Here is a 57,671-nt window from a genome sequence, read left to right on the forward strand (position 1 = left end):
TCCTGATTTGCGTAATTAATCAAATTATAAAATGTACTTTTTATGGGGGAGGTTTTATTGACTACTTGCAGCTAAAAATGGCCTCATTAAATCCTCCATTTGAATGTTATTTCAAAAGGACCCTAAACGGATATTAATCACAAATTCTCCTACCCTGCTTCAGACCAAAACTTAGTATTTGAGTTTTAGTGAATCGCATGAAGCTATTTTATGCCACATGTCTATAACAGTTCCAGCAAAAGAATTATCCTCATATTCAATTACTGTTTTTCTTTTAAGCATTGCTTTCATAGGAATATCACTTAAAGGGAGTTTACCTATCACTTCAACTCCTTTGTTTCTGCAATATTCTTCTATAAGTGCTGTCTTTTGTTCATTGATATCATATTTGTTGATACAAACAATGGTTTTGATCTCAAAGTGCGTGGTAACCTCAAGCACTCTCTCCAAGTCATGCATTCCTGATATACTTGGTTCTGTGACTATGAATACAAGGTCCACGCCAGATATAGAAGCTATTACAGAACATCCGATTCCGGGAGGTCCATCTATTATAATGAGGTCAATATCATGCATTGAAGTCATTTCGATGGCATTTTTCCTTACCATGGAGACAAGTTTTCCACCGGTTTCTTCTCCTATTCCTAATCTCGCATGGGCTAAAGGACCAACTCGTGTTATGGATCTGTATATTTCTCCAGCTTTATGCTCTTTCATTATTATGGCATCTTCTGGACAGATGAGTGTGCACACCCCACATCCTTCGCAGGTATGTTCATCAATGATCAGTTCTTTCGAGATGGCATTAAACCTGCATCTCTCTCTGCATATGCCGCAAGCAGAACATTTCTCCTTATTAATGGAAGCAACTTCCATTCCATTAAAATCCAGTTTGCTGGTTGATTCTGGCTTTAGTATTAGATGAAGATCTGCAGCATCGACATCACAATCTGCCATTAGGGCATTAGTAGCAAGGGAAGCAAAAGCTGCTGTAAGAGTTGTTTTACCCGTGCCACCTTTGCCGCTGATTACGGTCATCTGTTTTACCATCTCAACACCTGCCTGCCAGTACTTGTATTTGTCTGAACATTTCAATGAATTTTTCTTTCCACTGTGGCATTTGCAGCACAAAAGGGATACCTTCCGAGTACAGTTCAGCTATTTCTATCTCATAGGGTATTTTCATAAGCATGGGAATGTTTTTTTCTGAACAGTATCTTTCTACGCTATCATCACCAATGTTATATCTGTTGATGACTACCCCATGGGGAATTTCCATATCTTTCACAAGTTCGACTGCAAGTGATAGGTCATTCAGTCCAAAAGGTGTAGGTTCAGTAACAAGCACACAATAATCTGCTCCTGCTATAGCAGAAATGACAGGGCATGCAGTACCCGGTGGAGAATCTATGATCACTGTCTTTGTATCATCAATATGGTCTTTAAGTGCACGTATTATAGGAGATGCCATTGGCTCGCCAATATTCAATAATCCCTGGTATAATTCCGTGTCCCAGTTCTGAGAAGAAGACCTTTCAATGACACCAATTGTTCGGCTTTCTTCGGATATAGCATCCTGTGGGCATACTAAGGAACATGCTCCACAACCATGGCATAGCTTGGGAAAAAGCATGATGCTTTTAGGTAATTTCACAAATGAATTGAAACGGCATATGTCTACGCATTTCTTACATAGATCACATTTTTCATTTGAAATGACAGGGACTTGTATCCCCACATCCCTTACTTTTTCAAGCTCGTGGTTCAGGAACAGATTGCAGTTTGGTTCTTCTACATCACAGTCGAGGAGCTGAGCATCCCCTATGGATAATGCAAGGTTAAGAGACACTGTAGTCTTACCAGTACCTCCTTTTCCACTTGCTATCGCTATTCTCATGAAGCCTCGGGCACTTATTTATATTCTTTGCATCACAAGAGGGTGTCAACTTCAATGATGGTGGTGACTGTGGTGGTCGTCGTGCTCATGAGAAGTACATGCATTGTTCATATTTGCCTTTTGCAGTTTTCCATCTTTCCATGCATCCAGAGCATTTTGGATTGTACCTTGAGCTCCCACAAATACTTCTATCCCATACTGCTCAAACATTGCAACAGCTTTCGTGCCGAGTCCCCCGCACAACATTATGTCTACACCGTTCTTGGACATAAGTTCAGGAGGCAGGCCTACACCGCCATTATGCTCACTGGTGTTGGGTAGTATTGAAACCTCGCTGGTCTCTGTATCGTACATAATATAGTTCAAAACCTTTCCAAAATGCTGTCCTACCTGGTCTTCTAGGCCAGTTTTACCCATAGATGGTACACATATCTTCATATTTTCACCTTTTACAAGATTATTTATTCCAAGGAATTTTTGTACAGCTTCCATAGCTTTCATTTCAGGATATTTCACTATCCTTATGCCTGCGGTTTCCATTACTGATACGGCATTTGGTCCAGGATTCCCACTAATCAGCACGTCTGCTCCGTGGTCTGTAATATATTGTGCAGCCCGCACACCAGCACCCTGGGATTCAGCAGCAAAGGGGTTTTTTATAAATTCTTTCTGCATGGTTTCTGTATCCACAAACATAAAATACATGCATCTTCCAAAATGTGGATCAGTCTCCACTTCAGGACTATTGTCCTTCGTAGTAACGCATATCTTCATTTTTCCAGCCTGCTAATCTGTATATCTTCTTTTTTGTTTTTTCTGATTTATTTCTCTAATATGAGACAAAATATAAATAGTTATCTCGATACCTTTATATATTTAATCCCAAATCCATTTATATCGTATAACTAAAAATTTCAGTTAAAAAGTAATATTGCATTCAATAGCATTTTTTATGTTCATCTTTTTGTAAAATTAGCAACAGCAATTATTCTTATGTAGGTTGACCTTAGAACGTCCATGCCTCTAAAAAAACAGTTCTCTCTCCTGTATTATATGGATTGAGTCTAAACTGCTTATATAAATTAACCACGGCAGCATTGTTATTATGTATGAAGCTATTTCCCTGCAAAAAGCTTTACTTTGTTTTCGTTTATTCCTTTATGATCATCATGGGGTCGCCCACGCCCACAACAGTGATCCTGGTTTCCAGCGGAGGATGAGGCCAGTTTTCAGGAGCAATATTCTTTACTGAGATATTTACCTGTGTTTCTTCTTTGCTAACTCCACAGCGATTTTCATATTCAAGTACCATGCCTAATCCAATCTGCTTTGCTCTCTCCAAGGCTTCTCTATAATCAACAACAGGTTCTCTTCCTCCCGGATAGAAAATTATGAAATCCTCTGTAGGTTTTTCTATGGATGCAGGCACAATTATAACTTCCACTCTTTTTACACCTTTTCCGGCAAGAGCCCCTACAGCATTTCCTACTTCTGCATGATCAGGTACGATGATCTCGGCATCTAATAGCTCAGTCATTTCTTCTAGATATGCTTTTACGGGCCCTCCTAACAGTACAATAGGCAATTTCAGGCTGAATTTTGCAGGAGAAAAACCACTAAGCATCTCATCTACTAGGGGCTTGGACTTTTCAGACAAAAGAAAAGCCATCTGACTATAGGCCATATTCTTTGCAACATGTTCTTTCACATGAGTGCAGAATTCATATTTTTTTCTGCCGTTGTAACGGGATAAAAGCTCAGCACCTGCATGAGAAGCATCTGCATTCCAAACAGTATATTCGCCTCTTACATGCAAGGCATCCGTGGGTGTGAAACCGATAGCCTGTACCAGCCTTTTCTTTATAAGGGAATCCATTACCTTGCCAGAAGGCATGGTACGCATCGATGTATAAAGTTCATGTATGCTGATCGGATCGCTTCCAATATATTTCAGCATCTCAGTTTCTTCTTTATTCAGGTCATTGATCGCGTATTTTGTCCTTATTAAGAACTTAGTGGGCTGATAGTTCTCATCCAGTGATTTGCGGGGAAGCAACTTCATTTGATTGAGCTTCTGCAACAGGGCCGGGTGTTCTGCAGCTGCAACACATAAGGGAATTACACGTCTTGGACCAATTTTTATTTCTCTGTCTGTAATCCATACATGGCTGTCTCCACCTGTGGCCGAAGTTTCCATCTTCATAGCCTTAACTCTGGTTTTCCATCCACCCACTACAGAGCCTGAAGCACTGATCTCAGGTACGCCTTGGTATATGGCAGACACATCAGTACTAGTGCCTCCTACATCAATAGCTGCACATGTGTCAAGCTTTGCAAGATACGATGCTCCAAGAAGACTCGCCGCAGGTCCGGAGAATATAGTCTCAATAGGTTTTTCCAGAGCATCCTCCAGATTATATACAGATCCATCACATTTGAGCATCAGCATCCTGGCATGGATTCCTCTTCTTTTAATATCTGCCATCACAGCGCTGACAAAGTGATATGTAATTGGTATGAGTTGAGCATTAAGAACTGCAGTCACCGCTCTTTCATAGGCACCCAGCTCTTGAGAAAGCTCATGGCCACATACTACCGGTTTACCTGTGCTCTCTTGGATAACAGATTTAGCCAATAGTTCATGTTCTGGATTTCTTGTACTGAAAAAGCCAGATATAGCGTATGCTGATACTTTATCTTTTGTCTTATTGGCAAAATTTCGTATTGCTTCGATATCCAAGGGCACCTCTTCCTCCCCACTTGGACCATGCCCACCGGGAACAACTATGAAATCCGGAGTGGGAAACTCCCGTTCTACAGGATGCTGGCCAATAAGCAGAAGTCCTACCGGAGTTCCGGTACCTTCAAGCAATGAATTAGTGGAAAGGGTGGTAGAGACAGAGACAAGATTTACTTGCTTCAGTAGTTCTTGGTCAAGGGAATCCAGTACCTTACTTATACCTATCTGCAGATCGGGATATGTCGTAAAGGCTTTTTTTGAATCTATCACAATGCCATCAGATCCTCTTAATAAGACAGCATCTGTATACGTTCCACCTGTATCAATACCAAGACCATAGTGCACTTTTTTACTCCTTCTTTTTTCTTTATTTCTATATAGAGAGTTTATATTTAATCCTTTTCAAATATGTTTATATATTTGCTCTCTCATGTGTTTAATACAGAAATAATGTTTCCGGATACGTCACTATTTTCTGGAAATATTCAATATGAACAGATGACTACAGCATTGAGGTATCTATATGAAACTTACAGTTATTTATGATAATGAGGCAAAACCAGGTTTAAAGAGTGGATGGGGTTTTTCTTGCTTAATTGAAACTGTAGACCACTGTATTCTTTTTGACACTGGCTGGGATGGTCATGTTCTTCTGTCGAATATGGAAAAACTTGGCTTTTCTCCAGAAAATATCGACATTCTTGTGTTATCTCATCAGCACTGGGACCACGTAGGAGGTGTGCCTACTTTTCTTAATATGAAGCCAAATGTTGATGTCTATATGCCCTCCAGTTTTTCACCTAATCTGAAAAAAGAAATTTCAACGAGGGGAAAACATTCGACTCCTATTACTTCTCATTCACAGAATGAAATTCCTATGAACCCAAGATTGTTTGAGATAAAATCTCCTCAGGAAATTTGTAAGGGTGTTTATACGACAGGAGAACTTGGAAAAGAGATAAAAGAACAATCTTTGATAGTGGAATCGGATAAAGGTCTGTACGTTATCACTGGTTGTGCACACCCTGGCCTTTCTGCAATATTAAGTGCTGCTTCCTCATTTGGTAATGTAATTGGTATTGTTGGTGGTCTGCACGATAGCCAGGAATATGATCTATTTAATGGAATGCAGTTGATAGGTGCCGGTCATTGTACTGCCCATAAAGATGAGGTAAAGACGAAATATCCAAACGCTTTTGTTGATACTTTTGCAGGGTATTCTGTAGATATTTAGCTACTACACTTACATTTCGTCTCATGACATGTTCAGAGAAATCTATTTATAATTAATAGCCTTTGTGAAAAAATGCTATGAAAGAGCGAGGACGTCCCAAGTGTCCACGACGTGTGGAGCATACTCCGGAAGTGGTCTATTTTAAACCCAGAGGTGTGCCTCTGCAGGAACTAGAGGTAGTTTCCATTGCAATGGAAGAACTTGAGGCACTACGCCTTGTGGACCTTGAAGGTCTTACACAGGAAGAAGCATCTCTTAATATGGGAATCTCAAGAAGGGCTTTTTGGGAAGATCTGCAAAGTGCAAGACGAAAAGTCACTTTTGCTCTGACTACCGGCAAAGCTATAGAGATCTCTGGTGGAGACTATGTCACTATCGGAACAGGAAATAAAGGTTGCAGAAGATCAACTTAGGCCAGAGTCAAAGGCCATCCTTTCAAAATTTGAATTATTTTTCAGGTGAATCAATATGGACAAGAAAGTTCAGAAAACTCAGGATCTGCTTCAGAAGCCACAGGAATCAAAGCTCGTTGCTAATATGAGAGCCATTAAGAACAAGATAATGGTGATGAGTGGAAAAGGAGGCGTAGGGAAAAGCACCGTTGCAGCTAATCTTGCTGCACAGCTTGCTCTTAAGGGCTTTAAAGTAGGTCTCTTGGACAGTGATATTCACGGCCCAAGTATCCCTAAGATGTTTGGTATAGAAGATACCAGACCTGAAGTGGATGAGAAAGGCATAGTGCCTGTACCTGTGACAGAGAACCTTAAAGTGATGTCAATTGCCCTGCTGCTGGAAGATAAGGATTCTCCGGTAATATGGAGAGGCCCAGCCAAGATGGCAGCTATCAAACAGTTTTTGGAAGATGTTTCATGGGGAAAACTTGACTACCTTATCGTTGATCTGCCTCCGGGAACAGGGGATGAGCCCCTTAGCATTGCTCAGCTTATTGAAAAGATAGACGGAGCTGTAGTTGTCACCACACCTCAGGATATGGCGCTGGTAAGTGTGCGCAAGTCCATTACTTTCGCTCACATGCTGAAAGTGCCTGTTATAGGCATAGTGGAAAACATGAGTGGTATCATTTGTCCTCACTGTGACGAGAAGATCGATATCTTTGGTAAAGGTGGAGTTGAAAAGGCAGCTAAAGACTTTGATGTCCCAATTCTCGCAGCTCTGCCCATTGATCCCAAGATTGCAGAGATAGAGGATAGCGGCCAGGTACATAATCTGAAAGCCGATGAACTGGAGTGGTCCAGGGAATTTACCAAGATCGTGGATTCGGTTGTCGGTTTTAAAAAACAGGTTTAAGTTCCATACGTTTTTGTGCGGGGAAAAGTCACTGATCCCTTCACAATACATTTTTTGTATCATTATGCCCACTTTCAAGCCTCTTTTTAGTTTACACATCCTTAACGAACTAAAATGGCTCTGTAGAAATCCTCTCTTTTCGAGGAACTAATCAAATTGACATTTTTACGAAAAGATGTCTATATATCGCTCCAGAATTGGTTTTTCAGGCAATGATATTGATTTTAATGGTTTTCGACAGAGGCGAAAAAATGAATAAGTTATGGCATTGAATAGCCAAAATCTATACTACCTGGATAGATATCTATTTCTAAAGTTTTTTCTTCATTAAAATTGATGTTTGCATTTTTAGTGATATTTCCATCTACAGTTACTTTCACTGAATAATTCCCTTTTTCAGTTAGTATAACAGGAGAAAGGGCAAAATCCCCAGATTCTATGGAATATGAAGATATGTATAGAGTACTGTTATTTGCATCTAAAACCTCAACAGTTATTTCATGGCTTTTAACATCCTCATTCAAAACAGCAATTCTAAATGGAGGATTATCTAAACGATTTTGTTGTTCTTTCACTTCAACATACTGCTGTGAAAAACCATAAATTGTAATAATTAACAATAATACAACTATAACGCCTACAATTGTGTCTATTTTCTTTCCCATATTTCTTCCTTACCCTGTATTCTTGCTATCTCTTCTTGTTTTTGCATTGGATTACAGAGATTTAAAATAAGAAAGAGCTGAAACCAGCTCTTCTATTCTCAATTAAACATACCTAAGTTCATTGAAATTAAACAAACGTTGAATACTCATTCCAATGGCCTATTACAGGAGTAACACCACTCCACCCAAGATCTATAAATACTGGATTCAAAGGAGAAGGACCTACCCGCAACAGGAACCTGTTGTTGGCCGCTTCAAAGATACCAACTCCAGTTTTACCATCAACACCAGTCTAATGACCTACAACAGGAGTTGTTCCAGACCATCCAAATCCAACGGTATATGCAGAATTTGTATTACGATCCCAAAGTGCCCAAGTACCAGCATTATTGTATACACCCGGTTCATCTGTTCCATCTCCATTCCAGTCACCAATAACCGGAGTAACGCCAGCCCACCCAAGGCCTATTGTTTGATAACTAGATCCGGTCTTAAGCAAGAAATTGTTTCCAGCAGTGTTGTATATACCAACTTCAGTTGCATCATCGTTGTCCCAATCACCCACAACCGGTTTTGTACCTGACCATCCGAATCCTACAATATCTGCAGAATTGGTATTACGGTTCCAGAGAGCCCAGGTACCAGCATTATCATATACACCTGGTTCATCGTTTCCATTTCCATCCCAATCGCCTATAACCGGGGTAACACCAGCCCATCCGAGAGGAATTGTTTGGTAACTGCCTGAATCTAACCGTAACAGGAACCTGTAATTTACCGGGTCATAGATACCAACTTCTATTTCATCGTCACCGTCCCAATCTCCTACAACCGGCTTTGTACCCGACCATCCGAATCCAACAATATCCAGATAACCGGAAGATAGGTTCCATAAGGCCCAAGTACCAGCATTGTCGTAAACTCCAACGGTGTCGACATCAGAATTTAATTCCTTAAAGTCTGCTATAGTATCTTTATTAGATGCCACATGCAATATGTTGTTGTGTGAAGCATCTCCACGGCGGTTTAAATCTGAGTATTCAACTTCCATATAGTCATCTAAGAATGAAGTGCCTGTGAATGGAGACCACATAGAGGTATAATGCCAACTCAGACCAAGAGGCCATCTATAAGCTTCTTCATGAGTTGCACCGAAATTGTGTCCGAGTTCATGAGTTATAAGGACACATCTGCCATTGTAAGTGGCTTGATAACTGCTAAATAGACCTGCAGATACCATTTGAATCACAGAATAAGATCTATTCGAACTGCCGTTAAAAGTGGAGCCTGTCCCGATTGTGTCATCTGTGAAATCATTTCCATAAAGCAACATAGCCAAATCAGTACCTGTCATATTTCTATATGGTTTTATATCATCCATAAAATAATAATACATAGTATATGAATTACCATTCCCAACATTTAGGTCCCCGTATCTTTTAAAGAAATGGATATTCAATTCTGCATTTGCATGTGCTAATTCGCCATTTACTTCGTTGACCATCGCTACAATCTCACCTATTGGATTTGTATATTCATCCTCAAAACCTTGGTCGTAGCATGGCAGGATGTCTATCTGAGTGTAAGTTAATATGGAAGATGTAATCGCTCCTTCAGAAGACAAACTCTCTGCGAATAGCTCATTGCTCAAAGCCTCTTCCTTTTCGTCAACACCACAAGTATTGTATTCTTTAATCTCTCGTTCTTTAAAATCATCCAGATCATAAACTACATGAATGACCTTTCCAGCCTGTTTTTGATTTGTTTGGTCAATGATATATGTTTTATTCTCGACCCTGATACTTCCAATAAGAACATCATCTGCTACAGTCAATGATACTCTGCTATCATCCTTACCAGTTACATATCCCCTATATGTATCTACATGTGGAGCATTTACAAAATAGATGCCTGTTTTATTCTCTTTGATTATTTTCGCACTTTCACTGATTACATTTGTTTCTTTTAGTTCAAGCTCAAACTCCTTTCCCAATAGAGTTAATCTGACCTTGCCATTTTCTGCAGCTTTCATAAAAGCTTCAGTGTTGGGTGTCACCACATCAAAATTTTTAAAATTATCAGCTATCCCAAGCGACTTGTTGTCAAAATTTACTTTCTTGAGATAGTCGTCGTCACTTGTATCTGCAAAAGCTGTTCCTGTAAGTAATATTAAAATTAGCAATACAATAGATAGATAGATAATGTCTTCAGTTTATCACCTCTGTTGCTTTCTCCATATTATTTTAGATATGAAGTAGAAATTTGATTTATTTTCATAGTATATAATACTTTTACTTATGAATTTTTATGGATACCTCCCTACTCATACTTGACAGTAGGATTAACTTTTTCAGTCTCTTCTTTACTGTAAAATAGCATATCAAAAAATTGGTTACTGTATAACACGGATGTTTAGTATTTTATCTGGCTGGTTGTTAAAGATTCTAAAAATCTGTTCTCTACAAAGCCAAAATGAATTAACTATATATTCTCCCATAACAGATTTTTATTCATGACAAAAATGTCAGGTGGGGGTATTGTGGACAGGCTTGACTTTAAGGAGCCTGTGGAACTCATAGATGATGTGCTCTTGAAACAGAGCTGGTTACTTACGGAAAACTCCAATACCAGAGCAAGTCCTTCGGTTATAGACCTGCATATTGCATCCCAGATAAAGAAACAATACGCTCTGGAAAAACTTTACTCAAGGGATGTGGCAGCAGCGCATATGGACGGCTTGATCCATATTCACGACCTGCACAGCCCTTTCATGCCTTATTGCAACGGTATCGACGGGCGTATCATTTTTATGGACGGCCTGAAATTTTCTGACACCCGCAGCCTGCCTGCTAAAAGACTGGACTCAGCCCTCTTTCATGTAATGTCGTTCATGATGCATTCCCAGCAATTTTTTGCAGGTGCCCAGGCTGTAGATATGCTTAACTGGCTGCTTGCTCCCCATCTGTATTTTGAGAGAATGGATGAATCCATGTTATACCAGGCAGTTCAGAGTTTTATGTTCCAGATGAACCAGTCTAACAGGATAGGAGCCCAGAGTGCTTTTACCAACATAGGCCTGAGATTGAAATGCCCTTCCGCATTGAAGGATGAACCAGTGGTCTACGGAGGAAAAACTCTCGATTCAACATATACCGAATTCGAGGATGAGGCCAAACAGATATACAGTGCTTTTATGCGAGTATCAGCAGATGGGGATTCTACAGGTGCTCCGTTTACGTTTCCTCTCATCACTACAGCCATTACCAGAGATCATGATTTTAATGATCCTCTCTGGCTCGAAACCATGCAGGCTGCTTCATCTACAGGCGCACCTTATTTCCTGAATCTTGCAGCACCTTATATGGAAGAAGATACGGTGCATGCCATGTGTTGCAGATTGCTGAGCCATCATGCAGGTGGCATCTGGACTGCTGGCGGCATGGGTACGGGTTCCAATAAGGTTGTGACCATTAATCTGCCTGGCGTGGCTCTCAGGTCAAATGATGAAGATAATTTCATTGTACAGCTGAACAATGCACTCGACATAGCTCGGCAGGCATTGCTGGAAGGGCAGGAGATTATCCGGAGATCTCTTTATGAGTGGAACCTTTTGCCCTGGTTGCTCAACAAGACAACTGACGGAGTGCCGTATTTTGATCTTGGGAAGCGTCATCTTACATTTGGTTTAGTGGGTATGAACGAATGTCTGCTGAACCTGACAGGAGAAGGTATTGATAAAAAGAATTCGACAGGTATCAAAATAATTGCTCATATTCTTAAGAGGATAGAGGAGTTCTTCCGTGAGGACGGCATAGAATACACTCTAGAGCAGACACCTGCGGAAAGTACTGCACACAGGCTTGCCATGATCGACAGAAATAACTTCGGGGAAAAAGCTAAAGTGCAGGGTATTGAAGGAGCCTACTACTATACCAATTCTACTCATATGCCATATCATGCAAATATATCTCTCATTGACAGGATCAATATTGAGTCAGAATTTCATCCTTACTTTACAGGAGGTACTATCTGCCATATATGGATGGGCGAAAGTTATCCCGATCCTGCCGGCCTGAATGAATTTATCCGGAAACTTGCAGGAACAAAACTCGCTTATTTCTGCTTCTCTCCTGATTTTTCTGTATGTTCTGCAGGTCACACTTCCAGGGGCGTAAGTGAACTCTGTCCTATGTGTGCAAGCCCTGTTATCGATCATATGTCCAGGGTAACTGGCTATTATGGCCATGTGAACCAGTGGAATCCCGGAAAAAAAGCGGAATATGCTCAGAGGCACAGATATAGGATGCACTGCTAGAAAAACGCTAAATACAGACCTGTATATTATATTGCATGGACCCTAGGATAGTGGACCCCAATATAGCAAAGTCACTAGATTGGATCGAAATGCAAAAGCCGGATTCCATCAAGGAAATAGCTCGTGTTGTTTGGGCCCGTGGGGTATGGAGTCTTCCCAGCTGCCATACTGCTCTTCTTATAAGGCTTAAAGGCAATCCTCCATGGGGTGGGGATGTAAGGGAAAGTGCCAGGGTTGTTTCTTCTCTTTCTCAAATGGGTCTGATCTTCCCGGATATGGAACAATGGATTCTTTCACAGAAAAAAGGTGGTTCCTGGGATGGTAATGTGTACGATACCACATATTCCCTAATAGCTCTGGCAGATATGGATGTCCATGATCCTGAAGGATATGGATGGTTATTTGATAACTACGGGCCACAGTGGGAGCACGTAGGGACCACAGCCCTGATCATTAATGCTTTGGTAAAACAGGGTGCTATACAGAGAGAGTATCACGACTTTATCGATAAGAAGGCACACTGGTTGCTTGAAAAACGTGAACTGGATGGTGGATGGAAGAACATAGCAACTAGTAATATAGTCATGCAATCTCTTTTGATGGCGGGTTTCAGAGAAGAACTTAATGTTTCTATAGACTGGCTCATGAAAAAACAGAACTCAGAAGGGTTTTGGGGTAAAAGTGAGGACAAAGTTGTTGCTACGTCCCTATCACTGATAACTCTTGCATTGTGGCAGTCATAAGCTTTTCCAATAGATCATGTGAAACTAATATATATGAGAGGCCAGCCTATACCTACACGTTTTTAATTACATTGCCTTGTGTCAGTGATATAATGAATACAGAATTTATCAAGTACCATCCTGGTTCCGATACTTACGTCATTCAGAGAAAAGCATACTTTGAGGATAGCGTTCTCATTAAAGGTAATCTGATAGTTGGCGCAGGATGCAATTTTTGGCAGGAATTGAGAGTTGAGGGAAATCTTGAACTTGGAAAGAAATCCCTGGTCAAAGGTCATGTGCAGGCACACAATGCCATCATTGGTCCGCACTGTGAGATAAAGGGTGATGTGCAGGTTGATAAGGACCTTACGCTAATGGATGATGTGAAAATCGAAGGTTCTGCCACATGTGGTGGACAGATGTTAGTGCGTCCGGGCTGCTCCATAGGTTTTGTAAAAGCTGAAAAACTGCTGGAACTTGTAGGGAAGGCCAGCATAAAAGATGTAGAAGCCGGAACGAAAGTGATCGTACGTTCCGAATGAGTTTGCATTTCCTAATTTTCTCTTTTTTTTGTATGTTTTGAATATTAATCAATTCTCTCTTTTCTTTCTTCGGAGAGCAACTTCAATACAGATGTCCTCAATTTATTAGCCTCAGGCCCTGTTCTTATTCTGGGTCGGGGAAGATCTACATCTATGATCTCTTTTATTTTCCCGGGACGTGCAGTCATAACTACTATCCTGTCAGCCAGGAATACGGCTTCATCCACGCTGTGAGTAACGAACAGGATGGTTATGTGTTTCTTATTCCATATATCCAGAAGTTGGTGCTGTAAAGAATTCCTGGTCTGAGCATCCAGTGCTCCAAAGGGTTCATCCATGAGCAATACTTCCGGTTCATTTGCGAGTGCGCGGGCAATAGCAACCCTTTGTCTCATGCCTCCAGATAGCTCATAAGGAAAGCTGTCTTTAAATTGCGTGAGGCCTACCAGTTCAAGATATTTCTCAGTTTCTTTTATTGCCTGTTTTCTTGAAACACCTTTCATCTCCGGGCCGAAGGTAATATTCTCAGTTACAGTTCTCCAGGGGAAAAGTGAATACTCCTGAAACACCATACCTCTTTTTGAATCAGGTATCGATACTTTTATTCCATCCAGTAATATTTCTCCTGAATCGGGATTATCAAGACCCGCAATAATACGCAACAGAGTCGTCTTGCCGCATCCAGAAGGGCCTACAAAACATACGAACTCCTTGTCATTTATGCCAAGGCTCACATTATCTAATGCAAGGGTTTCAGATACACCTTCTTTTCTGAAAGCACGGGTAATATTCTTTATTTCTACTTTTCCCATTATCTGACAACTCCTGCCTGCCATTTCAGCAGACGTTCATCTATAATGTACCTAAGTACCTTGTCAATGAACAGTCCCAGAAAACCCAGAACCATCATGTATACGAGCACCATATCCATCTGGTGAAGATAATAATGATGCCATATCTTGAAACCTAGCCCGTATTTGCTTACTCCAAACATCTCTGCAGCTACCAGGCACATCCAACCCACGCCAATAGCTATTCTTATGCCCGCAGCTATGGAAGGAAGAGCAGAAGGCAGTGCAATATATCTTATAAGGTCACTGTCTTTCTTGCATCCTAGTACCCTGGCTGCTTCTACATAGACCTTTGGTACGTTCTTAAGACCTGTAAAAGTGTTAATAATAATTGGAAACACAGCTCCTATAAAGATTAAAAAGCCTGCTGATGCTGGCGTGAGACCCAGCCAAATGATGGCAAATGGTATCCAGGCGAGCGGAGGAATAGGTCTTAATATCTCTATAATTGGATCAAGTATCCTGTTAAATGCTGTGAACCAGCCCATTATCATGCCAATGGGAATTCCAACTATTAGGGCAGCTACCATTCCAATAGAAAAATGTAACAAGCTGTGTAGGAGGTCAACGAATACCAGTGGCGTTTCTAGGGCAAGTGATCCAATCTCTAATACAGCGGGGCGCTGAAAAATAACTAATGCAGCAGAAATTACATCAAGAACGCTTGGCAGGAATAACTTGTTACGAACTATGAATTCCGCTACTATTTGCCACAGCAGAAGGGCAGAGATAATGGATATTATCTCCACTCCTCTACCCTTTAGCATGTGTATTATTTTTTTAATCATTTCCGCTTACAGAACTCCTTGCTTATTCATGAAAGTTGCTGTTAATGCACTCACTTTTGCAAGGAATCATAAAAAGACATATCAAATATATCTTTTTCCGTAAGTGGCTTCTTTATGTATCCCAGTTCATACTGGATATTTGCATAGTCTACAGTTGAGTTCACTATCAGATGTGGATTTGCCACCCATGTGCCATCCCATTCTTTAATAGAGTTCTGAACAATGCTTATATTCATTTCCTGATCAGCTGCATAGATTTGAGCCGCTTCATCAGGATGCTCATTGTTGTACTCCGTAGCGTCTATATGTGTCTTTACTATCTGCTCCACTACTTCAGGGTGGTTCTTGATGAGGTCTCCACTTACTACAACCACACAGCATGCATGGTTTGGCATAATTTCACCGGATTGGACAACAGTTCTGCCATAGCCTCCCATCTCTATTTGAGTTGGAGATGGATGTGGCAGGAACACTGCGTCAACCTGGCTGGCTGAGATAGCTGTCACAGCATCTGCAGGTGTCATGGGCAAGATAGTTACGTCTTTATCCGGATCAATGTTATTTGTTTTCAGCCAGTTCCTCAAGAGCGTGTCTTGGATAGTTCCTGGTGGGAATGTAGCTATCTTCAGTCCTTTTAGATCTTCTGGCTTTTCATAAGGTATGCCAGTGCGCACTACAAGGTCAGAGCCCTGCACCTGAACAGCAGCTACGATCTTGGCATCAAGACCTTCGCTTAGAGCGGATATGAATGGTGCAGCCCCTACATATGCCACATCAAGGTCTCCTGCGAGCATAGATGTCATTTCCGGGGCTCCACTTGGGAACAAATTCTCTGTTGTTTTAACTATGCCCAAAGGTGCGAGGGTATCATTCCACAAGCCTTTATCCCTTGCTGTCAGATAAGCTATCTGATGGGTACTAGGCTGATATCCAAAGTGTATCTCTGTCAGCTCCTCTTTTTGTTCAGGTTCAGCACAACCTGAAATAAATGCAATTGCCATCATAGCAGTGATGATAAAAATGGCTCCAAGAATTCTGTTAATTCTTTTGTTGTACATATTGGTACCTCTTTTTCTCAACAGTGAAATCGTTCTACTGAGTTATATTTAATGTTTCCCATACCTATAAAGGAATTTTCCTGAAAGTATAAATACTACCTTATCTTTATCCTCCTAAGGATATTTTATATTATTATGGAGGACTAATGGAATCATCAGATAAGATAGTGGATGCTATATTGGACTCTTATGAAGACTTCCAAAAAACATTTTCTACAGTACTGAAAGAAGACCTGAATCTTACTGCGGTTGAGTTTGCACAAGAAGCAAACATTCCTGCAAGTACTTTATACAAGATAATGTCAGGTAAAAGAGAGCCTAACATGAAAACTTTAAGGCAGATAGTTAAAACCATCAAGAGGCTACAGAATACCGAAAGAGGAGACTTCATAGCTGTTATTGCTGCAAGGCCTGTGCTTGATAACATAAGAGAAACAAAAAAGAGAATAGGGGGAACTCTCTGTACGATAAGGGAATACTCTGCAACTTCCATAGAAGAAGCTATTATTGCAGCTGTTAAAGCAGAACGTGAAGGGGCACGTGCGCTTGTGTGCGCACCTATTGTAAGCCCGACTGTGGAAAAAATACTACGGATTCCTGTGGCTACGATCATGCCAAAGAACAGCCTTATAGAAGCTATAGAAAGAGTATCCAAAAAAATAAGTTAATTGATTTTATCGGATAGATCCGATAAAATCGTTTATTTTTGCTTTTGCCATTTCCACTGTCATACCACCTGCTGTGAACAGATATCCAACACCTGCTGCAGCCAGTAGTATGATACCTCCAAGGACATACCATATGGCGCTTGATTTCTTCACTACTACGTAGCTACCTTTCAAATCCTGCACTGAAATATTGTATGTGCCTGGTTCTTCTTCAACATGGGTAAATTCTACTTTCGTGGAATTCCCGTTGTTAAGCGTCACTGCCTGAGAACTTACTGTAGTACCATTGACCTTCAACTCAACAGTATAGTTGCCAGGTGCTGTACCAGTATTTGCTACATCAACTGAGATTGTTGCTTCATCTCCTGCCTTCACTTCAAGCGGTAAGATCTGCAGGTTTGTGAATGTGAACTTAGCTGCAAGTTCCTTTACTTCAAAGTTAAGTTCAGCATCAATCAGCCCTGATTTTGAAGCTATCAGTTTATGCATACCCACTCCTGTGAGAGTATAGGTTATGTTCCCGTCTTTTGAAGTGTTACCTATGGGGTTACCATCAAGAGTGATCTGTGCACCTTCAATAACTTCGCCACCTATAGCTTTAAGGACGACAAATTTTACATTTGTTCCTGCATAAATTTCATCCGGAGTTGTGTCTATTGTCATTTTCCTTGATTCATCCTGGGATGATATTACTTCAAACTTAGCAGTTCCAGAAACATATCCATCCTTTTCTGCAGTAATGGTAAAGTTACCAATCTTGTCCGGTGTATATTGTACTATACCTTCAGCAGAAGTAGAGCCAATACTTTTACTATCTATTTTTAATGTTGCATTGCTTACAGCCATACCTCTGGAAGTAACAGAAATTTTCATTGCTGTGCCTTGGGCCACTACATCTTCCATCTGTATTTCAAGTGAATCCGAAGAGGCCGTCTTCACTTCTACAAAGGGGTAGAACCTGACTTCACTACTGTCGGCAACCTTAAAGGTAACATTTCCCATAACTGGGATCTCTTTGCCCTTTGTAAGTGATATTGAGTCCTCGTTCTTCATGGTAATACCATCTTCTGAGATGCTGGTTACTTCCATTTCTTCAAAGGTTTCGCCGCTTTCTACGGACACGTATTCATCTGATATCTGGAATATTCCATCAACGAAGACTGCGCTGCTTTCCTGTCCCTGGAATACATCCTGGAAATGAATGGCTATTATAGGTACGTCATCAACATCTCCTACATCCATTTTATACACATATGTGCTACCTGATGAGACTATATCATCGTCTACTTCTTCGCCATCCTTTGTGAGGCTGACGTATACAGTATCCCCATTTACGTCGACTTCAACAATGTTTAAAGCATAACCTTCTTCCATTGTAAAGGATGTACCAGATACAAGGGATGTTTTATCACTCTCGTCAAGAAGCACCTTAGATAGCTGTCCCTGGGATACTAAGCTAACGGAATCTGTGAAATCATTTTCAGGATATCCTGCAAAGTATTTCCCAGCCATAAATCCGATGACATCAAAGTCTCCCCAGTCATCGTATTCGAAGCTTACATTTTCCGGGGTAGAAGTGTACACAAGATCGCCATCATCAATTGTTCTGTCCGATAATTCGGTGATCTCAAGATTTTCGGTACCTATTCCTTCGTCAATGTTATAGTAAAAGCCCTCGAAGTTCAAAGGTGTCCATTCAAAAGCCTTGCCTTCTGAAACAGTACCTCTTAATTCATAGGTCCCTGCTTCTGACATATCAACAAATGGAGCAAATCTCAGAGTGGAATCATCAGCAATGATAAATTTCAGTTTACCCATTATACTGACGGTTTTGCCCTTATTCAGGGAAATTGAATCGTCATTTTCCATGGTTATTTTCTCATCGCTTACTGTCTTGAGTTCCATGACTCCATAGCTGTCGCCGGAATCAATAGTTATGTAGTCGTCAGATATCTGGAAAATAGCATCAACGAATACTGCACTAGCCTCATTACCCTGGAATATATTACCAAAGTGCACAGCTATGACAGGTATGTCGTCTCCGGTATCTCCCAGTTCTGTTTCATACACGTAGGTTCCATTGTCTTTTACTATGGTTTCATCGATCTGTGACCCGTCTTTTGAAAGGGTAACGTATACATTGTCACCATCCGTGTCAACCTCTACAAGATTCAGAACGTAACCATCTTCCAGTGTAAGGCTTGAACCGGCATAGACGGATTTTTTATCATTTTCATCTATAAGCACTTTGGAGAGTATACCGTCTGACATGATACTGTTCTCGTCAGCAAATTCAGTCGTATCAAGGTATCCTGCAAAGTATTTCTCAGCCATGAATCCTATTACCTGATAATCGCCCCAATCATCATACTCAAACTCGGTGGTTATAGGTGTGGTCTCATATTCCAGATCCCCTTCATCTATAGATCTGTCTGAATCGCTTTCAAGATGTACTGTCATGCTCTCTGATCCATCTCCGGTATCAAGGTCATAGTAAAAACCGGAGTAGCTCAGGTAATTCCATGTGTAATCAAGAGACTGGTTGGCATCAGCATCCCATATACGGTCCCCGCTTAGATATGTTTTAGAAGCCACAGTCCATGTCCATTTATGCTGGTCATTTCCATTGGTATTTGATGCTACTGCTGTAACATTATAGGAGCCTGTATCCTCGCCAGAAACATTAAATGCCGCAATGGATACTGAAGAGTTTGTTTGTTCAAGTTCTCCATCTATGTACCATTTTATTTCTGCGTTCTGATTCGTTTCGATGGTGAAGTTCTGATAAGTATCCAATGCACTTGAAGGATTACTTTCAGGGCTGAATTCTGTGATCTCAAGTGATTCATTTTCTGCTTCTGCAACTGTCCAATCCCATGTCTGCTGGTCAGAGTTGCTGCCATTGGTTGCAATAACTGTTACATTATATGTTCCAGCAGGTGCGGTGCTATTTGAGTATGAACTCGAGGAATCGGTTTCAGTATCCATCTCAATACCATTTATAAGCCATCTTATTGTAGCTTCCTGGTTGAGTGTAATATTGAATTCCACTTTGTTTCCTGCTGTTGAGCTAGGAGTTGTATCTGTAGGATTGAAATCTGTTATCGTGACATTTTCATTTTCTGCTTCTGCAACTGTCCAATCCCATGTCTGCTGAATAGAATTGCTTCCATTGGTTGCAATAGCTGTTACATTATATGTTCCAGCAGGTGCACTGCTGTTAGAATATGAATCCGAGGATGCGGTTGCGGTATCCCTTTCAATACCATCTATAAGCCATCTGATCGCTGCTGGATGGCTGAAAGTGATATCGAAGGTCATTGTGTCCCCTGCTGTAGAGTCGGGGGTGGTATCATCAGGATTGAAATCATCTATGGTCAAAGACTCACTTTGCACGGTCCATGTCCATGTATATTCATCGCTTCCATTGCCATTTTCTGCTACTGCTTTAACTTCGTATGTGCCTGCAGGTGCAGTATCATTAGAATAAGAAGCTGTTGTAGTATTTTTATCGGTTTCTAATTCAACATTATTTAAATACCAGGTGACATTAGATGTTTCATTTATAGTCACACTGAAATCTTGATTCACACCAACTGCGGAAGTCGGATCGCTAGCTGGATCGTGGTCAGTAATGCTCGGGACAGCAACTGCTCCACCTGCCAGCAAGATCAACATTAAACATATTGTAAAACCTAAACGGGTTTTCATAACATAACCTACCATATTTCTACTTTACTTGATTCTTGAAATTTTATTTATTATCTGCTATCTTTAACGGTTCATAGCCTTTTCGTTCCACTTGTAACACAGTACCATCCGACTTCTGTATGGAGATTGATTTTTCATGAGGCATAACCTCTCCGATAACACTGATATTGCCCATTTTCAGCACTTCTTCAATGCCTTGCGGCCTTACAGTGAAAATCAGTTCAAAATCACCTCCAGTATAAAGGGCCATCGAATTAAGAGTTACCCTGTCATAAGACATTAATTCTTCTGCTTCAGGCTGCAAGGGTAATTTTTCTTCCTGTAACTTGAATCCAACTCCTGAGGCTTTAGAAAGGTCATAAAGTGACATTGCTATACCATCGCTTGTATCCATCATGCTCGTTACATGTCCAATGGATGCAAGTTTCATTCCTTCTTTGATACGTGGCATAGGTTCAAACAAGGCCTTCAAAATACTATTTGGTGCCTCAATATTATTTTCCAGAGCATAGAGTGCAGCGCCTGCAGAACCCGCATATCCTGTCACACATAACTTGTCACCCACCTGTGCTCCCTTTCTTTTAAGCAGCTGTCCCTTTGGAACGGTTCCAAGAGCTGTACCACAGATTGTAAGTTCATCGTGAGTATCGATGTCTCCCCCTATAACTGCAGTATTACACTCTCTGGCACAGTCTCTCATACCCCTGGCCATCTCTTCCACAAAAGCAACATCTGTATCTCGTGGAAGGCCAAAAGCAGCCAGTACTCCCATTGGCTGGGCCCCCATAGCTGCAATATCGCTCAGGTTGACTGCTGCAGACATCCACCCGATTTGCCATGGATTCATTTGTGTAGGAAAATCTGTCATGCGATGTAGCATATCCGTAGTAACTACGAGGTATGAATTCTCATTAATATCGATAACTGCACAGTCATCAGCGCCTGCACCTAACAATGTAGCATCCGGCAGTTCATGGAATATGTCAGAAAGCAGGGATATCAGGGGTCTTTCTCCAAGCTGTGAAACTGGTATGTATTTATTCATGAGTTATCTTCTACGGATTTGTGCATATTTCATACATAAAGTAAACTGCATTTATGTTATTCTATATGTCAATATTGTTCATACATTCATTAATCACTTAGTTATATAAAAATTTATATATCTAATTCTTGTCCGAACTTGCTTAAGTGCGTGCAAACTCACAAATAAGCATTAAATGTATGTTCAATACATATACCAAAAATATATGTATATTGTTATCTATCCTTATACAGATAACAATAATATTTAGTTGTTTCCTCTTTTTTTACTATACCTTTTTATGTACTCTACGCCTTATCGCCAGTAAAATGGCTATTATGACTGACAACACTATAGCGATCGGTAGCAAATAGCCAACCAGAATTATCATAGCTCTGACAGTTGACACAAAACCTTGTACTGAGCTGGAAAGAGCATCTCTCATTCCCCACGAATGCGTAATAGGTGTTGGCTCTGTTATTCTAATATTTATAGTAGCAAAATCTATCTTATTATCAAGATATTGCAGTCTTCCAGTGAGACTATCTATTTCTCCGCGTACTCTCTCAAGCTCTTTTTCAACACTAAGCACTTCTTCTACGGTTTTGGACATGTTGAGAATTTCAGTAAGACGCTTTTCCTGTTTTTGCAGGTTGTTGAGTCTTGCTTCCAGGTCTATGTACTCTTCTGTAACATCTGTGCCTGTTATGCTTTCAGATGTTACATCACCTAAATTCTCGATATCTTTGACAAAGGTGGTGTAATTGCCTGAAGGAATCCTTACGGTAATATATCCTTCTTTACGAGGGGTTGTGTCATAGTATGTATCATAGACAGATGAACTGGAGACATAACCTCCGGATTTAGTGGTCATCTCTATAATGTTGTCAACAGTTCTGGAGGCATTGTCCACTTCCATAGATATCTCTATACTCGTAATCGTCTTTCTTTCAGAAAGGGATACATCCGAAGCTGTTCCTCCGGAAGACGTTTCATCAGCTACATACTCATAAGCTTCGCCATCTCCGGAAGCAGGGTACACAGTAACCTGAGGAGAATTCAATGATGATTTTGTATCATCCTGGGCTACACAGCCTGCAACGCTCATCCCTACTAGGAACAATAATACAACCAGCAATTGATAGGTTCGTTTCATTCGATTGACTCCACTCTTATATTATTGTATGGGGCGAGCTACATAAAAAAATTATGTAAACTTCAAATGAATTCGAAGTTAACCCGCTCATTACCTGCTTCTTTTGTCCTTATCCAGACATTATTCAGAAACGGCTGTGCAGCTTTTGCCATCTCCAGCAATTCTTCCCTGGAAAATGGTTTTAGGTTCCTTAAGTTTTCAGACATGGCATTTTCAGGCAGCCCCTGTTGTATTATGTAAGGAGAATCTCTTCCTTTAATGTAAGGAGCCAAGAATTGGCTTATGGAAGCAATATCCTCCTTGCTGCCCACAAGGCCACGTATAACAGTAGTTCTTACTTCCAGATCCACATTACTTCTGGAAATAGCATCAAGACTCTTTGTAATATTTTCTATAACTTCCTTTGGTTCCAAGGTTAGATTATATTCCTCACAGCCTATGACTTTTCCGTAAGCTTCAGGGTCATCTAGAGGAGCCTTTATATCAAGAAAAAAACTGTCCACTAGAGCTTCTTGAAGAAGCTCCTCAATTACCTGTGGGAAAAAACCATTTGTATGAATACCAACGACCAATCCTTTCTTCTTAGCGAACTTTGCCAGTTCTTTGACTACATTTTTTTGTATCAGCGGCTCTCCGCCGGAGATCACAAGGCTACTTATAAAAGGAATAGAACTTTCAATTTTATCCTGTAGTGACTTTATGTCTACAAGGTCGGATCCTGTCAGGATCTCGTAGTTTTGACAGTATGGGCAGCGGAAAGGGCATCCTCTTAAAAAGAAAACGACTGCCGCTTTCCCGTGCCAGTCTACTGTAGAAATGGGTATATATGTGCCGTAATTGGCTTTCATTACACCACTATCAGGCTATACCAGCTACTTTATATCTCTTCCTGTCTGCCAGCTCCTGCTTCTTTGCAGCATTCCAGCCGCTGACAGATTGGATATATCCAGTGACTCTGGACATTTGCTCCACATTGGAAGAACCGCAGTTCTCACAGACATCCTTAAGTCCAGACATCATGTGGAAATCGTTCAGGCAGACTGTCATGTCCTTGGTGAAGGTGAAGTATCCTACCTGTGTGTTCTTGGCAATGTTCATAGCAAATTCCTTCAGTCCCTTTGGATCCGGTGAACCTTCTCCCAGCCAGATATGGCAGATGTTGCCTCCGTCCACTATGGGGAAGAACACATGTTCTATCTTTATTCTGTCTGCAAGGGAGATGTCAGCACCCGGTGGCACGTGAGTTCCATTGGTGTAATATATGGGAAGGTCATGTGTATCCTTAACCTTTGCTAGGGCTTTCTCAAGATCGCCCTGAACAACCTGCTTTACACTATCTGCATATTCTTCATGTAGCAGATCGGATACAGCAAATCTCTGTCCTGTGGTTTCAGCAGGTGTCCTTGCAAGCGCTATCTCTATGCCATGTTTCTGTCCCAGCTCACGTGCATACATTTCGAGTTCTGTCATTACTCTTATAGCGAACTTAAAAGCAGCTTTTGACTCGTGGATCTGATTACCTGTGTGGTACTGTACCATTTCGTTTATACCTACGACCCCAATGGTGTATACCAGAGAATCAATGTCCACTGCTATTGATCCCTTCTTACCGGTAAGAGGATCCTTTGGACGCTGGGTTGCAAAGGGCATTCTGTCGTTCTCTATTATATTTTCCATCCATTGCCTTTTGGTTGCAAATACCTTGATAGCCTGGTCCATGAGGCTCTTGAGATCGGAAAACAGGGCCTTATCGTCACCATTTGCTCTGTATGCTGCTCTTGGACAGTTGAGTGTCACTACCTGCCATGAACCCATGGAGAAGTGCTTTCCGTCCTTGAAATGAAGCTTGTCCTCAAAGCTGTCATCTGCTTCTGCATTAGCTGAGAACTGGTATGCACAGCACTGGTAGCATGAAATGCCTTCTCCGGCTCCTCTGTACTCCGGAAGCTGATTATCAAAGTAAGGTGTACCAAACTTCGCAGCCAGTTCGAATGCCAGAGTGTACAGCCCATCGTAGGTAGGAAGTTCTGGGTGAGCACGGTTGAATAGCTCGTCTTCATGCATGAAATCAGGCTCAATGGAAATCTCCGGCTTGGGGAAGTTAAATGGCTTGCCCCAGTTGTCCCCATGAAGCATGACATTCATAAGAGCTGCAAATCCTAGCCTTACTTCACGTTCGAATTCTCCGTATGTACGCTTAACTGTGCCATTGGTACCATCATGCACTTTTCCCTTGTATACTATAGGGATGTCCTTCCAAAGCTTTGGTACACCCGGAGACAACTGTACTGAGGAAAATACTACCTGTCCTCCACGGGCTACCATCATCTGTGTCATCTCGTACACGAACATCTGCATAAGCTGTTCGATGTCCTTGTAGCTCTTGCCTTCAAAGTAAGGTGCAAGGAATGTCAGGAAGTTATAGAATCCCTGTCCTCCGGCGAAGTTGGTCTGAGCACTACCCAGTGCTTTCACTGCATGCAGGATAGCAACTTCTGCTTTCATGGCCGGACCTGCAACACTGGCTTTGGCACCAGACCCATCTGGCATGAGGCCGTAGTAGAAGAAATACCTCAGATCCCAATCCTGGCAGAAGGCACGTGTTCCCATGTATTCAAGATCATGAATATGCAGGTCGCCGTTAAGGTGCAGGTCTGCAAGCCTGGGTGGCAGCAAGAGCAAGTACTGCTCCTTGGAGATCTTGTCTGCTTTCTTCTTGTGTGATGTTTCTGCGTTCTCTTGCAGATTTGCATTATCCTTTGCCTCAAAACCGGAACCAAGGTCTATTGCGCAGGCATCATACACAGGGGTACCTACTCTGGTGGAAACGTTCCTCCATTCTATATGTCCACGCTCCAGCAGGATCATATTGACCATTTCTCTGATAAGAGGGCCTGAAAGGAACTTGAGATCCAGCTGCCTGATACGCCTTTCAGTATCCTTTGCGATTTCCTGGGCTTCTTCTCTGGTTACGCCCGGTTTGTTGTGGAACCTGGCGGCAAGTCCGGTTTCCTTTATCAACTGGTTAACCACTATATTACGATCCCATTCCACCATATGCCCATCAGTAGTACGCACTTTTGGCATAACGGATATGGAATGGCCATCAAGGGTCCTTTGTACAGCCTGTTTTTGAGGTAACGTCATATCCTCCTGAACAGTACTCATGGACTTAAGCCTTTGGTCACTTCCTTCAGTTGCCTTTTGTTTTTTATCCTGTGAATCAATAATACATGTATCCATTATCCAATCTCCTCCAATTAGAGTAAATTGTCAAGTGCTTCTCTTTTTATTTCCATGCCATTGAATAACTCATCATGGGTAAGAAATTCCTCATCTACTTGCAATACAGGTGCTGTAAGGGTGAATATTCCATTGACCCTCAGTTCTGTGAGAGCTTCCGGGGTGGACATATCAGTGGTCTTGAAATCCACGCCACTCTCCTTCAGAGCCTTTTTAAGCAGTTCGCATTTTGGGCAGGTTTTTGTTGTATATATAATAACTTCAGGCATTTTTCTCGTGTCCATTCGTCTTTATTCTTTTACTTATATATTATTAAGTTATGAGTAAGGGTAACCTGTGCCCATCCTAAAAACACAAGCAGAAAACCTTTTCTTATAACTTAAATCTCTCGTTTGAAGGTAAATTATACAAATGGCTTCTGGCTTAATAATGGTTTTTCACAGCATATTTACATACATAAAATTTGCAATTGGTAACAGATTTGATCACCACGTGACCGGTGTTTGTTATCAGGTATGGTATCAAACGTCTTGTACAAAAAGATGATATAAATAATACCCGTATAGCAAGTAATCTCAAGAGGTGTTTACATAGATTCGCATTTAATGTCTGGCTGCAAATCACTGGATGAGCTCCTTGGGGGTGGATTTGAAGCCGGAGTTGTGACCCAGCTTTTTGGAGAAGCAGGTAGCGGCAAAACAAATTTGTGTCTTCAGCTTGCCATAAAATGTGTTGCTCAGGGCAAAAAGGTAATTATCATTGATACTGAAGGCATTTCTCCCAGCAGGTTCAAACAGATAGCAGGGGAGCAGGCAAAGGAAATAGCTCAGCAGATAATAATCTATGAACCTCATACCTTTGAAGAACAGCATGCAGCAGTAAGAGAGCTTGAAAAGGTCATCAAGGAGAATATTGGTCTTATTATTGTTGATTCTGCCACTGCTTTTTATAGATTTGAACTGGAGCAGGACGATTCTGCCATGCGGGCAAGGCGGGAGCTTGGAAGCCAGATAGGTTTCCTCCACAGCCTTGCAAGAAAATATGGCATGGTTGTCGTCATAACCAATCAGGTATACACAGATATTCCTTCAGGGACGCTGCGGCCGGTTGGCGGCAATATAGTCGAGCATATATCCAAGACCATTATACAGTTAGAGCGTCTTGGCGATGGAAAACGGCGGGCAGTCGTCAGGAAGCACCGTTCTCTTCCGGAAGGAATTAGCTGCGAATTTACCCTAACTTCTGAAGGCGTTGAATGACCTCAAAATGCTCCCATTATATTCTGGCTATAGTTAGATAACCTGTATGGCCTACTCCGCCGGTTCCTGGCCTTGTGCCTCTGTCCGACACCGATAATGGCCTTTCGATGCATTCCACGGTCATTACATCCCAAGGTCCGGATGCATCCATTGCTTTGCGTATAGCTATGGTCTGTTCTATGAATGGTGAGTATGTCACTACAAAACCGCCAGGGACAAGCACTCTTCTCACTTTGGGGATAACTTCCGTGGAGTTAATAGTGTCAAGGGTAACGACATCGAACTTTTCTTCGATCTTATCGATCTCTTCAACTATATTGCCACAGCGCACTTCGATATTATCCAGACCAGCTTTTGAAATATTATTGCGGGCAAGATCTGCGAAGTTCTCTTTTATCTCATAGGTAATGACCTTCTTTGCTATGGAGCCAAGATACATTGATAGAATACCTGAACCAGTTCCTGCATCCAATACCACGTCATTTTTACAAAGTCCGGTGTATGCGATGACCATGCCTATATCCTTAGGCATCATGGGAGCACCGGAACGCTGTGCATGCCTGAACATATCAGGCATACGTGGTTTCTGTATAATGAACTCTTGTCCTCTATGTGAACATATCTTATCTCCAGGGGATAGTCTGGAAAGTTCTGACAGCTCGATGACACCAAAATCGCTGTGGAACGCATCCTCTGAAACACATACTATGAATTCTCTTGGCTTCTCTTTGAGGAATGTCCTCAACAGCACCATTTCTCCATTTTCCATAAATAACTCCTAGATCTGTTTTGAAGGCGCATACCTTGCTAGAGGCATGGTTACCATGTCCTTGGCAACAGAGTGCTTATTCATCAGAATATAGTTCTCTATCTGTCGGAATTCCGAAGCATAAGAACCTGCAAGCTTTCTGGCATACTCTGCACCGTCATGTGTGAGCACGTACTCATATGTCTGTCTGTATCGGCCATTCTTTTCATAGTATCTCAGGTCTTCATCCACTATGCCCATAGCAACAAGCACCTGTATATCTTCGAAGACTTTGTCACTATATGGGAAACCATATCTTTCATGGAATTTGTATTCGAAAAGGTTCTTCAGAGAAGCATGGGTACTAAGTTGAAGTATGGTACGGTACATCCAGGTTATGTGCCTAAGACGAGGCACTGAAATGAAACCAGTTTCCTCCTTCTTAAAGATATTGTATATTGCATAGAAAATCAGGATTATACCTTCTATGGAAAGATACTGTTCCGCACGAATAAAACCCAGAAGTCGCGGGGATAGTTCATCCACAACTTTATGCATCTGGTTTACAACCACTGATTCATCCATGCCTGCAACGGCATCGGGATGTGCAAATGTTGTAAGTGAAAGCTGTCGAGAGATGGACCTCACAAGCCCGTTAGCCAAAGCTGATTCATCGTAAAAGAAACTTTCCTCTTTTCCGATCAGCACCCTTATGCTTTTGGGAACGCCGGATGCTACATCCAGATCTACCAATACATCTCCCAGCTCCCGTGCAAGACGTGATTCAAATTTCATTTTAGCTACGCCGTGGCGTGCAATTGTTGCAAGTGCCATCCTTGTTGAAGGCCTAAGCATCTTCTGGCTGAACCTGGTAACGGGTAAATATAATCTACCATCGCGGAGGTCATCCATGAGTTTGAGGGCTCTTTCAGATGCATGTAGCCTGATGAAACCAAGCAGGTCATTATCATTGTATTCGGTAAAAAAGCGAGCTATCTCGGCTATTGTAGCATTCGTTCCGGCAGCATTTTTAATACGCTCTAGTGCATCCTCAAGTGCATAGAGCAGCATCACCCTGGCAGCCTGGGTCTTTGGGTTGTGTATTATAGCGGTATAATGATGAGCACGGGATATCAGCAAGGATTCAGCAGCTGTGAGTGCCATCTCATTTCCATAGTCTGAGCCGTCCGGACTCCCAAGCACTACGTTTCCATCTTTAATGGTGAGGCTGTCGATTATCTGGTCAACGTCTATCAGGCCAAAAGAGACACCAGTATGATAGGAGTCGCGGAGCAGGAAATCTATTCTATCTGCATCCACATCGCCTGCAATCACTTGGGCAAGGTAAGGCTTTGAAATGGATTGTGCATCACCTGTGGCTATCTTCGAGATCTCATCAAAGAAATGGAAAGGATCTGTGCTAAATTCAGATTCCGTGTATCTTGCAATGAAATTGTCTTGTGGCAGCATCCTTATAATGTTCTTTGAGAAGGCTTCGTGTTTTATAAAACATCTATCTTCTACCACTGGCTGCAGCTGAGGATTGCGCTTGAGAACATTCTCAACTGCATGTGAATATGCAGAGTGGCCCACATCGTGCAGGAGACCTGCAATCCTGATCTTGCGTATGTCCTCTTTCTCAAGGGAAAGTGCCTCTCCAATGACAGATGCCATATGCATGGTGCCGATGCTATGTTCAAAACGTGTGTGATTGGCACCGGGATATACATAGTCAACTAATCCAAGTTGCTGAATATTCCTGAGTCTTTGCACATGCCTTGTGTTCAGAAGCATCTGCTCAAACTCATCAAGGATGATGGTCTTGTGAACAGGATCATGTATAATGAGGGGTTTTTGCATTGGATTATATTAGGAGAAGAGAGTATATAAATAGAAAGGCAAATGAGGATCATGCGTGTTTGGTTGTCATTCTTCTTTCTCAGTCGACTTGCGCACCAACCTTCACATTTTTATCTTCCTTTGTACTTTAAAAGAGCAGATATACATGAGAACCATAGACTGGAACGATGAATCAAATTTAATAGTAATGATCGATCAGACGCTGCTGCCTGAAGAATACAAAGTTATAGAATGCAAGACCCTCGCTTCTTTGTGTGAAGCTATCATGTCTTTGAGGGTACGTGGAGCTCCGGCTCTTGGTGCAGCAGGTGGATATGGTATGGCTCTTGCAGCAAGGCTCAGCAGTGCAAAGGATATGGACTCATTGATAAAAGATATGCAAGTAGCTGCAAAGACCATAAAAAGCACAAGGCCTACCGCTGTCAACCTTGCGTGGGGAGTTGACAGGGTATTACATGCTACTGATGATGCTTATGACTTGAAGAGTATCAAAAGCATTGCATTATCAGAGGCAAAAAGAATAGCAGATGAAGATGTGGCTAAAAACAGAAAGCTAGGTGAATATGGTGCTGAATTGCTTGAAGATGGCGATGTAGTGTTGACTCACTGTAATGCTGGAAAGATGGCCTGTGTGGATTGGGGAACGGCTCTTGGGGTAATTCGGTCTGCAGTGGAAGACGGCAAGCAAATACAGGTCATAGCATGTGAGACACGGCCTCTTAATCAGGGAAGCAGGATCACGACATGGGAACTTATGCAGGATAACATCCCTGTAACTTTGATAACAGATTCCATGGCAGGACACTTGATGAGAAAAGGTGCCATTAACAAGGTCATAGTGGGAGCTGACAGAATAACGAGTGATGTAGTTTTTAACAAGATAGGAACATATACTCATTCTGTACTTGCCAAAGAACATGAGATTCCTTTCTATGTAGCCGCACCTCTGTCTACTTTTGACCTTGAGGGATGGGAAGATACAGTAGCTATCGAACTAAGGGATGATAATGAATTGCGTTTCTGGAATGGAAAAGCCATAGCTCCAAAAGATGTCAGGGTGTATAATCCGGCATTTGATGCGACACCCATGGAAAACATCACTGCTGTGATAACGGAGAAAGGAGTTTACTATCCTCCATTCTTGCTGGATGAATTGTTCATTTAATTAAAGAAAGACCAGAAGCTTTTAAATGGTTGAATACAATTGACAGCATAAAGCACTAATATAAATATAGCTTATATCAGTAGGAGAAAATATGTCTAAGAAAAGTTCAAGTGGTAGCGGGCTGATGTCGTCAGCCGGCCTGATGCGTTATTATGAAGCTGACAAGAAGGCAGTTCATGTCGATCCAAAAGCTGTGTTAATATTTGGTGCACTTATAGGCTTTGCTGTTCTTATGCTTAGTGCTGTTTACGGTGCTTGGCCATAATTTTTCTTAACTCTAGCTTTTTTCTTTTAGTTCTATCCTTTATCAGCTTTACTCGGAGCGTATTTCTTTTATAGCCGTTGCTATTTTCCTTGAAAGCTGGGTTTTTGGAGCAGAATTATCTATAAGGACTCTGCCACTCTTTTCCCACCAGGATCTGGGATAGGATTTATCTTTTTCAACTTCAGGATTCAGGCCAAGTTTTAATGCCGCTTTTTCTATCTCAACAAGAGTTGGTTCGGCAACAGAGGATTTTTTTGAGATTATGCGTCCTTCACTTCTTGACCTGTTACGGTCTATATATACTGGCCATATTACCAGTTTATTCTTATCACGCATCAACATGGGCTCTAGTTAATACTTCATCTGATTTAAAATTCCCTGATGGTCTTTCTTTATAGTTGCTCTTCTTTCTCAGAACTTACATCTTTGACAAATCCAAGCTTACTCAATTCACGTAAACTACTGGTAGGTGCATAGCATATTATTGTAGTTCCATCTGCAGAAACGGTGAGAATCTCTATGCCAAGTCCTCTTAGGACTTCGAGGTTCTCAGGTTTATTTTCCAATGTACGGACCTTTAATTTCAGATTGCCCTCATAAGTGCTTAGATCTGGGTCTGACGTGTAAAATAGGAATGCTGCTTCTGCTCCTTGAGTTTCATCTATATATGCTGTCTTGTTTAGATACCATCCCATGACAGGATTGGCAAAATAAGTATTAGGGTAACCAGGATCAGTATATACTACAGCTTTTTCTTCTTCCTCTTTCTGGACACAACCACAAATACATATAGCTGCTATCAGGAACAATGCTATTACAACATTGGTCATAATACTCACTTCTATATTTTGCTGTTTATATATTTAAATATGTGTTCCGGGCAGGTCTCAGCAAAATACATATAGTTGCTACTTAATGCATGCTATACATGGAAAATACTCAGAGGAACTTGGATATTGATCATGATGTCAAAGATTTCATAATGAAACACAAAAGTGACTTCAGGTTGTGTACCACTTGTGGCGGGCCTGTGATCGTGCCAGTTGCAATGAAAAGCCCCAAAGATTCGGACATCGTCATCCTGGTTGGAACCAATAAACTTTATGTCTCAAAAGTGCAGGCCCGTTATCTAAGGCGCATCGACAAGCACATGCTTGCTTATTATGAAAGATATATGGAAAAAGGAGAATTGGATCTCGATCAATAATAATCCTCTTCCATAGATTCATTGATACGTCTGAGCACATCTGCTACCAGCATCTGAACTTCCGTTGCGTGCTCTGCTGGTATCTCGCCGCCTTCGGTGTCAATGATCTTATTCATGTCTTGTACCATTTTGTGTATCATGGCAATCATCTCTTCCTGAGTTATGAGGCCTGCGTAGTATGCATAAAAGAATGTAGTGCCACTGCGCTGAACTTTTTTTTTGAACGAGGCTCTTGCATTTGAAACTTCCTGGCGCGTGTAGTCCTCATCCATGAAAGGAACCAGCTGTTTGAGATTTGCACCAATCCATGTCATTTCAGAACGATTATGAGTATCTTTAAAATCTGCACAGAGGTGAGCAATTACCCATTCTCTTGCAGTAAGATGTGTAGTTTTTTTCAGAAACCGAGTTACCTCGAGGTACTTTTTACTGTCCATCTTTCTAAATTTGTGATATTTCATGGTGGCCTCCTGAAACATTAAAATGCGTATTGCAGCCAGTATACTACAATAATGATTCAAAGCACTTTAATATATTTAACTCTAATGAAGGAGTAATGAAGATTTTACTACCTACTGATGGTTCGGTATATTCAGAAAATGCTGCGAGGATCACCAAAAAGATAGGTAATGAAGACACCGAGTTCATAGTCCTTCATGTACTTGCAGATAAGGGTATGGGTATGAAGTCATGGCAAAAAGAAGGAGCTGATTATATCCTATCCTCTATTGAAAATATATTGGTGGAATTAGGCTTTGACAGTTCCAAAATACAGAAAGTTGTGGAAGAAGGAAATGCGCCTGCGCAAATAGTTGATGTGGCAAATCGCTATAAAGTTGACCTGATAGTTATGGGAAACCAGGGCAAAAGCGGTTTAAAGAAAATACTCGGTTCTGTTACTTCCAGGGTACTGGAAATTTCAGAGAGGCTGGTATTAGTGGTGCCACCTAATTATGCTCTTTCGCAGACAGAAAAAACTTCAATGCTTGCCCAGGTACTTCAGTAATGTGGCTTTACCGCAGAACACATCTTCCATAGAGAATACTTCCATATTATATATGCCGCAGTAATTAGGGATTTCTTTTAGTACTTTGTAGTCTACAGTCCCTTTCCCCGGCGCAAGGTGCTCATCGCCATCATAATTACTGGTCCATTTGCCACCATTATCGTGCATATGCATGTGGATTGCATAAGGGGCTACGGTCTTAACAAAATCGCGTAATTTTTCCGAATCTGCTCCGCATGTAAGGTTCGCATGTCCAATGTCAAGAGTGATTTTGAGATTATCTGAATTCACTGCTTCGACTGCAGCTACGAGCTCCTCTGCTTGGCAGCAAAGGTTCGTGGGGTCAGTACCTTCTTTGTTTTCAAGTCCAAGCATCACTCCGCAGTCAGCTGCCTGTGAAGCAAGTTTTTTCAAGTTCGAGACCATGCGTGTGAATGCAAGTTCATGGTTGCCATTGATCCGGCCAGGATGCAATACAACTGCTTTTGAACCCAGAGTAGCTGCAAGTTCGATGGACTCGCCCATGAGCCTGAAATCTTGTGGGTTCATATCAGAAGTATCTACTTGCAAATCTTTTGGGTAAGTAGGTGACATAGCAGAATATGGGGCATGTATGGATGTCATAAGATCTAGGGTGGAAAGTTCATCCAGGATGGCTGTTAGTGCCCCACGGTCTAATTTTGAGCCTTTATATACATGCAGTTTAGGCATGTATAATTCCACAGACTGCACTTCGTCTGACAGCTCCGCAAGAGTTCCAGCAAAAGAAGACGCTCCAATTATCATATTATCAGAAAAGTTTTTGAAAATATAGGTTTATGGGTTGTTCGTACGCAATAGTACTATTTTCGGGTTAGATTGTTCGTATTCGAGCGTACGATTTTCGGATAAATAAATATCATATTCTATATTGTATATTATATATCTCCATTTTTTAAATTACAACAAGTCATACAAAGAGTACGTAGTCTTATTTATAGTCTACTATAATATAACCCGTTCGGACCAAGGCGAATAATATATTATATGTGATATTTTATTAAGGCTCTGCAATACGACTTTTTCTTCGAAAGGTTTATATTGACACACCATATCAATTTCAAGCGACGGTAATATACTACCATCATTAACGCCACTTTACTATGATGGACTAATATTATCTATATCATGGAATTAATTCTACTCCTTTCTAGAATTCATTCCACTGTTAGAAGATAAGATACGTAGGAGGAAAATATATGGACCCACTCATAGGTATGGGCGCGTTGGCATTAATGGGTGCTGCTGCTACAATAGCAGGTGCATCTGAGGACCTGGAATCCGACATTGGATCCCAGAGTAACCCCAACTCCCAAGTGCAACTTGCGCCCCAAATGTCGTATCCACATAGGATCTATAATAAAGCTATTTCTGGAGAGCCACCCTCGAATGCACTCATGTGTACCATTGGTGGAACTGTAGCTTATGTTCTGTTAAACTCCAATGTTTCTGCAGTGCTTGCACTGACTATCGGATCATTGGTTGCAGCCATGGTACATGGAACATACTCAGTGACTGCATACATGGGCAGATGTTCAAGTCAGAAACGTTTTAAACAGATGGTTTATCTTGATGTGCTTCGTTCACACACCCCGCCAATAATGGGATACTCGTTTATAACCACGTTTACTATTCTTGTAGTGTCTTACATTATGATCACTGTTTTCGCTCATCCTTTCCCACTGCCATTAATTGCATTCATTTGGGGAATCACTGTTGGTGCAATCGGTTCATCTACCGGTGACGTGCACTATGGTGCTGAGCGTGAGTTCCAGGACGTGGAATTCGGAGCTGGCCTTAACACAGCAAACTCAGGAAAGATCGTAAGAAAAGCAGAGTCTGGTCTTAGGAGCAGCATGGACAACTCCTGGTTCTGTGCCAAATTCGGTGGCCCTGTAACAGGTATCTCTTTTGGTATGACTGTGTTCCTCAGCGGATGGCTGACAGCTGCCTTTGACCCAAGCAGGGGAATTGGAATTGCATGGGCATCAGTCATTGCAGGAGCTATTATGATATTGATTTTCATTATATACAACAGAAAGATGGAACTCCATGCAAGAGAGGCCTTCGGACCCTATAAGGAAGACAAAGGTGAAGCAGCATGATCGATATAGTTGGATTAATTACAGCTAACTTGTTGTACATACTATTCATAACTCTTGGAGGCGTGCTGATTTCAGTTAGTGTTCACTTCGTGCCTGTGGGCGGTGCTCCTGCAGCAATGGCTCAGGCATGCGGTATAGGAACAGGTACTGTGCAGCTGGCTGCAGGAGCAGGTCTTACAGGACTTGTTGTCGCCGGTTCAATGATGGCTGTTATTCCTGATAATCTCCCATTGATTGTTGCTTCCGGTGCAGTCGGTGGTATGATCATGATGGCTGTCACAATGATTGTAGGTAACTGGGTTTACTTCTATGGAGTAGGCTGCCCCGCAGCATCAGCAAAAGTCAAGTATGATCCAATTACAAAGGACAGACAGGACCTATACATTTCCCAGGGTACAGAAGGCCATGCAATTCCAACCGTTTCATTCGTAAGCGGTGTAATCGGCGCTGCACTTGGTGGACTTGGCGGTGCTCTTGTATACTACGCACTTTTGAAAATCCCTACAGGACTTACTCCAACAAACCTTGTAGGTCTTGCTGCAATGTATGCAGTAGGTATATTCTTCGTGAACGCGGTAATTCCTTCCTATAACATAGGAGGAACAATCGAAGGTTTCCACGACCCTAAGTTCAAGAAGTGGCCAAAAGCAGCAATAACCTCATTGGTTGTAACTCTGCTTTGCGCTGTGTTTGCAATTATCAGTATCGGAGGTGTCTAAGATGTCCGGAGGAGGAACTGGAGGAGCTCATGCAGCTATTGACCAGAACAAGCTCATTGCCTTTGGTGTCATAGGTGCCTTTGTTGGAATATATGCAGCTTATTTCCTGTCAGGTGTTGCAGGAGGAGCATTATCAGTGCTTGGTGGCCTTGGTGCTGTCTGTGCAACAGTATGGGGTGCTGCAGCTGTCAGAAGAGTAGCAAGCTACGGTCTTGGTACCGGTGTGCCTTCCATAGGTATGCTGGCTCTGGGTATGGGTGTAGTTGCTGCAATGTTCGGTCTTGGGATCGGAGGAATTGCCGGACCTGTAGTTGCCGCTGTAGTAGCAGCTTTTATTGGTTTGGTCATCGGTGTCTTTGCTAACAAGACTCTGGGTATGAACATTCCTGTCATGGTACAGTCTATGACTGAAATAGCCGTATCAGGTACACTCCTTATTATAGGTCTTAGTGTTGCAATGACAGGCACTTTCATGTTCGATGTAGTGCTTTCAAAGGTCATAGCTACAGGTTATATTGCAGTGATCTACATTGCAGGCGGTATGGCTATGCTTCACCCATTCAACGCAAACCTTGGACCTGATGAGAAGCAGGACAGGACACTATACTGTGCATTAGAGAAAGGTGGCATATCAGTGCTGATTGCAGGTATTGTAGCACTTGTGGCATTCAATCCATCTGCCGGTATGGTTACTATTCTGGTCGGAATATTCACCTGGTACTTTGGTTTTACAGGTTACTATGCAAGGGTCAAGAGAGATGCTTACAAGGTGGTAGGAACAGGACTGTTGCCATCTGAGGAGGAATTGCAATGAGCATGGTACATGCAGCACCTGAAGTACATTTGGTGCTTGATCCATTGAGTTCTATATTGGCAGAAGAACGCCCTGACATTATACAGTATTCAATGGACCCAATAATGGCAAAGCTCGATGAGCTTGACATGATAGCAGATGATCTGGTGAATTCCCTTGCACCTGACAGACCACTTATGAATTCATTCCCCGGCCGTGAGAACACCTCTTATCTTGCTGGTATATACGGTAATTCTTTCTACGGAATAATTGTAGGTCTTGGAGTTGCAGGTCTGCTATTGATCGTAATGTTTGTGCTAAGATCGGTAGGAGTGATGTAAAATGGTAGACAAAAGAGAACCAGCACCACAGTGGCCTATACTTAAGGGTGAATATGAAGTCGGAGACGTAAAGAACTGTGTTGCAGTCATCACTCTGGGTTCACACCTTCCCGGCGGTCCAATGCTTGCTGCAGGTGCCTGTATCGCTGGTCCCTGTAAGACAGAGAACCTGGGTATAGAGAAGGTAGTTGTACACATCATTTCCAACCCTAACATAAGATATCTCCTTGTAACTGGTTCAGAAGTCAAGGGACACGTTACTGGTGATGCTATCCTGAAGATGCATAAGAACGGTGTCAAGGATAACAGGGTAGTTGGAGCTATAGGTGCAATTCCATATATCGAGAACCTTACTCCTGAAGCTATTGAAAGGTTCCAGAAACAGGTAGAAGCTATTGATTTCATAGGAACGGAAGATGTCAATGCTATAGTAGCAAAGATCAAGGAATATGCAGCAAAAGATCCCGGATCTTATGATGCTGATCCCCTGGTTCTCCAGGTAGGAGCGGCAGAGGGAGAAGAGAAAGCAGAAGCTGGTGGCCTGAAGCCAATGGCTGCAGAGCTGGCTACTGTAAGAAGCCGTATACTTGCCATCAACAGAGAAATGATGGGAATCGGTAACCTCAACAAGTTCCATGCTGGTGTACACGCTGGTAAGGTTGAAGGTATAATGATTGGTCTGGGTATTACTCTGACAATACTCGGTCTGCTATTGGGAGGAGGTACTTAACATGGCTGAAGCAATAGAATATGGGAAAGGTGTCCCTATGGTCATTGAGCCTCAGATGGGACCCATTGATAGCGTTATAGCAGATGTAAAAGCCCGTGCGCAGCTCATTGCAAGGAATCAGAAACTGGATTCCGGTGTGAGTGCAGCAGGCATAGTTGGGTTTGCTGCTGGTTTCATATTTGCCATTCTGATGGCAGTAGTTCTCCCATTGATGATCTGGCAGGTGATTTACTAATGACTGACAGAAGCGATAGAATACCAAGTGTGGTTGTAGACCCTGCTGATTTCGCTGAAGTATTGGCGAGACTTAATAAGATAGATGAGAAGATCGAGTTCGTTCACAGTGAAGTTGCACAGAGAATAGGTAAGAAAGTAGGAAGGGACATTGGAATACTGTATGGAGCCGTTGCTGGAATACTAATATTCCTTGTTTACTTGTCAATTAGACCATGGTTGTTTGGATAAAAGAGGTGTTTACAGATGTTCAGATTTGATAAAAAGCAAGAGGTATTCGAAGTAGGCAATGTCAAGTTCGGTGGCCAGCCAGGCGAATATCCAACAGTACTTGTTGGAACAATGTTCTATAACAGACACAAGATCGTGTCTGATGAAGACAAAGGTATCTTTGACAAAGCAGCTGCAGATAAACTGTGGCATGATATCGAAGCAATGGGTGAAGTTACAGGTAACCCCTACGTAAACCAGATCGTAGGAGAGACACCTGAAGCTATTAAGAAGTACATCGACTGGTTCGTAGAGATCGATGACAAGACTCCATTCCTTATAGACTCATCTGCCGGTACTGTACGTGCAGCTGCCGCAGAGTATGTTACAGAGATAGGAGTTGCCAAGAGAGCTATCTATAACTCCATCAACGGAAGTATTGATGCAGCTGAGATCGAAGCTATAACTGACAGTGATATTGAAGCAGCTATTGTGCTTGCATTCAACGCCACTGATCCATCCCTTAAAGGAAAGATGGACATTCTGGAAATAGGCGGTCCTGGACAGGATAAGGGTATGCTGCAGGTCGCAAAGGAATGCGGTATCACAAAACCCATCATCGATGTAGCAGCAACACCTCTCGGTGCTGGTGCAGGTGCATCCATGAGAATGGTCGTAGCTGTAAAAGGACACCTTGGTCTGCCTGTAGGCGGTGGATTCCACAACATCGCATCAGCATGGGACTGGATGAAGAAATACAAGAAGACTTTTGCAACAAAGGAAGAGAAACAGGCAATCTACATGCCATCTGACATAGGAACAAACCTTGTTCCACAGGCTCTTGGATGCGACTACGTGCTCTACGGTCCGATCGAGAACACAAACATGGTATTCCCTGCAGTAGCAATGGTTGATATCATGCTCGGAGAGACTGCAAAAGAGCTGGGAGTTGAAATCCAGGATACAAACCACCCAATATTCAAACTGGTATAATCATACCAGTTTATTTCTTTTTTTAAAAACTTTTTTACAATCTCTGTTTCAGAGTGGTTCCATTCTCTTCCAGTTACCTGTCATATGCTCGTTAGGGTTGTAATTATAACTGTCAGAAAGTATCCTGTCTCCAAGTGCATTTGTCCATGCTTCTACGTGCCCGCCTTCAACATCGATCTCTTTTTCCTCATAGGGGTCCCATCTTCTTTCAAGACCAAGTATGGCTTCACGGCTGAATCTTTCAGAAGGGCTTTCCCGGTCTAGTTGCGTATTATATGCTGCCCGATCAGATTCGAATCTCCTGTTTGACTCTTCCCAGCTACGCATTCTCTGTTCCCTTAACTGGTCCTGCATCTGGCTGTATTGTCTTGAAAAGACGCCTATCTGCCGGATATTTGCTGTTTGTTGCTGGTATAAACCTGTTATCAGATCTGTTAACTGCCTGACCCATCTCTCATTTGGCCGAAGAGAAGCTTTCATCGCCGTAAAGAGTTCTATGTTTTCATCAAGATGTCCTTCAGGGGCACGAATGGAACCTGTCTGCATCTGCCAGAGGATAAAATCTCCTGCCATCATTGGAATTTGTTCGTATGAAACCCCTGCATAGAATTCCTCCTCAATAGAGTTTTTTGCAATCTCATAGGCGATTCTTACCTTTCCGAATCTAATCTGGTCAGTCGGTATTCTGGGGGCGGAAGGATCGACGACCATTGGATCATTGGGAGAAACAGGGCTTCTAAGCATAATTCTATATGGTTGCATTTTTTGTCTGAAAGGAGCTATAATGTACTTCAGAAGTGCTTCATCTGGTTGCATGGGTGCAGCAACTTTTGTACTCTGGCTCTGCCAAGATTGCTGGTTTATCACTGAAAAAGGATTACTTGACCACGTGAACTTCAGGATGGGGAATCCTTCAAACGCCATCAGGCCATCGGGGCTAACTACTGCAAAATTGATATATGCAGGCATATGAATGTCATTTACCCAGGTGATTCCACCATAACATATCCAGTCATCAGGTATTGTCATTCTAAAGGCTTCTATGCCAAATCCTGCCTGATCAATACACTGTATCTGTCTATAACCTGCCATTTCATGTCATCTCTCATTATTGATTTTCCAAAATTACATGAAAATAGTGGAGTATAAATGGGTGGTCCCACTCCCACCCGCTCACATGAAAGGAGACTTTCTCCAATTTCTCCTTTACTGAAAGTTTTTATTTACTAGTATTTAAATGTAACTCTTTCCTTGGAAAGATTAATATGAGACTGCACAAATTCATGAGTCCATGACAGATGTGATGCTTCTCTGGGATGCGCCCCTGCTATTTGAGAAATTGTTTGTGGAATATGGTATTAAGTGCCAGCGTGTTTCAGCTGAATCTATCGGGACTCCTTTTCTACCTCCATGCAAATGTCTTGTCCTTCCCACAGGTTTTGCCAATTCTGCATATACTTCCACTGTTAAAAGTGTTGCAAGTAACAAAAACAAGATCGAAAACTTTGTGAAAAAAGGAGGCACACTGGTCATATTTGGGCCGATGGTGCCGGAATATACTTTTGATTGGTTGCCTTTTAAGCTGAAATACGTGCAAGAGCAGGGATCAGGAAAGTTACAAAGGATCGAGGAACAAGCTGATGTTTGTGTGGTTGATAAAAACACCAGTGAAGTAGAGTACGATGGTTATTTCGTGGATACAGATGCAAAAGTCGTGTTAAGGGATGAAAAGAACAGATCATTAATGGTCGTAAAAGATGTGGGGAAGGGGAAAGTCATAGCTTGTTCCATCCATGAATTCCCATCAAAAGAGTTCCTCCAATGCATAGTAGAGACATCTTCAAGCTGCAAGATATGACTCTTCTCAGAATTCTTTTTGCAGCTTGTCGATCTCATCCTGTGCATCTGTTATCTTAAGTACAAATATTCCAAAACAAGGCTTTATGAATTGAAATATCAAATCTTTACCTTTTACACCTACGGGAATTTTTTCGGAACCAATAAGTTTCATACCCTTTATATGGTATCCGCCAGGTACATGGAATACCTTGTCTGAGTTTTCCTTTATGTACTTTTCACTCTGTACAGGGGTAACTCCACTAATCAGTATCTCATAAGGTATGTTTTTTGTACACGATGATCTTGACATGTCACTCGCTCATACTATTTTGAGTTCCTTTACTTTAATTCCTGACTCTGTAATCCTTCCTACGATTTTACCGCCCGTAAGTTCAACTGCCCTTGCAGCGTCTTTTTCTGGAAGGACTATCAAAAAGCCCATTCCCATGTTGAATGTCTTATACATTTCCAGTTCATCCACATTGCCTTCTTTCTGAAGGAACTTAAAGACATCGTTGGGTTCAATGGGGTCAGAAATATCAAATCCGAGTTTAGTGATCCTTTGGAGTTTTAAGAGGCCACTTCCCGTGATGTGAGCCAGCCCATGCACGTCACATTCCTTTACCACATCAAGTACTTCCATGTATATCCTGGTGGGAATGAGCAACTCTTTACCAATTGTTGTAGAAGTATTGTATGGGAACGGATCCTCATAAGAATATCCTGCTCCTTCGACGATCTTACGCACCAGAGAATATCCATTGCTATGTACTCCGCTGCTGGGTATTCCTACAAGTACATCACCAACCTGAACTTTTTCGCCGGTGATTACTTTATCCTTTTTTACAATTCCAAGGCATGTGCCTGCAAGATCAAAACCCTTTATAATATCCGGTAGAGTAGCGGTTTCGCCACCTATTATAGACATGCGGGAAAACTCAGCACCTTTTCTCAAGCCTTCACCAATCTGAGTTGCAAATGCTTCATCATGGCCTTCAAGAGCAAGATAATCAACAAAAGCTACAGGTTCAGCTCCAATGGCCAGTATATCGTTAACATTCATGGCAATGCAGTCTATTCCGACTGTATCCCATTTTTTAATTGCGTTTGCAATAAGTACTTTTGAACCAACTCCATCAGTTGTCATTGCAAGTGCATATTCTCCAAAATCCAGCAGACCTGCATAATGGCCTATATTTGTCAGTGGAGCGCCCAGACCTTTGCGAACATAGGTCATTTTACTGGTAAGAGCCTTGATGGTGCTCTCTTCCTTTTTAATATCTACGCCAGATTCTGCGTATGTGAGATGCTTTTCACTCATTGACAACCCTCAGTAAATTCACGATGTAATGCCCTTACAGCTTTAATTGCATCATTTGAGCTAACAACAAAGGATATGTTGTGCTGTGATGATCCCTGGCTTATCATTATCACATTTACCTTCTCTTTGCCCAGTATTCCAAAGACCCTGCCAGAAACTCCCGGAGTACCATCCATGCCTGCACCAACCACTGCTACAACACATATATCACGATCATAAATAACATCTCCTACAACATTCTTGTTGAATTCGGAGTGTACAGCATTGACTGCAGCTTCCAGTTGATCTTCCATGACAACCAGCGACATATTTGCTTCTGAAGAACCTTGGCTAATCATGATTATATTTACGCCCGCTTTTGCAAGGCTTGTGAACACTCTGGCAGCTGTTCCGATAGTCCCCATCATACCAGCACCACAAATGTTTAGCAGAGCCACACTTTTGATAAGTGTCACCGCTTTTACGACATCCTGGCTTGGTACCTGGTCGGCTACTATAAGAGTGCCTTCAAAGGAGGGTTCAAAAGTATTCTTTACCCTTACTGGTATCTTGTGTTTTATAGCGGGTTCTATTGTCCTGGGGTGCAGTACCTTTGCACCAAAATATGAGAGCTCCATGGCCTCGATATACGAAATCTGGGCCAATGGTTTTGCTTCAGGCACTATTTTAGGGTCAGAGGTCATTATTCCATGCACTTCTTTCCACAACCATATCTCGTCGGCATGGACTGCTGCTCCAATAATTGATGCTGAGAAGTCAGAACCGCTTCTTCCAAGAGTTGTTATAATCCCTGCTTCGTTCTCTGCAATGAAACCAGTGACAACAGTTACTACTGAGCAGTCAAGTAAAGGAGATAATCTTTCATCAATCAGATCATAGCTTTTTTCAAGGGGGCGTGCATTTCCATAATTGTCATCCGTGATAATACCGGCACTTCCGCCGGTAAACCACTTGGAATCAATTCCAAGAGATCTGATGGAACCACTTACTATGGGTGCAGCAAGCCTCTCCCCATAAGAAGAAATGTAATCTATAGAACGCGGAGTAAGTTCTCCAAGATAACATATGCCTATCAGGGCTTTTTCCAGTTCATCTAACCGCAGATCTATTACTTCTATAGTTTCTGAGATAATTATTTCGTTATCTATCGCAGCATTTATTGCATCATAATGCTTTTTAGTGATATCAGCTATGAACTCCTTGACCTGAGATACTTTACCGTTCTTTGAGACATCTCTTGCTGTGCTCAAAAGCCCGTCTGTAATGCCCCCAAGTGCGGATGTGACTGCAATGAGCCTGTCACCTTTATCATGGAAGCCTTTCAGAAGCGTAGCAACATGACGGATCTTTTCCCCATTTGCTACGGAGGTACCACCAAATTTCATTACGATTCTCATATTTATATCACATTTTCTGCGGTTATGGATTGCACTATAAAGAAGATGGTGCGATATAAAGATTATGAATCTATTCAAACTAGGAACAATATATCTATTGATTTTAACTGAACTTCCAGATTACAAATCCTGTTATTATTATTACTATGAATAGTATTGGCATGAAAATATCAGTATTCACCTGATTAGTTCCGGTATTATTTCCTTCATTTACGGACGATGTGAAATTTTGTGTACTTTGTGCAGCACCGGTGGCGTTAAGATTACCCGTATTATCAATGCTATCAGGTATTGACATCAATGGCAATGTCTCATTACTCTTATTTTCGGATATATTTCCTGATAGTTTCTCAGTTTCACTGTCATCAAAATCTGCTCTTTGAGTTACATCCTTAAGGATTACAGTTGATCCAGTTGAAGATTCAAAAAACTTATTCACCCGTCCTATGAATATAGTCCTTGTACTATCATCCACTGTTTTGGAATAGCTGAATATATCATCAATTTCAAGTTCTTCTTTCTTCAGTGATTTACCATCCTTGGTAAGTTCAAGCACCACTGAATCATCTTCCATGTCACTTGCATTTAGTGCATAGCCTCCATCAAGGGAAAGAGTTTCTCCTACTTTCACAGACATTGAAGAGTCCAATGTTAGAAAATCATCATCATCATCCTGTTCAGGATCAAGGAATTGTTCTATTTCCACTTCTACATAGATGGAATCATCCTTTTCATCAAAATCTGCAGGTGTGATCCTGATCACAATGTAGTCGATCTCTTCTTCTTCCTCATCATCACCATCAACTTCTTTTATAGTGATTATGTACTCAAAGGGGCTATCTTCATCTCCAAAGGAATCTCCCACATCAATCTCTTCTCCATTGTGGTATACTTTTACTAATATATCCCCGGAGTCTTCATTAGCATCGACAAGTTTGAAAGAGTAACCTTGTTCCAACTGTACAGTATCGCCTGCATTCAGAGTATCCTCTGAGTAATATATCAGTGCTTTTTCCTCCTCAGTGGCACAATGTACTGGGGAGGATAGCAGAAACATCATTACGATTGAACAGATGAACACAAAACGTATATATCCCATAGGAACCACTATCATAAGAGTTAAGGCATGCTACATGCGATTGCATGCTTGTTTCTTCTATTAGTTGATTAGTCTGTCGGTTTTAAAGTTACCAGGTGTGTACAATGAAATATGTAATACTGATCGGAGACGGTATGGCAGATGAACCCCTTGCTGAACTGGGAGGAATAACTGTTCTCCAGAAGGCAAAAACGCCTAATATGGACTATATTGCTGCTCATGGGAGGGCAGGGTTAGCTCAGACAGTTCCTGAAGGTATGCACCCCGGAAGCGATGTTGCCAACATGTCCATTGTAGGATATGATCCGAAAAAGTATTACTCAGGCCGTGCTCCCCTTGAAGCTGCCAGCATGGGTATTCAGCTGGAAGCTGATGACGTGGCTTTCAGATGCAATCTTATTACTATAGAGGATGGGATAATCGCTGATTACAGTTCCGGCCATATTTCCAGTGAAGAGGCCAGTGAGCTGATTAAGTCAGTAGATGCAAAGTTAGGCAAAGACGGGATCAGTTTCTATCCAGGTATCAGCTACAGGCATCTTATGGTGACAAAGAATAACTTTGGCTCTAAAACCGAATGCACACCTCCTCATGATGTTATAGGAGAAAAGAAGGATGATTTTATGCCCAAAGGCAAGGATAGTGAAGCATTGTGTGAACTGATAGATGCTTCAATGCCAATCCTCAAGGACCATCCTCTTAATCTTAAAAGGATAGCAGCAGGCAAAAGGCCAGGTAATTCCATTTGGTTATGGGGACAAGGAGGTGCGCCTGCTTTCCCTCTGTTCAAGGAGCTGTATGGGAAAACCGGGGCTATTATCTCTGCAGTAGATCTCGTAAAAGGTATAGGTATCTATGCAGGTTTTGATATTATAGATGTGCCGGGGGCAACCGGTTATCTTGATACAAATTATAAAGGAAAGGCTGAGTACGCGCTGGAAGCTCTGAAAGACCATGATTTTGTCATAGTGCATGTGGAAGCACCGGATGAGGCAGGACACATGGGTGATGCAAAGGCTAAGATCCAGGCTATTGAGGATTTTGACGAGAAGGTTGTTGGAACTGTGTTGCAGGGTATAAGGTCTATGGATGAAGATGTTACTATCTTAGTAATGCCTGATCATCCGACTCCGGTTCATCTCAGGACACATACTTCTGAGCCCATACCGTTTGCTATCTATTCCACTAACGAAAAACAGCCTGATAGTGCCAGAGCATTCAATGAAGTTGATGTAAGAGCAGGTTCTTATGGAGTAGTTTATGCAGCAGATCTGGTAAAAACCATGCTACAAAGGCATACCTGATTTTACAGTTCCATCTTTTTTTAACGCAGATCAGATTTATATAGCGGTTTGGACATAGATTTTATTGGGGTTGTAGTGAAAAGTTAAACCCCTATAATTGTAGGAGTGGTTTAGATGAGACAAGGTCTTGTAAGATGGACACCTTCAGGTATGTCAAAATGGGATCCTTTTGAGGAGATTAGCAGAATGCAGGATCGTCTGAGTCAGCTATTCAGTGAACTGTCCCCTTCAGGTGAAATGAAGACCTTAGACACACTTTCACCTATGATGGACGTGCAGGAAAAGGATAAAGAAATAGTTGTTAAGGCGGACATGCCCGGTGTGGACAAGAAAGATGTGGAGATCGATATTAAGAACAATATGCTCTACATCAATGCAAACAAGCATCTTGAAAAGGAAGAAGAGAAAGAAGGGTATGTTATGCGTGAACGTGCTTTTTCGCGGTTTGCCCGTACGTTTAGTTTGCCAACGAATGTCATCGCAGAAGGTGCAAAAGCCAAACTGGAAGATGGTGTTCTTACCATAAACATACCAAAGGCAGAGATAGAGGAAAAGCAGAAGATACTTATTGAATAACCTTCCAGGTTTCAGAGTACGTCCATATTTTATATGGACGCACATATCTCTTTTTGATATTACGGCATCAGAAAAACAACTTCATCATATTTTGCTCAGTCGGGGTAACTATCATCATCGCCGCATCTGTTTATATGTAGATAGGCTTATTTATGCCTAATGACTTGTTACAATAGGTGTGATTTTGAAATTCGAGGCTATTGCAGTTGAAAACATCCCTTTGATAAAAAAAGGGGATGATATTGCACAGATCATTTGTGAAAGAAGTGATATTCTTGATGATGATATCATAGTTATAGCATCTACAATTGTGGGAAAAGCTGAAGGAATGACATTTACTCTGGAAGGTATTGTTCCAAGTGCAAAAGCTATAGAAATCTCCAAAAATAGCAAATTTAGTCCTAATTTCATTCAGGCAGTTCTGGATAGGAGCAATGATTGCCTTATATCTTCTCCAATACTGCTTGTGGAAATGAAAAACGGGCATACCTGCATTAATGCAGGTATCGATGAGTCCAATGTCGAAGGTGCAGTGTTCCTGGAACTTCCAGAAGACCCGGATATGAGTGCTGAGTCTATCGGCAAGAAAATTGAAATTGCTACTGGCATGCGTATAAGTGTCATTATTACTGATACGAATGGCAGAGCTTTCAAAATTGGACAAACAGGAGTTGCAGTAGGTGTTTACCGTCTCCATCCTCTGAAAGACTGGAGAGGGCAAAAAGATCTGTTCGGTAAAGAACTCAAGATCACAGAGGAATCTGTTGCAGATGAGATTGCAGGCGCGGCGAATCTGTTAATGGGTGAAGGTAATGGCGGTTATCCTATAGTGATTGTACGCGGTCTGAAATTAAGGTCTGATGATGACACTTCCGTAAAAGAGATGTACAGGTCGGATAGAGAAGACCTGATCAAAAAGAGCCTTAAATATCTAAGGGACAAGGCTTAAAGGCAGGTTTATCAACTCAACTCCTGCCTCAGCAAAGAATTCAATAGAATCTTTGTCAGGATAGGATTGCAGAAACACTACACGTTTGATATTTGAATTGATGATCATCTTGGCACATAATATACATGGTTGATGTGTGCAATACAAAGTTGCAGAATCTATACTCACTCCATAAAGAGCTGCTTGGATGATGGCATTTTGCTCTGCGTGGACTGCCCGGCATTTCTCATGGCGGGTGCCTGATTCTATGTTATTTTGCTGTCTGATACAGCCAATATCAAGACAATGTGCCATATTTCTGGGAGCGCCATTGTATCCAGTAGAAAGTATTCTTTTATCTTTGACAATTACCGCACCAACCTGATTTCTCAGGCAGGTAGACCTTTTTGCCACTACCGTGGCTATCTCCAGAAAATATTCGTCTAATCCGGGTCTCTCTGTCATCGATTTAGAATAAAGGCAAGTAGTATATATAAGTTGTAGTGTATCTAGAGTCGAAATATAAATCATAGTGCTTTTCTATAATTCTAGGAGCATGATACGATGAGCCTATCTCTTACGGAACAACTGGATTCGTTTGTGAGGAAACACAGCGATCGGCAGCTAATGATGTTACCAGCTGCAATTTTCCTCATAGCGGTATTAATCATTGCTTTTACCTGGGCCACAACTGGGGCTCCGGTAAAACTGGGCATGGAATTCAAAGGCGGTACAATGATCTCACTGGCCACTGATACGCCAATAACTGAACTTAAGGAAAAATATTCTGCTTATCCTATCACTGATGTAAGGCAAACAGGCTCAACCACGGTCATGCAATTTGGTCCTATGTCTGCAGAGGAGCAGAATGCCCTTAACAAAGATGTTACAGATACTTATGAGAATGTGGAAATTCGGCAAGTAGGTCCAGTCTATGGACTAGATCTACAGAAACAAGCTATAAAGGCTTTATTTTTTTCTTTTGTTGGAATGTCTATTGTGGTATTTATAATCTTCAGGACCTTTGTGCCCTCGGGAGCAGTTGTATTATCTGCTTTTTGTGATATCGTAACAGCTATAGCTTTCATGGACCTTGTTGGTGTTCAATTATCTCTTGGTACATTGGCTGCTTTGTTAATGCTTATTGGTTACTCTGTGGATAGTGATATGCTGCTTACCACTAGGGTCATCAAGAGGAAAGGAGAACTGGACGAAAATATAAAAGGTGCTATGATTACAGGAATAACTATGACCACTACCACCCTCGTAGCACTTCTTGCTATGTATATAGTGTCTACGTATTCTTATTTGGTGGTGCCCTCTTTTTCACAGATCACTTTGCTATCAAGTATTTCAATTGTGCTCATATTTGGACTTCTGGCTGACTTGATAAATACTTGGATGACCAATGTTTCTATCTTACGCTGGTATGTCCGAAAAGAAGGAACAAGGGGAGCAAGGAGGAGAAGAGCATGATAGGGGACGAGCCAAAGAGTATATTTAAAGATATTAGGGTAATAATTTTCATAATTGCTCTTCTGGGATCTATAATTGCCATCCATCCAAGTTACAATTCTCAAGATGGATTTACAACTAATCTCAATTATGGATTGGATTTGGAAGGTGGATCATGGTTACAGGTTAAGCTTCAGGGTGCATTGGTACAGGTTGATGCAGATACAGCAATGGTCCTTAAGACTCTTGTAGAACCATTAATCGGCGATACTATTACGATCACAGGTTCGACCTCTGCAGTCGCCGGAGAGGGCCAAACTCAAGCTCAAGCTATCACTTTCACAACTCCTGCTGCTGTTACAAATGCTCAGATGGATCTCTTAGGTCTTGGTGAGTATACTATTAGTAGTCAGAATGGGTCAACACAGGTTAAGTTAACTACGTCTAAAGAAAAGTTAATTGAATCCTATCTTATCAACTCTTTACACACTGAAGTTGTACCAATGATCATGTCAGATGGTGTGGAATATGAGATCAGGACGGCAGTTACAGAGCAACAGATAGAAACTCTGATGGGTGCTGTGGGCGGTTCTATCATTAAGAACGCTGATGGTACTTCAAGATATACAGAAGGAGTAAGAACTGAAACCCGTGATCTTACAAAAAATATTCTGAGTGAAAAGATGAATTCACTTGGGCTTAAGGACATTCCAGTAAGGACAGCAGGTGATAATTACATCCTCATTGATTTTGCAGGCATTGATCTAGCGACTGCAAGAGAGATCGCAGAGAAACCAGGTAAGTTTGAGATACGTATCCAGACTACAGGCAATGAGACACAACATATTTTATACGGAGAAGATATCGAAAGTGTCGGAATAGTTGCATACGATCAAGAAAGTGGTATGTGGTCCACGCCCTTTACTCTCACTGAAAACGGAGCACTAGCGCTACAGAAAGCAGCTATTGATGCAGGAGCCACCAAAAATCCTATGGAACACAATCTGATAATGTTGCTTGATGGTAATGAGGTGTATAGTGCTCCACTAAGTAACTCTGCAGCACAGCAGTTGGAAAAAGGTCCGATCTATTCCTGGCAATCTTCGACTGGTACTGGCGATGAAGGCAAGGCACAAGCAAATCAGCTTCAGATCCACTTGAGAGCTGGTGCTCTTCCAGTTAATGTGGAGATCATTGGGGCAGGACACGTAGATGCTGCACTTGGAGCTCAATTCAAAAAGCAATCTGTTATTGCAGGTATAATAGCTTTATTTGCAGTAGCCTTAGTGGTTTACAGGAAGTATCACCAAAAGGAAATTCTCATACCAATGGTTGGTACTTCTTTCAGTGAAGCAATAATGATATTAGGGTTTGCAGCTCTGATCGGATGGCAACTTGATCTGGCCAGTATTGCAGGAATTATCGCTGCAATCGGTACAGGCATTGATCACCTTGTTATTATCACAGATGAAGTGCTATATGAAGGCAAGTTGCCTCCTTCAAAAGTATATCTTTCCAGAATAACCAAGGCATTTAGTATAATATTGGCTGCAGCAGCAACTGCTGTTGTTGCTATGGGTCCTTTGGTAGTAATGGGATTCGGTACGCTAAAAGGGTTTGCAATAACCACCATTATAGGTGTGTTCATAGGTGTGGTAATAGCAAGGCCAGTCTATGGAAAGATGATTTACGAAGTATTAAAAGATAAAAGTGAGGGTGAGGCCTGATTCAGCAAACAAGCACAAAAGATCTCTGGACTGTTAAGTATAGGCCTTCAAGACTTGAAGAGATCGCAGGTAATGAAGAGTCTGTGAATACCCTTCACAGGCTCGCCTCATCGCGCAATGTTCCTCACTTGTTATTGTATGGGCCAGTGAATTCCGGAAAAGCTACTGCTGCCTTTGCTCTGGGACAAGAGCTTTATGGAGAAGGCTTTGAAAGAAGTTTCACTTACTTTAATGCATCTGATTTCTTTGACAAAGGTAAAAGCTATCTGGTCAGGGACAAGAGGTTTACGCGTATCCTGGGCACTGACGATCCCCGGAAAATCCAAAAAAGTGTGATCTCTATCTTCAAGGAAATAATCAATGAATATGCAAGTATGGCACCAATAGATTCTGATTATAAGATCATATTCATAGATAATTCCGAGACTCTTGACCAAAACGCTCAGCATGCTTTAAGGCGTATTATGGAAAAGTACACAGCAACCTGTAGGTTCATTCTTTCCACCACTCAGCCTTCAAGGTTGATAGCACCTCTGCGTTCCAGAGGCTTACAGCTATTTTTCAGGCATGTATCAGATGAAAAACTGAGTTGTTTTATAAAGGATGTAGCTAAACTAGAAGGTTTCCAAATCACAGAGGATGGCATACAGGCATTGCTATATCACTCACGTGGTAATGTGGCAACTTCACTTAATACGCTTCAGGTAGCAGTTGTCCTTACACATGGTGAAACAATAGGAACTCAGGCCATATACGATGCCGCTGTCCGGGAGGAAGTAGCTGATATAAGGTCACTCTTTGAAGCCGCAACGGTTGGAAACATAATGGAGGCTCGAAAGATCATAGATCGTATGCTTGTAGACAACGGGTTTACTGGTTATGAGATACTTGAGCACCTTCACAGGATCGCTGCAGATTCCGGAGAACCTGGCCCCAGGGTTGCAAGGTGGACAATTAAGATCGCAGATGCTAACTTTAAAATGTTGCAGGCTGCGAATGATAGGATACAGCTTGAAGCGCTTGTAGCAGATTTCTGTAATTAATACTTCAACTTTAATCAGCGATTATGAAAACAACCAGTGAATTCACTTTGGCTTGCCGTGAGCTTCTGGACAAAGTACTTAGGGGGGAGATACAAGATCCTGAGCAATTAGTCCAGGCAAAGAAGCAGGTATGTAAAGATCATAAGTTGTCTTCTCTACCCACGAATGCGGATATTATCATATCCGGAAATGAGGACGAGCAACTTTTGGTCAGGGATTTCCTTCGAAAAAAACCTGTACGTACTATATCTGGCGTAGCTGTGGTTGCAGCTATGACGTCCCCTGCTCCATGTCCGCATGGAACATGCGTTCCTTGTCCCGGGGGTCCTGATTCTTCTTTTGCCTCCCCTCAAAGCTACATGGGGCAGGAACCTTCCACAATGCGGGCAATACAATGCGAATATGACCCATATAAGATAACCACTGCCCGGCTTGAACAATTAAAACAGATAGGTCATGATATAGGGAAAGCCGAGCTTATCATAATGGGGGGAACATATTCTGCTAGAAGTTTGGATTATCAGGAGTGGTACGTAAAAAGATGTCTTGAGGCCATGAATGACTTTTATGGCACCGGATGGAGGGCTAATGTAGAAGTTATTGGCAACGAGCTTCCTTATATTCCTCTTGAGGAGGTGCAGAAAGCCAACGAAACAGCAAAAGTCCGAAATGTAGGCATTACTTTTGAAACAAGACCTGACTGGACCAAAGAAGGGCATGTAGATATATTATTAAAATTGGGTGCTACTAAAGTGGAGATTGGAGTTCAAAGTACTTACGATTTTGTCCTTTCCAGAATCAATCGGGGACATTCTGTTTCAGATACCATTGAGGCAAACAGGGTTTTGCGAGACAGTGCTCTGAAAGTGGGTTTTCACATGATGCCTCATCTTCCGGGAATGGATGCTGAAGGGGATGTTCGTAACTTCGAAAGATTGTTCAAAGATACTCGATTCATGCCTGATTATCTAAAAATATATCCAACGCTGGTCACAGAGGGAACAGAACTTCACAGGATGTGGAAGAATGGGGAATATGAAGCTCTTACAGATGAAAATGCCGTAGAGCTGCTTTCTAGGATCAAATCATTTCTGCCTAAGTGGGTAAGGTTGCAGAGGATACAAAGGGATATTCCTGCTTACCAGATTCTCGCAGGTACTCGTAAAAGCAATATTCGGCAACTTGCTAAAAGCATGCTGGAAGAACATGGCGGATCATGTAGGTGCATCCGTTGTCGTGAAGTAGGCCATAATATTCTTAATGGAAAGGAGCCTGACCCTGAGAATATTAAGCTAGTTGTCGAAAAATATGATTGCTGTGGAGGCGTGGAGCATTTCATATCTTTCGAAGATGTCCGGTCAGATATTCTGATAGGTTTTCTGAGACTTAGGTTTCCTTATGATCCTCATAGGCTTGAGCTTCAGAACTCAGCGCTGGTCAGAGAACTGCATGTATATGGTTCTATGGTTCCTGTAGGTGAAACTGCAAAAAAGTATGATTGGCAGCATAGGGGCTATGGGGCAGAATTACTTGCCTGTGCAGAGGAACTGGCAAAAGATGCAGGATTTGAAAAGATATCAATTATAAGTGGGATTGGGGTAAGGGAATATTATCGCAAGCAAGGTTATGTGCTGGATGGAGTTTATATGTCTAAGTGGATTTAGATACTTTTTTTAACGATGCATGCTAATCAACCAAGGACGACGATGAGAAGTGATCAGATAGAAAAAATGTCGGAAAAGGAGATACTAGGCAAGATCCTGGAACTACTTGTCCATATCGATAAGAATTTAGACCGCTTAGTCCCCAAGGGTATACCAATGGCCCATATACAGCCAATGAAAGCTGAAGACAATATATTGCCCTGTGGCTTGGATATAATGACCTTGCTTTCTTTGCCGGAGCACTTGAGAACAACTGCAAAGGCGCTATTTGACAGAGGGCCATCTACTGCAGAAGAAATCTCAACAATCACTCATAAAGAAAGAGCTGTAGAAAGTGGTTATCTAAATCAGCTTGTAAGAATGAAGCATGTGAAAAAGTATCGTGAAGGCAGAAAGGTTTATTTTTGCATCAATCATGATAGTGGAAATGATTAAATTCCAGGCTTTTTTTCATAATGGGTGATGTTGTGGGGATAACTGTAGCTGTACATTCTTCCAAAGGCGGAACCGGGAAAACATTCATCTCAATGAATCTTGCAGCATTATTGTCCAGCGATGGCTATAATGTTTGTTTGCTAGATATGGATCTGAAAGCACCTTCTTTATGTACTTTTTTTAATAAATGTCCTAAATGGTGGCTTAATGAATATCTTGACGCTAAATGTAACATCAATAGAGTATTGCATGAGATAAGTCCAGAACTAGGAACTAATGGCAAATTCGCTGTAGGTTTTTCAAATCCTGATATTACTGCAATCAGAATGATCTCGAATATGGAGAGAAAATGGCAGGCAAAGGCATTAAAGTTGCTTTTGGATGCAAAAAAATCTCTATTTCAAAGTGGTATTGATGTACTAATTTTAGATACGGGTCCTGGTTTGGAGTTTGAGTCGGTCAATGCAATCGCTATTGCAGATATTGTACTTTCTGTGATGATACCTGGTAATATAAGTTACAAGTCTACAGAGCAACTTGTGAACGGTGTTTATAAAAAGCTTGAAAAAAAATATTATTTAGTGGAAAACATGAGCCATAATCCTTCTGTATATCTATCCGGGAAAAAGGAACTTTGTGGGATGTCTATCCTTGTTTCAATACCTTGTATGTGTGATGTTCCTCTGAAAAATGATAATTTTATATTTAGTTTAACTGATCCTGGACATACATTTACAACTTATATAAAGAAATTATCTGAAACAATAGAAGAGCAGTTAATGAGTACATAATCTGTTTCATCTGTTTCCTTTATTACCAAGTATCTTCTTTATTTCAGTTTGCATATACTCTTCAATGGTGTCCTCTTTTATTTCCCTGGCCTTGCCTTCAAACGTGGTTATATCTTGAAGGATGGCATGAAACATCAAAAAAAGGACAAATACAATCAGTGTAGAAAAAAGGGCAAGTATAGATCTTTCTATGGGATATACCAGAATAACTTTATTGAACATTGCAGGAGTAAGGTCATAAAAAATAAGAGCTGCCGTTGAACCTGCAATGTGGTCTGCAAGTACGGCTATGGAAGCGATTAAATATAGATATATAACTAGAATACCTTTAGATGAATTTATTTTTCTTCCATATTTATTATCAAATTTGAAAAATATGGCCAATACTAAAACATGATACCATGGATAATAGAATACGTCTCTCCCTGTAGGAAACACATACCATGCCAGAAGTGGAATGGCATAAAGTGTTAAGGCCACTTTTTTTCTGCCTGAAATTAGCAGAGCTCCTGTCAATGAGGAAAATACAGTAAAAAGTGGAGATATGATGTGGAATGTATCCTTTTCAAAAAAACTTGGATTACTTAGTCCATGTAACAGAACACCTGAAAACGATACTATTGGCCCAAAGATCGGACCGAAAATCATTCCGTTCAAAGCACTGAAAGAAACTACTGAGCTAATTCTGGAACCTTCTATTCCTATTACAGCGATGTCAGGTAGCCAGCTTGCAAAATATGTAGCAATTATGCCAAGTAAGACAAAAAATAATAAAATGTCTTTTGAAGGACGCATAATTGCCATGAAGTGTCTTTTCACAAAACAACTAATGGGAAAAGATGATTTAAAGCTTCTTAATTTCGATGGCTATGTACATGTATATGCCTATATTTCTGAAATCATTTATTCAAGGAATATCGACAGTAATCCTCAAATGCTACATTTTTTTAAATAGTTTCAACTTATATAAAAAAACAAGTCAATAACAGAAATTAATTAATGGATTTTCTCATTTAATAGATGCTTGATCTTTTATATATTCTGTCATTGTATATTGTTTTACAAACACAATTATCATTAACTATATATATGATAATATACATAGAACTCGCGCGATCGGTTAAAATTTTTATAACTGTTATAAGCTTTGTACAAAGCGGGAGGTTAACTTGAAAATAAGAGTAGTAAGTTCAAAAGAAGAGATAGAGACCCTGCACCAGAGTGAAGAAATGATACACCTGGCTTTCAGGCCATCAAACACAGATATCTTTTCAATGGTTGCAAAATGTCCTAAACTTAAGGCTATTCACATGCCAACCTCATATAAGAAGACACTTTCCAAGTCATCCCTTATGTTCCTTGAAATGCAGGGTGTAAAGATTCTTGAAGGTGATGTATGGGGACACAGGGAAGTAATAGAAGAATATTCTGAGATCTCACAGCATGTATATGATCGGATCCACCAGTACAAGGAACAGGGTATGTCTGATGAAGACATAGTAAAACAGATGCGGACTGAAACTGGCTTAAGTTCCGATATTCTTTCTTTCCTTATACGCAGAATTAAGTGAGGGACTTTCCCTCCCATAATTTATTCAAGATTATCATAAACTGTATATTCTAATCTCCTGTCATTCTGCTATTTATTTACGCTGTTCGTGCTACTGTTTTGATTTATTCAGTTGTTCTGGACGATATTATGTGTATATGTGTATTCCACATTGTATGTATAACTTATACACTTATGTTCTATTTGCAATGAGGATATTTATGCTATTTTTTAACTTCACTTATTTTTATGTGTATTATATCATTTTGATCAGAGTCAACAACAAAATTGATATATGTATACTATGTAATTATTAGGTACATGTTGGCTCCAGCATCATGTTGAAATTTTTTAACTTTGTAATTTGGTTTGCATCGTGTTTTAGTCAAATAAAAGTAGTTTAATAACATCTAACGATTACAATATACATATAATAGTAGTTTGATAAACTTTAAATATAAAGTTGTAGATACACTAAGCTAGGGTTTCAAAGTATTTTATTTTGTAAACACAATATTTTGCAATCCACAGAGGTACAAGATATGAAAATAAGAGTTGTCAGTTCCAAAGAAGAAATCAATACGTTGAGTCCAAATGAAGAAATAGTGCATCTTGCGTTCAGACCATCCAACACAGACATTTTCTCACTTATTATGAAGTGCCCACAGGTCAAGGCGCTCCACATTCCAAGCTCTTACAAGAGGACTATATCCAACTCTGCAAAAATGTATCTTAAAATGCAGGGTATTGAGCTTCTTGAGGGAGATGTATGGGGACACCGCAAGGATATCAATGAATACTCTGAGGTTTCCCAGAATGTTTATGACCGCATAAAGCAGTACCGTCTGGATGGAATGCAGGAAGACGATATTACTGATAAAATGGTCAGGGAGACCAGGCTCAGTCCGGATTTCATTTCTTTCCTTATTAAGAGCAATTAATTA

Annotated in this window: 60 protein-coding genes; 32 read left to right on the forward strand and 28 right to left on the reverse strand. The window is 41.3% G+C overall.

Annotation, left to right across the window (positions count from 1 at the left end):
* Positions 1-171: 171 nt before the first annotated feature.
* The 4 genes from ACC612_RS02790 to ACC612_RS02805 form a co-directional block, all read right to left on the reverse strand.
* Positions 172-1,050 carry a 4Fe-4S binding protein gene (locus ACC612_RS02790; RefSeq protein WP_371852950.1) on the reverse strand — a complete coding sequence of 293 codons (879 nt, stop codon included), beginning with the start codon at positions 1,048-1,050 and terminating at the stop codon, positions 172-174.
* Position 1,051: 1 nt separating this feature from the next.
* The gene (locus tag ACC612_RS02795; protein ID WP_371852951.1) at positions 1,052-1,897 is read right to left on the reverse strand and encodes an ATP-binding protein; all 846 of its coding nucleotides are present in this window, start codon (positions 1,895-1,897) and stop codon (positions 1,052-1,054) included.
* A gap of 51 nt (positions 1,898-1,948) precedes the next feature.
* Entirely contained in the window at positions 1,949-2,671 is a 723-nt protein-coding gene (locus ACC612_RS02800; protein ID WP_371852952.1) for a NifB/NifX family molybdenum-iron cluster-binding protein, read from the reverse strand.
* Between the two features lie 376 nt (positions 2,672-3,047).
* Positions 3,048-4,982 (reverse strand): hydantoinase/oxoprolinase family protein, encoded by a 1,935-nt coding sequence (locus tag ACC612_RS02805; protein WP_371852953.1) that lies wholly within the window; start codon positions 4,980-4,982, stop codon positions 3,048-3,050.
* A 178-nt stretch (positions 4,983-5,160) separates the two neighbouring features.
* Between ACC612_RS02805 and ACC612_RS02810 the strand changes: the two genes are divergently transcribed.
* The 3 genes from ACC612_RS02810 to ACC612_RS02820 all read left to right on the forward strand — a co-directional run bounded on the left by ACC612_RS02810 (position 5,161) and on the right by ACC612_RS02820 (position 7,179).
* Positions 5,161-5,871 carry an MBL fold metallo-hydrolase gene (locus ACC612_RS02810; protein ID WP_371852954.1) on the forward strand — a complete coding sequence of 237 codons (711 nt, stop codon included), beginning with the start codon at positions 5,161-5,163 and terminating at the stop codon, positions 5,869-5,871.
* A 77-nt stretch (positions 5,872-5,948) separates the two neighbouring features.
* Positions 5,949-6,284 (forward strand): DUF134 domain-containing protein, encoded by a 336-nt coding sequence (locus tag ACC612_RS02815; protein ID WP_371852955.1) that lies wholly within the window; start codon positions 5,949-5,951, stop codon positions 6,282-6,284.
* A 55-nt stretch (positions 6,285-6,339) separates the two neighbouring features.
* Positions 6,340-7,179 (forward strand): P-loop NTPase, encoded by an 840-nt coding sequence (locus ACC612_RS02820; RefSeq protein WP_371852956.1) that lies wholly within the window; start codon positions 6,340-6,342, stop codon positions 7,177-7,179.
* Positions 7,180-7,439: 260 nt separating this feature from the next.
* Here the strand turns inward: ACC612_RS02820 and ACC612_RS02825 are convergent, their stop codons facing one another.
* Both ACC612_RS02825 and ACC612_RS02830 read right to left on the reverse strand, forming a co-directional pair.
* Positions 7,440-7,844: a hypothetical protein gene (locus ACC612_RS02825; protein WP_371852957.1), complete on the reverse strand. Its 405-nt coding sequence runs from the start codon at positions 7,842-7,844 to the stop codon at positions 7,440-7,442.
* A gap of 292 nt (positions 7,845-8,136) precedes the next feature.
* Positions 8,137-10,026: a zinc-dependent metalloprotease family protein gene (locus ACC612_RS02830; protein ID WP_371852958.1), complete on the reverse strand. Its 1,890-nt coding sequence runs from the start codon at positions 10,024-10,026 to the stop codon at positions 8,137-8,139.
* Positions 10,027-10,356: 330 nt separating this feature from the next.
* Here ACC612_RS02830 and nrdD (ACC612_RS02835) point away from each other — a divergent pair, with 330 nt between their 5' ends.
* The 3 genes from nrdD (ACC612_RS02835) (at position 10,357) to ACC612_RS02845 (ending at position 13,426) form a co-directional block, all read left to right on the forward strand.
* Complete coding sequence (nrdD, locus tag ACC612_RS02835) at positions 10,357-12,159, forward strand: anaerobic ribonucleoside-triphosphate reductase (RefSeq protein WP_371852959.1); 1,803 nt, start codon at positions 10,357-10,359, stop codon at positions 12,157-12,159.
* Positions 12,160-12,194: 35 nt separating this feature from the next.
* On the forward strand, positions 12,195-12,902 hold the full coding sequence (locus ACC612_RS02840; protein ID WP_371852960.1) for a prenyltransferase/squalene oxidase repeat-containing protein: 708 nt from the start codon (positions 12,195-12,197) through the stop codon (positions 12,900-12,902).
* A gap of 92 nt (positions 12,903-12,994) precedes the next feature.
* Positions 12,995-13,426: a polymer-forming cytoskeletal protein gene (locus tag ACC612_RS02845; RefSeq protein ID WP_371852961.1), complete on the forward strand. Its 432-nt coding sequence runs from the start codon at positions 12,995-12,997 to the stop codon at positions 13,424-13,426.
* Between the two features lie 44 nt (positions 13,427-13,470).
* Here the strand turns inward: ACC612_RS02845 and ACC612_RS02850 are convergent, their stop codons facing one another.
* From ACC612_RS02850 to ACC612_RS02860, 3 genes are read right to left on the reverse strand one after another with little or no spacing between them, the layout of a single operon-like run.
* Positions 13,471-14,238, reverse strand: a complete 768-nt coding sequence (locus ACC612_RS02850) for an ABC transporter ATP-binding protein (protein ID WP_371852962.1) — start codon at positions 14,236-14,238, stop codon at positions 13,471-13,473.
* A complete protein-coding gene (locus ACC612_RS02855; protein ID WP_371852963.1) occupies positions 14,238-15,065 on the reverse strand; it encodes an ABC transporter permease in 828 nt (275 codons plus the stop codon). Before ACC612_RS02855 ends, ACC612_RS02850 begins: the two co-directional genes overlap by 1 nt.
* Positions 15,066-15,115: 50 nt before the next feature.
* Positions 15,116-16,123, reverse strand: coding sequence for an ABC transporter substrate-binding protein (locus ACC612_RS02860; RefSeq protein WP_371852964.1), 1,008 nt, complete (start codon positions 16,121-16,123; stop codon positions 15,116-15,118).
* Between the two features lie 146 nt (positions 16,124-16,269).
* On the opposite strand from ACC612_RS02860, the gene ACC612_RS02865 reads away from it, so the two are divergent.
* The gene (locus ACC612_RS02865; protein WP_371852965.1) at positions 16,270-16,791 is read left to right on the forward strand and encodes a helix-turn-helix domain-containing protein; all 522 of its coding nucleotides are present in this window, start codon (positions 16,270-16,272) and stop codon (positions 16,789-16,791) included.
* Between the two features lie 6 nt (positions 16,792-16,797).
* Here ACC612_RS02865 and ACC612_RS02870 read toward each other — a convergent pair whose 3' ends face one another.
* The 6 genes from ACC612_RS02870 to ACC612_RS02895 form a co-directional block, all read right to left on the reverse strand.
* A complete protein-coding gene (locus ACC612_RS02870) occupies positions 16,798-20,502 on the reverse strand; it encodes an S-layer protein domain-containing protein (RefSeq protein WP_371852966.1) in 3,705 nt (1,234 codons plus the stop codon).
* Positions 20,503-20,545: 43 nt separating this feature from the next.
* A complete protein-coding gene (gene thiL / locus ACC612_RS02875) occupies positions 20,546-21,547 on the reverse strand; it encodes a thiamine-phosphate kinase (protein ID WP_371852967.1) in 1,002 nt (333 codons plus the stop codon).
* Between the two features lie 268 nt (positions 21,548-21,815).
* On the reverse strand, positions 21,816-22,682 hold the full coding sequence (locus ACC612_RS02880) for a DUF4349 domain-containing protein (RefSeq protein WP_371852968.1): 867 nt from the start codon (positions 22,680-22,682) through the stop codon (positions 21,816-21,818).
* Between the two features lie 62 nt (positions 22,683-22,744).
* The gene (locus ACC612_RS02885) at positions 22,745-23,530 is read right to left on the reverse strand and encodes an anaerobic ribonucleoside-triphosphate reductase activating protein (protein ID WP_371852969.1); all 786 of its coding nucleotides are present in this window, start codon (positions 23,528-23,530) and stop codon (positions 22,745-22,747) included.
* A 10-nt stretch (positions 23,531-23,540) separates the two neighbouring features.
* Complete coding sequence (nrdD, locus tag ACC612_RS02890) at positions 23,541-25,925, reverse strand: anaerobic ribonucleoside-triphosphate reductase (protein ID WP_371852970.1); 2,385 nt, start codon at positions 25,923-25,925, stop codon at positions 23,541-23,543.
* Between the two features lie 17 nt (positions 25,926-25,942).
* Positions 25,943-26,194: a glutaredoxin family protein gene (locus ACC612_RS02895; RefSeq protein WP_371853386.1), complete on the reverse strand. Its 252-nt coding sequence runs from the start codon at positions 26,192-26,194 to the stop codon at positions 25,943-25,945.
* Positions 26,195-26,530: 336 nt separating this feature from the next.
* Between ACC612_RS02895 and radB the strand changes: the two genes are divergently transcribed.
* Positions 26,531-27,184 carry a DNA repair and recombination protein RadB gene (gene radB / locus ACC612_RS02900; protein WP_371852971.1) on the forward strand — a complete coding sequence of 218 codons (654 nt, stop codon included), beginning with the start codon at positions 26,531-26,533 and terminating at the stop codon, positions 27,182-27,184.
* A gap of 16 nt (positions 27,185-27,200) precedes the next feature.
* Here radB and ACC612_RS02905 read toward each other — a convergent pair whose 3' ends face one another.
* Together ACC612_RS02905 and ACC612_RS02910 are read right to left on the reverse strand one after the other, a co-directional pair.
* On the reverse strand, positions 27,201-27,953 hold the full coding sequence (locus ACC612_RS02905; protein WP_371852973.1) for a tRNA (adenine-N1)-methyltransferase: 753 nt from the start codon (positions 27,951-27,953) through the stop codon (positions 27,201-27,203).
* A gap of 9 nt (positions 27,954-27,962) precedes the next feature.
* Positions 27,963-29,792 carry an HD domain-containing protein gene (locus tag ACC612_RS02910; RefSeq protein ID WP_371852974.1) on the reverse strand — a complete coding sequence of 610 codons (1,830 nt, stop codon included), beginning with the start codon at positions 29,790-29,792 and terminating at the stop codon, positions 27,963-27,965.
* A gap of 145 nt (positions 29,793-29,937) precedes the next feature.
* Here ACC612_RS02910 and ACC612_RS02915 point away from each other — a divergent pair, with 145 nt between their 5' ends.
* Complete coding sequence (locus tag ACC612_RS02915) at positions 29,938-30,957, forward strand: S-methyl-5-thioribose-1-phosphate isomerase (protein ID WP_371852975.1); 1,020 nt, start codon at positions 29,938-29,940, stop codon at positions 30,955-30,957.
* 91 nt (positions 30,958-31,048) lie between these two features.
* Positions 31,049-31,222 (forward strand): preprotein translocase subunit Sec61beta, encoded by a 174-nt coding sequence (locus ACC612_RS02920; RefSeq protein ID WP_371852976.1) that lies wholly within the window; start codon positions 31,049-31,051, stop codon positions 31,220-31,222.
* 48 nt (positions 31,223-31,270) lie between these two features.
* Here ACC612_RS02920 and ACC612_RS02925 read toward each other — a convergent pair whose 3' ends face one another.
* A complete protein-coding gene (locus ACC612_RS02925) occupies positions 31,271-31,558 on the reverse strand; it encodes a signal recognition particle protein Srp19 (RefSeq protein ID WP_371852977.1) in 288 nt (95 codons plus the stop codon).
* 56 nt (positions 31,559-31,614) lie between these two features.
* Positions 31,615-32,052 carry a hypothetical protein gene (locus ACC612_RS02930; RefSeq protein WP_371852978.1) on the reverse strand — a complete coding sequence of 146 codons (438 nt, stop codon included), beginning with the start codon at positions 32,050-32,052 and terminating at the stop codon, positions 31,615-31,617.
* Positions 32,053-32,150: 98 nt separating this feature from the next.
* Here ACC612_RS02930 and ACC612_RS02935 point away from each other — a divergent pair, with 98 nt between their 5' ends.
* Positions 32,151-32,429: a hypothetical protein gene (locus ACC612_RS02935; RefSeq protein ID WP_371852979.1), complete on the forward strand. Its 279-nt coding sequence runs from the start codon at positions 32,151-32,153 to the stop codon at positions 32,427-32,429.
* Here ACC612_RS02935 and ACC612_RS02940 read toward each other — a convergent pair.
* A complete protein-coding gene (locus ACC612_RS02940) occupies positions 32,423-32,890 on the reverse strand; it encodes a DUF5806 family protein (RefSeq protein WP_371852980.1) in 468 nt (155 codons plus the stop codon). The two genes, ACC612_RS02935 and ACC612_RS02940, sit on opposite strands and share 7 nt — an antisense overlap.
* A 95-nt stretch (positions 32,891-32,985) precedes the next feature.
* Between ACC612_RS02940 and ACC612_RS02945 the strand changes: the two genes are divergently transcribed.
* Positions 32,986-33,435 (forward strand): universal stress protein, encoded by a 450-nt coding sequence (locus ACC612_RS02945; protein WP_371852981.1) that lies wholly within the window; start codon positions 32,986-32,988, stop codon positions 33,433-33,435.
* On the opposite strand, the gene ACC612_RS02950 is transcribed toward ACC612_RS02945, so the two are convergent.
* On the reverse strand, positions 33,409-34,221 hold the full coding sequence (locus tag ACC612_RS02950) for a sugar phosphate isomerase/epimerase family protein (RefSeq protein ID WP_371852982.1): 813 nt from the start codon (positions 34,219-34,221) through the stop codon (positions 33,409-33,411). The two genes, ACC612_RS02945 and ACC612_RS02950, sit on opposite strands and share 27 nt — an antisense overlap.
* Positions 34,222-34,673: 452 nt before the next feature.
* On the opposite strand from ACC612_RS02950, the gene mtrE reads away from it, so the two are divergent.
* The 8 genes from mtrE to mtrH are packed head-to-tail and all read left to right on the forward strand — an operon-like array spanning position 34,674 to position 39,599.
* Positions 34,674-35,579: a tetrahydromethanopterin S-methyltransferase subunit E gene (mtrE, locus tag ACC612_RS02955; RefSeq protein WP_371852983.1), complete on the forward strand. Its 906-nt coding sequence runs from the start codon at positions 34,674-34,676 to the stop codon at positions 35,577-35,579.
* On the forward strand, positions 35,576-36,298 hold the full coding sequence (gene mtrD, locus ACC612_RS02960) for a tetrahydromethanopterin S-methyltransferase subunit D (protein WP_371852984.1): 723 nt from the start codon (positions 35,576-35,578) through the stop codon (positions 36,296-36,298). Before mtrE ends, mtrD begins: the two co-directional genes overlap by 4 nt.
* 1 nt (position 36,299) lies before the next feature.
* On the forward strand, positions 36,300-37,112 hold the full coding sequence (gene mtrC / locus ACC612_RS02965) for a tetrahydromethanopterin S-methyltransferase subunit MtrC (protein ID WP_371852985.1): 813 nt from the start codon (positions 36,300-36,302) through the stop codon (positions 37,110-37,112).
* Positions 37,109-37,432, forward strand: a complete 324-nt coding sequence (locus tag ACC612_RS02970; protein ID WP_371852986.1) for a tetrahydromethanopterin S-methyltransferase subunit B — start codon at positions 37,109-37,111, stop codon at positions 37,430-37,432. The genes mtrC and ACC612_RS02970 overlap by 4 nt, the downstream gene beginning before the upstream one ends.
* Before the next feature lies 1 nt (position 37,433).
* Positions 37,434-38,162: a tetrahydromethanopterin S-methyltransferase subunit A gene (gene mtrA, locus ACC612_RS02975; protein ID WP_371852987.1), complete on the forward strand. Its 729-nt coding sequence runs from the start codon at positions 37,434-37,436 to the stop codon at positions 38,160-38,162.
* Between the two features lies 1 nt (position 38,163).
* The gene (locus tag ACC612_RS02980) at positions 38,164-38,397 is read left to right on the forward strand and encodes a tetrahydromethanopterin S-methyltransferase subunit F (RefSeq protein WP_371852988.1); all 234 of its coding nucleotides are present in this window, start codon (positions 38,164-38,166) and stop codon (positions 38,395-38,397) included.
* Positions 38,397-38,627, forward strand: a complete 231-nt coding sequence (gene mtrG / locus ACC612_RS02985) for a tetrahydromethanopterin S-methyltransferase subunit MtrG (RefSeq protein WP_371852989.1) — start codon at positions 38,397-38,399, stop codon at positions 38,625-38,627. Before ACC612_RS02980 ends, mtrG begins: the two co-directional genes overlap by 1 nt.
* 15 nt (positions 38,628-38,642) lie before the next feature.
* Positions 38,643-39,599 carry a tetrahydromethanopterin S-methyltransferase subunit H gene (mtrH, locus tag ACC612_RS02990; protein WP_371852990.1) on the forward strand — a complete coding sequence of 319 codons (957 nt, stop codon included), beginning with the start codon at positions 38,643-38,645 and terminating at the stop codon, positions 39,597-39,599.
* A 48-nt stretch (positions 39,600-39,647) separates the two neighbouring features.
* Here mtrH and ACC612_RS02995 read toward each other — a convergent pair whose 3' ends face one another.
* Complete coding sequence (locus tag ACC612_RS02995) at positions 39,648-40,691, reverse strand: hypothetical protein (RefSeq protein WP_371852991.1); 1,044 nt, start codon at positions 40,689-40,691, stop codon at positions 39,648-39,650.
* Between the two features lie 199 nt (positions 40,692-40,890).
* Between ACC612_RS02995 and ACC612_RS03000 the strand changes: the two genes are divergently transcribed.
* Positions 40,891-41,457, forward strand: coding sequence for a hypothetical protein (locus ACC612_RS03000; protein WP_371852992.1), 567 nt, complete (start codon positions 40,891-40,893; stop codon positions 41,455-41,457).
* Between the two features lie 6 nt (positions 41,458-41,463).
* Here the strand turns inward: ACC612_RS03000 and ACC612_RS03005 are convergent, their stop codons facing one another.
* The 4 genes from ACC612_RS03005 to ACC612_RS03020 form a co-directional block, all read right to left on the reverse strand.
* On the reverse strand, positions 41,464-41,748 hold the full coding sequence (locus ACC612_RS03005) for a DUF1894 domain-containing protein (protein ID WP_371852993.1): 285 nt from the start codon (positions 41,746-41,748) through the stop codon (positions 41,464-41,466).
* Between the two features lie 9 nt (positions 41,749-41,757).
* Positions 41,758-42,759, reverse strand: a complete 1,002-nt coding sequence (purM, locus tag ACC612_RS03010) for a phosphoribosylformylglycinamidine cyclo-ligase (RefSeq protein ID WP_371852994.1) — start codon at positions 42,757-42,759, stop codon at positions 41,758-41,760.
* Positions 42,756-44,156 (reverse strand): aspartate kinase, encoded by a 1,401-nt coding sequence (locus tag ACC612_RS03015; RefSeq protein WP_371852995.1) that lies wholly within the window; start codon positions 44,154-44,156, stop codon positions 42,756-42,758. Before ACC612_RS03015 ends, purM begins: the two co-directional genes overlap by 4 nt.
* A gap of 103 nt (positions 44,157-44,259) precedes the next feature.
* Positions 44,260-45,255 (reverse strand): S-layer protein domain-containing protein, encoded by a 996-nt coding sequence (locus tag ACC612_RS03020; RefSeq protein ID WP_371852996.1) that lies wholly within the window; start codon positions 45,253-45,255, stop codon positions 44,260-44,262.
* 104 nt (positions 45,256-45,359) lie between these two features.
* On the opposite strand from ACC612_RS03020, the gene ACC612_RS03025 reads away from it, so the two are divergent.
* From ACC612_RS03025 to ACC612_RS03035, 3 genes are all read left to right on the forward strand, one after another.
* Positions 45,360-46,559 (forward strand): cofactor-independent phosphoglycerate mutase, encoded by a 1,200-nt coding sequence (locus ACC612_RS03025; protein WP_371852997.1) that lies wholly within the window; start codon positions 45,360-45,362, stop codon positions 46,557-46,559.
* A gap of 114 nt (positions 46,560-46,673) precedes the next feature.
* A complete protein-coding gene (locus tag ACC612_RS03030) occupies positions 46,674-47,135 on the forward strand; it encodes an Hsp20/alpha crystallin family protein (RefSeq protein WP_371852998.1) in 462 nt (153 codons plus the stop codon).
* A gap of 184 nt (positions 47,136-47,319) precedes the next feature.
* Positions 47,320-48,084 carry a coenzyme F420-0:L-glutamate ligase gene (locus ACC612_RS03035; protein ID WP_371852999.1) on the forward strand — a complete coding sequence of 255 codons (765 nt, stop codon included), beginning with the start codon at positions 47,320-47,322 and terminating at the stop codon, positions 48,082-48,084.
* On the opposite strand, the gene ACC612_RS03040 is transcribed toward ACC612_RS03035, so the two are convergent.
* Positions 48,067-48,528 carry a cytidine/deoxycytidylate deaminase family protein gene (locus tag ACC612_RS03040; protein ID WP_371853000.1) on the reverse strand — a complete coding sequence of 154 codons (462 nt, stop codon included), beginning with the start codon at positions 48,526-48,528 and terminating at the stop codon, positions 48,067-48,069. The two genes, ACC612_RS03035 and ACC612_RS03040, sit on opposite strands and share 18 nt — an antisense overlap.
* A gap of 99 nt (positions 48,529-48,627) precedes the next feature.
* On the opposite strand from ACC612_RS03040, the gene ACC612_RS03045 reads away from it, so the two are divergent.
* The 6 genes from ACC612_RS03045 to ACC612_RS03070 are packed head-to-tail and all read left to right on the forward strand — an operon-like array spanning position 48,628 to position 55,178.
* Positions 48,628-49,539: a protein translocase subunit SecF gene (locus ACC612_RS03045; RefSeq protein ID WP_371853001.1), complete on the forward strand. Its 912-nt coding sequence runs from the start codon at positions 48,628-48,630 to the stop codon at positions 49,537-49,539.
* Positions 49,536-51,245: a preprotein translocase subunit SecD gene (locus ACC612_RS03050; protein WP_371853002.1), complete on the forward strand. Its 1,710-nt coding sequence runs from the start codon at positions 49,536-49,538 to the stop codon at positions 51,243-51,245. Before ACC612_RS03045 ends, ACC612_RS03050 begins: the two co-directional genes overlap by 4 nt.
* Positions 51,245-52,288: an AAA family ATPase gene (locus ACC612_RS03055; protein WP_371853387.1), complete on the forward strand. Its 1,044-nt coding sequence runs from the start codon at positions 51,245-51,247 to the stop codon at positions 52,286-52,288. The genes ACC612_RS03050 and ACC612_RS03055 overlap by 1 nt, the downstream gene beginning before the upstream one ends.
* Before the next feature lie 23 nt (positions 52,289-52,311).
* Positions 52,312-53,952 (forward strand): tRNA uridine(34) 5-carboxymethylaminomethyl modification radical SAM/GNAT enzyme Elp3, encoded by a 1,641-nt coding sequence (locus ACC612_RS03060; protein ID WP_371853003.1) that lies wholly within the window; start codon positions 52,312-52,314, stop codon positions 53,950-53,952.
* Positions 53,953-53,994: 42 nt separating this feature from the next.
* Positions 53,995-54,387: a transcriptional regulator gene (locus ACC612_RS03065; RefSeq protein ID WP_371853004.1), complete on the forward strand. Its 393-nt coding sequence runs from the start codon at positions 53,995-53,997 to the stop codon at positions 54,385-54,387.
* Positions 54,388-54,407: 20 nt separating this feature from the next.
* Positions 54,408-55,178 (forward strand): MinD/ParA family protein, encoded by a 771-nt coding sequence (locus tag ACC612_RS03070; protein ID WP_371853005.1) that lies wholly within the window; start codon positions 54,408-54,410, stop codon positions 55,176-55,178.
* A gap of 6 nt (positions 55,179-55,184) precedes the next feature.
* Here the strand turns inward: ACC612_RS03070 and ACC612_RS03075 are convergent, their stop codons facing one another.
* Positions 55,185-55,997 carry a hypothetical protein gene (locus ACC612_RS03075; RefSeq protein ID WP_371853006.1) on the reverse strand — a complete coding sequence of 271 codons (813 nt, stop codon included), beginning with the start codon at positions 55,995-55,997 and terminating at the stop codon, positions 55,185-55,187.
* Between the two features lie 350 nt (positions 55,998-56,347).
* On the opposite strand from ACC612_RS03075, the gene ACC612_RS03080 reads away from it, so the two are divergent.
* A complete protein-coding gene (locus tag ACC612_RS03080) occupies positions 56,348-56,749 on the forward strand; it encodes a DUF1699 family protein (protein ID WP_371853007.1) in 402 nt (133 codons plus the stop codon).
* Positions 56,750-57,269: 520 nt separating this feature from the next.
* Positions 57,270-57,668, forward strand: a complete 399-nt coding sequence (locus tag ACC612_RS03085; RefSeq protein WP_371853008.1) for a DUF1699 family protein — start codon at positions 57,270-57,272, stop codon at positions 57,666-57,668.
* The last annotated feature ends 3 nt before the right edge of the window (positions 57,669-57,671 follow it).

The sequence above is a fragment of the Methanomethylovorans sp. genome, from assembly GCF_041447285.1.
In the GTDB taxonomy this organism is placed as follows: Archaea; Halobacteriota; Methanosarcinia; order Methanosarcinales; family Methanosarcinaceae; genus Methanomethylovorans.

Coding starts and splice junctions, on each gene's coding strand:
- ACC612_RS02790 (WP_371852950.1), bottom strand. CDS start 1,050: ATGGTAAAACAGATGACCGTAATCAGCGGCAAAGGTGGCACGGGTAAA.
- ACC612_RS02795 (WP_371852951.1), bottom strand. CDS start 1,897: ATGAGAATAGCGATAGCAAGTGGAAAAGGAGGTACTGGTAAGACTACA.
- ACC612_RS02800 (WP_371852952.1), bottom strand. CDS start 2,671: ATGAAGATATGCGTTACTACGAAGGACAATAGTCCTGAAGTGGAGACT.
- ACC612_RS02810 (WP_371852954.1), top strand. CDS start 5,161: ATGAAACTTACAGTTATTTATGATAATGAGGCAAAACCAGGTTTAAAG.
- ACC612_RS02815 (WP_371852955.1), top strand. CDS start 5,949: ATGAAAGAGCGAGGACGTCCCAAGTGTCCACGACGTGTGGAGCATACT.
- ACC612_RS02820 (WP_371852956.1), top strand. CDS start 6,340: ATGGACAAGAAAGTTCAGAAAACTCAGGATCTGCTTCAGAAGCCACAG.
- ACC612_RS02825 (WP_371852957.1), bottom strand. CDS start 7,844: ATGGGAAAGAAAATAGACACAATTGTAGGCGTTATAGTTGTATTATTG.
- nrdD (WP_371852959.1), top strand. CDS start 10,357: ATGACAAAAATGTCAGGTGGGGGTATTGTGGACAGGCTTGACTTTAAG.
- ACC612_RS02840 (WP_371852960.1), top strand. CDS start 12,195: ATGGACCCTAGGATAGTGGACCCCAATATAGCAAAGTCACTAGATTGG.
- ACC612_RS02845 (WP_371852961.1), top strand. CDS start 12,995: ATGAATACAGAATTTATCAAGTACCATCCTGGTTCCGATACTTACGTC.
- ACC612_RS02850 (WP_371852962.1), bottom strand. CDS start 14,238: ATGGGAAAAGTAGAAATAAAGAATATTACCCGTGCTTTCAGAAAAGAA.
- ACC612_RS02855 (WP_371852963.1), bottom strand. CDS start 15,065: ATGATTAAAAAAATAATACACATGCTAAAGGGTAGAGGAGTGGAGATA.
- ACC612_RS02860 (WP_371852964.1), bottom strand. CDS start 16,123: ATGTACAACAAAAGAATTAACAGAATTCTTGGAGCCATTTTTATCATC.
- ACC612_RS02865 (WP_371852965.1), top strand. CDS start 16,270: ATGGAATCATCAGATAAGATAGTGGATGCTATATTGGACTCTTATGAA.
- ACC612_RS02870 (WP_371852966.1), bottom strand. CDS start 20,502: ATGAAAACCCGTTTAGGTTTTACAATATGTTTAATGTTGATCTTGCTG.
- thiL (WP_371852967.1), bottom strand. CDS start 21,547: ATGAATAAATACATACCAGTTTCACAGCTTGGAGAAAGACCCCTGATA.
- ACC612_RS02880 (WP_371852968.1), bottom strand. CDS start 22,682: ATGAAACGAACCTATCAATTGCTGGTTGTATTATTGTTCCTAGTAGGG.
- ACC612_RS02885 (WP_371852969.1), bottom strand. CDS start 23,530: ATGAAAGCCAATTACGGCACATATATACCCATTTCTACAGTAGACTGG.
- nrdD (WP_371852970.1), bottom strand. CDS start 25,925: ATGGATACATGTATTATTGATTCACAGGATAAAAAACAAAAGGCAACT.
- ACC612_RS02895 (WP_371853386.1), bottom strand. CDS start 26,194: ATGCCTGAAGTTATTATATATACAACAAAAACCTGCCCAAAATGCGAA.
- radB (WP_371852971.1), top strand. CDS start 26,531: ATGTCTGGCTGCAAATCACTGGATGAGCTCCTTGGGGGTGGATTTGAA.
- ACC612_RS02905 (WP_371852973.1), bottom strand. CDS start 27,953: ATGGAAAATGGAGAAATGGTGCTGTTGAGGACATTCCTCAAAGAGAAG.
- ACC612_RS02910 (WP_371852974.1), bottom strand. CDS start 29,792: ATGCAAAAACCCCTCATTATACATGATCCTGTTCACAAGACCATCATC.
- ACC612_RS02915 (WP_371852975.1), top strand. CDS start 29,938: ATGAGAACCATAGACTGGAACGATGAATCAAATTTAATAGTAATGATC.
- ACC612_RS02920 (WP_371852976.1), top strand. CDS start 31,049: ATGTCTAAGAAAAGTTCAAGTGGTAGCGGGCTGATGTCGTCAGCCGGC.
- ACC612_RS02925 (WP_371852977.1), bottom strand. CDS start 31,558: ATGCGTGATAAGAATAAACTGGTAATATGGCCAGTATATATAGACCGT.
- ACC612_RS02930 (WP_371852978.1), bottom strand. CDS start 32,052: ATGACCAATGTTGTAATAGCATTGTTCCTGATAGCAGCTATATGTATT.
- ACC612_RS02935 (WP_371852979.1), top strand. CDS start 32,151: ATGGAAAATACTCAGAGGAACTTGGATATTGATCATGATGTCAAAGAT.
- ACC612_RS02940 (WP_371852980.1), bottom strand. CDS start 32,890: ATGAAATATCACAAATTTAGAAAGATGGACAGTAAAAAGTACCTCGAG.
- ACC612_RS02945 (WP_371852981.1), top strand. CDS start 32,986: ATGAAGATTTTACTACCTACTGATGGTTCGGTATATTCAGAAAATGCT.
- ACC612_RS02950 (WP_371852982.1), bottom strand. CDS start 34,221: ATGATAATTGGAGCGTCTTCTTTTGCTGGAACTCTTGCGGAGCTGTCA.
- mtrE (WP_371852983.1), top strand. CDS start 34,674: ATGGACCCACTCATAGGTATGGGCGCGTTGGCATTAATGGGTGCTGCT.
- mtrD (WP_371852984.1), top strand. CDS start 35,576: ATGATCGATATAGTTGGATTAATTACAGCTAACTTGTTGTACATACTA.
- mtrC (WP_371852985.1), top strand. CDS start 36,300: ATGTCCGGAGGAGGAACTGGAGGAGCTCATGCAGCTATTGACCAGAAC.
- ACC612_RS02970 (WP_371852986.1), top strand. CDS start 37,109: ATGAGCATGGTACATGCAGCACCTGAAGTACATTTGGTGCTTGATCCA.
- mtrA (WP_371852987.1), top strand. CDS start 37,434: ATGGTAGACAAAAGAGAACCAGCACCACAGTGGCCTATACTTAAGGGT.
- ACC612_RS02980 (WP_371852988.1), top strand. CDS start 38,164: ATGGCTGAAGCAATAGAATATGGGAAAGGTGTCCCTATGGTCATTGAG.
- mtrG (WP_371852989.1), top strand. CDS start 38,397: ATGACTGACAGAAGCGATAGAATACCAAGTGTGGTTGTAGACCCTGCT.
- mtrH (WP_371852990.1), top strand. CDS start 38,643: ATGTTCAGATTTGATAAAAAGCAAGAGGTATTCGAAGTAGGCAATGTC.
- ACC612_RS02995 (WP_371852991.1), bottom strand. CDS start 40,691: ATGGCAGGTTATAGACAGATACAGTGTATTGATCAGGCAGGATTTGGC.
- ACC612_RS03000 (WP_371852992.1), top strand. CDS start 40,891: ATGACAGATGTGATGCTTCTCTGGGATGCGCCCCTGCTATTTGAGAAA.
- ACC612_RS03005 (WP_371852993.1), bottom strand. CDS start 41,748: ATGTCAAGATCATCGTGTACAAAAAACATACCTTATGAGATACTGATT.
- purM (WP_371852994.1), bottom strand. CDS start 42,759: ATGAGTGAAAAGCATCTCACATACGCAGAATCTGGCGTAGATATTAAA.
- ACC612_RS03015 (WP_371852995.1), bottom strand. CDS start 44,156: ATGAGAATCGTAATGAAATTTGGTGGTACCTCCGTAGCAAATGGGGAA.
- ACC612_RS03020 (WP_371852996.1), bottom strand. CDS start 45,255: ATGGGATATATACGTTTTGTGTTCATCTGTTCAATCGTAATGATGTTT.
- ACC612_RS03025 (WP_371852997.1), top strand. CDS start 45,360: ATGAAATATGTAATACTGATCGGAGACGGTATGGCAGATGAACCCCTT.
- ACC612_RS03030 (WP_371852998.1), top strand. CDS start 46,674: ATGAGACAAGGTCTTGTAAGATGGACACCTTCAGGTATGTCAAAATGG.
- ACC612_RS03040 (WP_371853000.1), bottom strand. CDS start 48,528: ATGACAGAGAGACCCGGATTAGACGAATATTTTCTGGAGATAGCCACG.
- ACC612_RS03045 (WP_371853001.1), top strand. CDS start 48,628: ATGAGCCTATCTCTTACGGAACAACTGGATTCGTTTGTGAGGAAACAC.
- ACC612_RS03050 (WP_371853002.1), top strand. CDS start 49,536: ATGATAGGGGACGAGCCAAAGAGTATATTTAAAGATATTAGGGTAATA.
- ACC612_RS03060 (WP_371853003.1), top strand. CDS start 52,312: ATGAAAACAACCAGTGAATTCACTTTGGCTTGCCGTGAGCTTCTGGAC.
- ACC612_RS03065 (WP_371853004.1), top strand. CDS start 53,995: ATGAGAAGTGATCAGATAGAAAAAATGTCGGAAAAGGAGATACTAGGC.
- ACC612_RS03070 (WP_371853005.1), top strand. CDS start 54,408: ATGGGTGATGTTGTGGGGATAACTGTAGCTGTACATTCTTCCAAAGGC.
- ACC612_RS03085 (WP_371853008.1), top strand. CDS start 57,270: ATGAAAATAAGAGTTGTCAGTTCCAAAGAAGAAATCAATACGTTGAGT.